General features: G+C 70.0%; 58 protein-coding genes and 1 tRNA gene (1 of these 59 cut by a window edge). 23 read left to right on the top strand and 36 right to left on the bottom strand.

What is annotated here, in order from left to right:
- Positions 1-827 carry the 5' portion of a DUF1254 domain-containing protein gene (locus tag ACFXGJ_RS07025; RefSeq protein ID WP_378617626.1) on the bottom strand. It extends 598 nt beyond the left edge of the window, so the window shows 827 of its 1,425 coding nt (coding positions 1-827); it begins with the start codon at positions 825-827; the stop codon falls past the left edge of the window.
- 174 nt (positions 828-1,001) lie between these two features.
- A tRNA-Asn gene (locus tag ACFXGJ_RS07020) sits at positions 1,002-1,074 on the bottom strand.
- A 135-nt stretch (positions 1,075-1,209) separates the two neighbouring features.
- Here ACFXGJ_RS07020 and ACFXGJ_RS07015 point away from each other — a divergent pair.
- Complete coding sequence (locus tag ACFXGJ_RS07015; RefSeq protein ID WP_378617625.1) at positions 1,210-1,449, top strand: hypothetical protein; 240 nt, start codon at positions 1,210-1,212, stop codon at positions 1,447-1,449.
- Position 1,450: 1 nt separating this feature from the next.
- Here ACFXGJ_RS07015 and dnaG read toward each other — a convergent pair whose 3' ends face one another.
- The gene (gene dnaG, locus ACFXGJ_RS07010; RefSeq protein WP_378617624.1) at positions 1,451-3,358 is read right to left on the bottom strand and encodes a DNA primase; all 1,908 of its coding nucleotides are present in this window, start codon (positions 3,356-3,358) and stop codon (positions 1,451-1,453) included.
- Positions 3,359-3,409: 51 nt separating this feature from the next.
- On the opposite strand from dnaG, the gene ACFXGJ_RS07005 reads away from it, so the two are divergent.
- Positions 3,410-4,594, top strand: a complete 1,185-nt coding sequence (locus tag ACFXGJ_RS07005) for a dipeptidase (RefSeq protein WP_378617623.1) — start codon at positions 3,410-3,412, stop codon at positions 4,592-4,594.
- A 9-nt stretch (positions 4,595-4,603) separates the two neighbouring features.
- On the opposite strand, the gene ACFXGJ_RS07000 is transcribed toward ACFXGJ_RS07005, so the two are convergent.
- From ACFXGJ_RS07000 to ACFXGJ_RS06975, 6 genes are read right to left on the bottom strand one after another with little or no spacing between them, the layout of a single operon-like run.
- Positions 4,604-5,875 (bottom strand): deoxyguanosinetriphosphate triphosphohydrolase, encoded by a 1,272-nt coding sequence (locus ACFXGJ_RS07000; RefSeq protein WP_378617622.1) that lies wholly within the window; start codon positions 5,873-5,875, stop codon positions 4,604-4,606.
- Complete coding sequence (locus ACFXGJ_RS06995) at positions 5,872-6,549, bottom strand: YdcF family protein (RefSeq protein WP_378617621.1); 678 nt, start codon at positions 6,547-6,549, stop codon at positions 5,872-5,874. The genes ACFXGJ_RS07000 and ACFXGJ_RS06995 overlap by 4 nt, the downstream gene beginning before the upstream one ends.
- Before the next feature lie 51 nt (positions 6,550-6,600).
- Complete coding sequence (locus ACFXGJ_RS06990; RefSeq protein ID WP_378617620.1) at positions 6,601-7,215, bottom strand: response regulator; 615 nt, start codon at positions 7,213-7,215, stop codon at positions 6,601-6,603.
- On the bottom strand, positions 7,212-8,357 hold the full coding sequence (locus ACFXGJ_RS06985) for a sensor histidine kinase (RefSeq protein WP_378617619.1): 1,146 nt from the start codon (positions 8,355-8,357) through the stop codon (positions 7,212-7,214). The genes ACFXGJ_RS06990 and ACFXGJ_RS06985 overlap by 4 nt, the downstream gene beginning before the upstream one ends.
- A 22-nt stretch (positions 8,358-8,379) precedes the next feature.
- Entirely contained in the window at positions 8,380-9,165 is a 786-nt protein-coding gene (locus ACFXGJ_RS06980) for an ABC transporter permease (RefSeq protein ID WP_378617618.1), read from the bottom strand.
- A 2-nt stretch (positions 9,166-9,167) separates the two neighbouring features.
- On the bottom strand, positions 9,168-10,088 hold the full coding sequence (locus ACFXGJ_RS06975; RefSeq protein WP_378617617.1) for an ABC transporter ATP-binding protein: 921 nt from the start codon (positions 10,086-10,088) through the stop codon (positions 9,168-9,170).
- Between the two features lie 132 nt (positions 10,089-10,220).
- Here ACFXGJ_RS06975 and ACFXGJ_RS06970 point away from each other — a divergent pair, with 132 nt between their 5' ends.
- The gene (locus ACFXGJ_RS06970; protein WP_378617616.1) at positions 10,221-12,251 is read left to right on the top strand and encodes a TPM domain-containing protein; all 2,031 of its coding nucleotides are present in this window, start codon (positions 10,221-10,223) and stop codon (positions 12,249-12,251) included.
- Positions 12,252-12,992, top strand: coding sequence for an ABC transporter permease (locus ACFXGJ_RS06965; RefSeq protein WP_378617615.1), 741 nt, complete (start codon positions 12,252-12,254; stop codon positions 12,990-12,992).
- A gap of 61 nt (positions 12,993-13,053) precedes the next feature.
- Here the strand turns inward: ACFXGJ_RS06965 and ACFXGJ_RS06960 are convergent, their stop codons facing one another.
- The gene (locus ACFXGJ_RS06960; protein WP_378617614.1) at positions 13,054-14,445 is read right to left on the bottom strand and encodes a glycine--tRNA ligase; all 1,392 of its coding nucleotides are present in this window, start codon (positions 14,443-14,445) and stop codon (positions 13,054-13,056) included.
- Positions 14,446-14,621: 176 nt separating this feature from the next.
- On the opposite strand from ACFXGJ_RS06960, the gene ACFXGJ_RS06955 reads away from it, so the two are divergent.
- Genes ACFXGJ_RS06955 through ACFXGJ_RS06945 form a run of 3 tightly spaced genes read left to right on the top strand, consistent with a single transcriptional unit; the run spans position 14,622 to position 16,202 of the window.
- Entirely contained in the window at positions 14,622-14,990 is a 369-nt protein-coding gene (locus ACFXGJ_RS06955; protein ID WP_378617613.1) for an ArsR/SmtB family transcription factor, read from the top strand.
- A 2-nt stretch (positions 14,991-14,992) separates the two neighbouring features.
- Positions 14,993-15,415, top strand: a complete 423-nt coding sequence (locus ACFXGJ_RS06950; RefSeq protein ID WP_378617634.1) for a Fur family transcriptional regulator — start codon at positions 14,993-14,995, stop codon at positions 15,413-15,415.
- A 52-nt stretch (positions 15,416-15,467) separates the two neighbouring features.
- Entirely contained in the window at positions 15,468-16,202 is a 735-nt protein-coding gene (locus ACFXGJ_RS06945) for a Clp protease N-terminal domain-containing protein (protein ID WP_378617612.1), read from the top strand.
- On the opposite strand, the gene ACFXGJ_RS06940 is transcribed toward ACFXGJ_RS06945, so the two are convergent.
- From ACFXGJ_RS06940 to recO, 4 genes are all read right to left on the bottom strand, one after another.
- The gene (locus tag ACFXGJ_RS06940) at positions 16,199-17,602 is read right to left on the bottom strand and encodes an aldehyde dehydrogenase family protein (RefSeq protein ID WP_378617611.1); all 1,404 of its coding nucleotides are present in this window, start codon (positions 17,600-17,602) and stop codon (positions 16,199-16,201) included. The genes ACFXGJ_RS06945 and ACFXGJ_RS06940 overlap by 4 nt on opposite strands.
- A 76-nt stretch (positions 17,603-17,678) precedes the next feature.
- Positions 17,679-18,080 (bottom strand): hypothetical protein, encoded by a 402-nt coding sequence (locus ACFXGJ_RS06935; RefSeq protein WP_378617610.1) that lies wholly within the window; start codon positions 18,078-18,080, stop codon positions 17,679-17,681.
- Positions 18,077-18,883 carry an isoprenyl transferase gene (locus ACFXGJ_RS06930; protein WP_378617609.1) on the bottom strand — a complete coding sequence of 269 codons (807 nt, stop codon included), beginning with the start codon at positions 18,881-18,883 and terminating at the stop codon, positions 18,077-18,079. The genes ACFXGJ_RS06935 and ACFXGJ_RS06930 overlap by 4 nt, the downstream gene beginning before the upstream one ends.
- Positions 18,840-19,649 carry a DNA repair protein RecO gene (recO, locus tag ACFXGJ_RS06925; protein ID WP_378617608.1) on the bottom strand — a complete coding sequence of 270 codons (810 nt, stop codon included), beginning with the start codon at positions 19,647-19,649 and terminating at the stop codon, positions 18,840-18,842. The genes ACFXGJ_RS06930 and recO overlap by 44 nt, the downstream gene beginning before the upstream one ends.
- Before the next feature lie 169 nt (positions 19,650-19,818).
- On the opposite strand from recO, the gene ACFXGJ_RS06920 reads away from it, so the two are divergent.
- Genes ACFXGJ_RS06920 through ACFXGJ_RS06910 form a run of 3 tightly spaced genes read left to right on the top strand, consistent with a single transcriptional unit; the run spans position 19,819 to position 22,601 of the window.
- Positions 19,819-21,264, top strand: coding sequence for an amidase (locus tag ACFXGJ_RS06920; RefSeq protein WP_378617633.1), 1,446 nt, complete (start codon positions 19,819-19,821; stop codon positions 21,262-21,264).
- Positions 21,239-21,820 (top strand): TetR/AcrR family transcriptional regulator, encoded by a 582-nt coding sequence (locus tag ACFXGJ_RS06915; protein WP_378617607.1) that lies wholly within the window; start codon positions 21,239-21,241, stop codon positions 21,818-21,820. The genes ACFXGJ_RS06920 and ACFXGJ_RS06915 overlap by 26 nt, the downstream gene beginning before the upstream one ends.
- Before the next feature lie 46 nt (positions 21,821-21,866).
- A complete protein-coding gene (locus tag ACFXGJ_RS06910; RefSeq protein ID WP_378617606.1) occupies positions 21,867-22,601 on the top strand; it encodes a polyprenol monophosphomannose synthase in 735 nt (244 codons plus the stop codon).
- Between the two features lie 26 nt (positions 22,602-22,627).
- On the opposite strand, the gene era is transcribed toward ACFXGJ_RS06910, so the two are convergent.
- From era to ACFXGJ_RS06885, 5 genes are all read right to left on the bottom strand, one after another.
- Positions 22,628-23,548 (bottom strand): GTPase Era, encoded by a 921-nt coding sequence (gene era, locus ACFXGJ_RS06905; protein ID WP_142097505.1) that lies wholly within the window; start codon positions 23,546-23,548, stop codon positions 22,628-22,630.
- Positions 23,538-24,875 (bottom strand): hemolysin family protein, encoded by a 1,338-nt coding sequence (locus tag ACFXGJ_RS06900; protein ID WP_378617605.1) that lies wholly within the window; start codon positions 24,873-24,875, stop codon positions 23,538-23,540. Before ACFXGJ_RS06900 ends, era begins: the two co-directional genes overlap by 11 nt.
- 94 nt (positions 24,876-24,969) lie before the next feature.
- Positions 24,970-25,512 (bottom strand): rRNA maturation RNase YbeY, encoded by a 543-nt coding sequence (gene ybeY, locus ACFXGJ_RS06895; protein WP_378617604.1) that lies wholly within the window; start codon positions 25,510-25,512, stop codon positions 24,970-24,972.
- Positions 25,513-25,576: 64 nt separating this feature from the next.
- Positions 25,577-26,578 (bottom strand): PhoH family protein, encoded by a 1,002-nt coding sequence (locus ACFXGJ_RS06890; RefSeq protein WP_378617632.1) that lies wholly within the window; start codon positions 26,576-26,578, stop codon positions 25,577-25,579.
- A gap of 172 nt (positions 26,579-26,750) precedes the next feature.
- Positions 26,751-27,407, bottom strand: coding sequence for a TetR/AcrR family transcriptional regulator (locus tag ACFXGJ_RS06885; RefSeq protein WP_378617603.1), 657 nt, complete (start codon positions 27,405-27,407; stop codon positions 26,751-26,753).
- A gap of 125 nt (positions 27,408-27,532) precedes the next feature.
- Between ACFXGJ_RS06885 and ACFXGJ_RS06880 the strand changes: the two genes are divergently transcribed.
- Positions 27,533-29,128, top strand: coding sequence for an MFS transporter (locus ACFXGJ_RS06880; RefSeq protein ID WP_378617602.1), 1,596 nt, complete (start codon positions 27,533-27,535; stop codon positions 29,126-29,128).
- A gap of 1 nt (position 29,129) precedes the next feature.
- Entirely contained in the window at positions 29,130-29,681 is a 552-nt protein-coding gene (locus ACFXGJ_RS06875; protein WP_378617601.1) for an AAA family ATPase, read from the top strand.
- A 6-nt stretch (positions 29,682-29,687) separates the two neighbouring features.
- Here the strand turns inward: ACFXGJ_RS06875 and ACFXGJ_RS06870 are convergent, their stop codons facing one another.
- The 4 genes from ACFXGJ_RS06870 to hrcA all read right to left on the bottom strand — a co-directional run bounded on the left by ACFXGJ_RS06870 (position 29,688) and on the right by hrcA (position 33,518).
- Positions 29,688-30,464 carry an alpha/beta hydrolase family protein gene (locus ACFXGJ_RS06870; protein WP_378617600.1) on the bottom strand — a complete coding sequence of 259 codons (777 nt, stop codon included), beginning with the start codon at positions 30,462-30,464 and terminating at the stop codon, positions 29,688-29,690.
- Complete coding sequence (locus ACFXGJ_RS06865) at positions 30,464-31,225, bottom strand: 16S rRNA (uracil(1498)-N(3))-methyltransferase (protein WP_378617599.1); 762 nt, start codon at positions 31,223-31,225, stop codon at positions 30,464-30,466. The genes ACFXGJ_RS06870 and ACFXGJ_RS06865 overlap by 1 nt, the downstream gene beginning before the upstream one ends.
- Before the next feature lie 14 nt (positions 31,226-31,239).
- The gene (dnaJ, locus tag ACFXGJ_RS06860) at positions 31,240-32,391 is read right to left on the bottom strand and encodes a molecular chaperone DnaJ (RefSeq protein WP_378617631.1); all 1,152 of its coding nucleotides are present in this window, start codon (positions 32,389-32,391) and stop codon (positions 31,240-31,242) included.
- A 101-nt stretch (positions 32,392-32,492) separates the two neighbouring features.
- Complete coding sequence (gene hrcA, locus ACFXGJ_RS06855) at positions 32,493-33,518, bottom strand: heat-inducible transcriptional repressor HrcA (RefSeq protein ID WP_378617598.1); 1,026 nt, start codon at positions 33,516-33,518, stop codon at positions 32,493-32,495.
- Between the two features lie 144 nt (positions 33,519-33,662).
- Between hrcA and ACFXGJ_RS06850 the strand changes: the two genes are divergently transcribed.
- On the top strand, positions 33,663-33,968 hold the full coding sequence (locus ACFXGJ_RS06850) for a type II toxin-antitoxin system VapB family antitoxin (RefSeq protein ID WP_378617597.1): 306 nt from the start codon (positions 33,663-33,665) through the stop codon (positions 33,966-33,968).
- 128 nt (positions 33,969-34,096) lie between these two features.
- Here the strand turns inward: ACFXGJ_RS06850 and hemW are convergent, their stop codons facing one another.
- Positions 34,097-35,296: a radical SAM family heme chaperone HemW gene (hemW, locus tag ACFXGJ_RS06845; RefSeq protein ID WP_378617596.1), complete on the bottom strand. Its 1,200-nt coding sequence runs from the start codon at positions 35,294-35,296 to the stop codon at positions 34,097-34,099.
- 143 nt (positions 35,297-35,439) lie between these two features.
- Between hemW and ACFXGJ_RS06840 the strand changes: the two genes are divergently transcribed.
- From ACFXGJ_RS06840 to ACFXGJ_RS06810, 7 genes are all read left to right on the top strand, one after another.
- Entirely contained in the window at positions 35,440-35,529 is a 90-nt protein-coding gene (locus ACFXGJ_RS06840) for an Ms4527A family Cys-rich leader peptide (protein WP_354003508.1), read from the top strand.
- A gap of 120 nt (positions 35,530-35,649) precedes the next feature.
- Complete coding sequence (locus ACFXGJ_RS06835) at positions 35,650-37,353, top strand: nitrite/sulfite reductase (RefSeq protein ID WP_378617595.1); 1,704 nt, start codon at positions 35,650-35,652, stop codon at positions 37,351-37,353.
- The gene (locus ACFXGJ_RS06830) at positions 37,350-38,069 is read left to right on the top strand and encodes a phosphoadenylyl-sulfate reductase (RefSeq protein ID WP_378617594.1); all 720 of its coding nucleotides are present in this window, start codon (positions 37,350-37,352) and stop codon (positions 38,067-38,069) included. Before ACFXGJ_RS06835 ends, ACFXGJ_RS06830 begins: the two co-directional genes overlap by 4 nt.
- Entirely contained in the window at positions 38,066-39,001 is a 936-nt protein-coding gene (gene cysD / locus ACFXGJ_RS06825) for a sulfate adenylyltransferase subunit CysD (RefSeq protein WP_378617593.1), read from the top strand. Before ACFXGJ_RS06830 ends, cysD begins: the two co-directional genes overlap by 4 nt.
- The gene (locus ACFXGJ_RS06820; protein WP_378617592.1) at positions 39,001-40,284 is read left to right on the top strand and encodes a sulfate adenylyltransferase subunit 1; all 1,284 of its coding nucleotides are present in this window, start codon (positions 39,001-39,003) and stop codon (positions 40,282-40,284) included. Before cysD ends, ACFXGJ_RS06820 begins: the two co-directional genes overlap by 1 nt.
- Before the next feature lie 5 nt (positions 40,285-40,289).
- On the top strand, positions 40,290-41,072 hold the full coding sequence (locus tag ACFXGJ_RS06815) for a sirohydrochlorin chelatase (protein ID WP_378617591.1): 783 nt from the start codon (positions 40,290-40,292) through the stop codon (positions 41,070-41,072).
- Between the two features lie 209 nt (positions 41,073-41,281).
- On the top strand, positions 41,282-41,887 hold the full coding sequence (locus tag ACFXGJ_RS06810; protein WP_378617590.1) for a DUF998 domain-containing protein: 606 nt from the start codon (positions 41,282-41,284) through the stop codon (positions 41,885-41,887).
- A 61-nt stretch (positions 41,888-41,948) separates the two neighbouring features.
- On the opposite strand, the gene ACFXGJ_RS06805 is transcribed toward ACFXGJ_RS06810, so the two are convergent.
- From ACFXGJ_RS06805 to ACFXGJ_RS06780, 6 genes are all read right to left on the bottom strand, one after another.
- Complete coding sequence (locus ACFXGJ_RS06805) at positions 41,949-42,941, bottom strand: sulfate/molybdate ABC transporter ATP-binding protein (protein ID WP_378617589.1); 993 nt, start codon at positions 42,939-42,941, stop codon at positions 41,949-41,951.
- The gene (gene cysW / locus ACFXGJ_RS06800) at positions 42,938-43,714 is read right to left on the bottom strand and encodes a sulfate ABC transporter permease subunit CysW (protein WP_378617630.1); all 777 of its coding nucleotides are present in this window, start codon (positions 43,712-43,714) and stop codon (positions 42,938-42,940) included. Before cysW ends, ACFXGJ_RS06805 begins: the two co-directional genes overlap by 4 nt.
- A gap of 26 nt (positions 43,715-43,740) precedes the next feature.
- Entirely contained in the window at positions 43,741-44,652 is a 912-nt protein-coding gene (gene cysT / locus ACFXGJ_RS06795) for a sulfate ABC transporter permease subunit CysT (RefSeq protein WP_378617588.1), read from the bottom strand.
- 7 nt (positions 44,653-44,659) lie between these two features.
- Positions 44,660-45,706 carry a sulfate ABC transporter substrate-binding protein gene (locus tag ACFXGJ_RS06790; RefSeq protein ID WP_378617587.1) on the bottom strand — a complete coding sequence of 349 codons (1,047 nt, stop codon included), beginning with the start codon at positions 45,704-45,706 and terminating at the stop codon, positions 44,660-44,662.
- Positions 45,707-45,874: 168 nt separating this feature from the next.
- Positions 45,875-45,949 carry an Ms4533A family Cys-rich leader peptide gene (locus tag ACFXGJ_RS06785; protein ID WP_371851165.1) on the bottom strand — a complete coding sequence of 25 codons (75 nt, stop codon included), beginning with the start codon at positions 45,947-45,949 and terminating at the stop codon, positions 45,875-45,877.
- A 147-nt stretch (positions 45,950-46,096) separates the two neighbouring features.
- Positions 46,097-46,309, bottom strand: a complete 213-nt coding sequence (locus tag ACFXGJ_RS06780; RefSeq protein ID WP_378617586.1) for a hypothetical protein — start codon at positions 46,307-46,309, stop codon at positions 46,097-46,099.
- A gap of 64 nt (positions 46,310-46,373) precedes the next feature.
- Between ACFXGJ_RS06780 and ACFXGJ_RS06775 the strand changes: the two genes are divergently transcribed.
- Entirely contained in the window at positions 46,374-48,350 is a 1,977-nt protein-coding gene (locus ACFXGJ_RS06775; protein WP_378617585.1) for a glycoside hydrolase family 15 protein, read from the top strand.
- A 4-nt stretch (positions 48,351-48,354) separates the two neighbouring features.
- Here ACFXGJ_RS06775 and ACFXGJ_RS06770 read toward each other — a convergent pair whose 3' ends face one another.
- The 4 genes from ACFXGJ_RS06770 to ACFXGJ_RS06755 all read right to left on the bottom strand — a co-directional run bounded on the left by ACFXGJ_RS06770 (position 48,355) and on the right by ACFXGJ_RS06755 (position 52,690).
- The gene (locus ACFXGJ_RS06770; protein ID WP_378617584.1) at positions 48,355-49,284 is read right to left on the bottom strand and encodes an NAD(P)H-dependent flavin oxidoreductase; all 930 of its coding nucleotides are present in this window, start codon (positions 49,282-49,284) and stop codon (positions 48,355-48,357) included.
- A gap of 29 nt (positions 49,285-49,313) precedes the next feature.
- Positions 49,314-51,173: a translation elongation factor 4 gene (gene lepA / locus ACFXGJ_RS06765; RefSeq protein WP_378617583.1), complete on the bottom strand. Its 1,860-nt coding sequence runs from the start codon at positions 51,171-51,173 to the stop codon at positions 49,314-49,316.
- Between the two features lie 15 nt (positions 51,174-51,188).
- Positions 51,189-51,512, bottom strand: a complete 324-nt coding sequence (locus tag ACFXGJ_RS06760; RefSeq protein ID WP_378617582.1) for a tyrosine-type recombinase/integrase — start codon at positions 51,510-51,512, stop codon at positions 51,189-51,191.
- A gap of 380 nt (positions 51,513-51,892) precedes the next feature.
- Positions 51,893-52,690 (bottom strand): alpha/beta fold hydrolase, encoded by a 798-nt coding sequence (locus tag ACFXGJ_RS06755; RefSeq protein ID WP_378617581.1) that lies wholly within the window; start codon positions 52,688-52,690, stop codon positions 51,893-51,895.
- Between the two features lie 149 nt (positions 52,691-52,839).
- On the opposite strand from ACFXGJ_RS06755, the gene ACFXGJ_RS06750 reads away from it, so the two are divergent.
- A complete protein-coding gene (locus tag ACFXGJ_RS06750; protein WP_378617580.1) occupies positions 52,840-53,400 on the top strand; it encodes a type II toxin-antitoxin system PemK/MazF family toxin in 561 nt (186 codons plus the stop codon).
- 8 nt (positions 53,401-53,408) lie between these two features.
- Here ACFXGJ_RS06750 and ACFXGJ_RS06745 read toward each other — a convergent pair whose 3' ends face one another.
- Positions 53,409-53,822 carry a DUF3224 domain-containing protein gene (locus tag ACFXGJ_RS06745; RefSeq protein WP_378617579.1) on the bottom strand — a complete coding sequence of 138 codons (414 nt, stop codon included), beginning with the start codon at positions 53,820-53,822 and terminating at the stop codon, positions 53,409-53,411.
- Between the two features lie 149 nt (positions 53,823-53,971).
- Positions 53,972-54,763 (bottom strand): aquaporin, encoded by a 792-nt coding sequence (locus tag ACFXGJ_RS06740; protein WP_378617578.1) that lies wholly within the window; start codon positions 54,761-54,763, stop codon positions 53,972-53,974.
- Positions 54,764-55,069: 306 nt separating this feature from the next.
- Here ACFXGJ_RS06740 and rpsT point away from each other — a divergent pair, with 306 nt between their 5' ends.
- On the top strand, positions 55,070-55,330 hold the full coding sequence (rpsT, locus tag ACFXGJ_RS06735) for a 30S ribosomal protein S20 (RefSeq protein ID WP_142097406.1): 261 nt from the start codon (positions 55,070-55,072) through the stop codon (positions 55,328-55,330).
- The last annotated feature ends 60 nt before the right edge of the window (positions 55,331-55,390 follow it).

The following is a 55,390-nucleotide window of genomic DNA, read 5'->3' as shown; positions in this document are numbered from 1 at the left end:
TCGAGAATCCGACGGAGCCGCTCGTCCGGCGCGAAGGGCCGACCGTGCTCGATCCCGATCCCGGCGAGCTGCCCGGCGCGCTCGGGGTCCAGTGACCCGGGCGGCTCCTCCTGGATCAGCTCGTCGACCTCTTCGAAGAACGAGAAGTCGTTCGAGTGCACCGTGTTGAAGGCCTCTTCGGCAACGTTGACGAACGTCATCGCCGGAGGATCCTGCGCGTCGTCGAGCCGGTACACGCGGGTCTGCTTGATCGCGTCGACGCCGCCGAGCGCCCGCAGGACCGCCCAGTTGGTGAAGGTCGGGGTGCGGTTGACGTAGTAGCCGTCGGGTTCGGGACCGTCGTAGCCGGGCGGGAGGAAGAGGTACTTGCCGCCCGCCCCCTTGTCGGGGCCCGCGATACCCATGTCGGTGACGTAGCGGAACCAGAAGTCGTCGACCACGCACAGCGAGTCCGGCGGGGTCTCGATGACGACCGGTCCGTCGCGCAGGTCGATGAACAGGGTGCCGTAGGTGGTCTCGGTGTTGGGGGTCAGGAAGAAGCTGCCGGAGTTCGCGCGCGGATCGGTGATCGCGAGGACGTTGGGTCCGTCGACCCCGACGCTGCGCAGGCCCCGACGCATCGCCACGAGCGACGCCCCGGGCACCGCGTTGAGGAATGCGTCGACGCCACGCAGAAAGTCCAGTGCGTCATACAATCTGGTGGTCGTCTCGGGTTTCGGCACGCCGTCGACGAACTCGAAGACTCCGAGCGGGGTGTCCATGCGGTCCGGGACGCTGATCCCCTCGAGCGCCTTGGCCAGATCGTTCGCGACTGTGCCGTCGTCCATTCCGTATCTCCTCGAATCTCGTCGGTGGACTCGAGCCTGCTGCATGTCGATCGGCCCCGCCTCATGCGTTGCGGGTGAGCAGTGACGCGGCCACTCGGGGGAATCGGGCCGGGCCGGGCCGGGAACGAAAAAGTCCCCGACCCGCTTCGCGGCGGATCGGGGACTTTCGTGAAGCTCCCCCGGCTGGACTCGAACCAGCAACCGTCCGATTAACAGTCGGAAGCTCTGCCAATTGAGCTACAGGGGATTAACTTCGGCAGCCCTCGCTTGCGCCTGGCTGCGGAACAGACTTTAACCCATAGACCCACCCTGGTACCAAATCGCCTGCCCGCAGACCCATCAGGCAGACTGTGTCAGGCCGCTCGACGGGAGGAAAACACGGATGATGCGCTTGTTGATCGGGGTCGCCGCGGGGTACGTGCTCGGCACGAAGGCCGGCCGCGCCCGCTACGAACAGATCAGCCGGACGGCGAAGGCCGTCGCGAGCAGCCCGGCGACCAAGAAGGTCATCGAGGTCGGCAGGCAGAAGCTCTCCGACAGCCTCAACACCCAGCCGCGACTCGAGCCCCTCGAGGCCATCGACAAGGACACCACGATCTACGTCCCGCGCGATCGCCTGTAGGTCAGTACTCGTCGGAACTGTCGCCGACGGCCTGCTCGAGCAGGCTGCGGCGGTACTGCTCGAGCGCCACCAGGTCACCGAACAGCGACATGTACTCGTCCGGCTGGTCGGCCTGCGACATCCGCTGCAGCTTCGACTTCAGGTCGGCCACCTGCTGTCCGACCCACACTTCCTGCAGCCGCGCGAGCACCTGCGGGATGTACCTGGGCACGTCCGAGGCCCGGATCGGTTCGACCGCCAGTTCGGTCACCAGCGACTGCAACGGGTCGGCGAGCTTGCCCACCGCGTCCATCCACTCGGCCCCGCCCAGTCCCGCCGCGGTGCCGCCCGCGTCGAATATCGCCTGACGGACCAGTGCGTAGGCGGGATGGGTGAACGTCTCCGTCGGCAGCGAGTCGAACACCGAACCCGCGACCTCCGGGTACTGCAGTGCGGCCTTGAGTGCGTCCCGCTGCGGCCACAGCGAGGGATCGCGGGGGTTCGGCCGAGGCGGGCCCGCGGGCGCCGCTGCGGGCGCCGCGGGCGCCTCCCGGAAGCCGCCCTGCCGCTGCGGCTGCCCGCGCCGCGACGACTGGCGCCGACTCTCGTCCCGCACCCGCTTGATCACGGTCGGGATGTCGTCCCAGCCGATCCAGCCCGCGAGCTGGCGGGCGTAGTCCTCCCGCAGCGCGGCGTCCCTGATCTGGGCGACGACGGGCACCGTGCGCCGCAGCGCCTCGACACGGCCCTCACCGGTCTCGAGATCGTGCTCGGCGAGCAGCGACCTGATCACGAACCGGAACATCGGAATCCGGCGGGCCACCAGGTCGCGGACGGCGGCGTCGCCGGAGGCCTGACGCAGTTCGCACGGGTCCATGCCGTCGGGCGCGACCGCCACGTAGGTCTGACCGGCCATCTTCTGGTCGCCCTCGAACGCCTTCATCGCGGCGGCCTGACCGGCCGCGTCACCGTCGAAGGTGTAGATCACCTCTCCGCGAAAATAGCTGTCGTCCATCAGCAGTCGACGCAGCATCGCCAGGTGGTCCTCGCCGAACGCGGTGCCGCAGGCCGCGACGGCGGTCTTGACCCCGGCCAGGTGCATCGCCATGACGTCGGTGTAGCCCTCGACGATCACCGCCTGGTGCCCCTTGGCGATGTCCCGCTTGGCCAGGTCGAGACCGAAGAGCACCTGAGACTTCTTGTACAGCATGGTCTCTGGGGTGTTGATGTACTTGCCGGGCATGGTGTCGTCGTCGAAGAGCTTGCGGGCGCCGAAGCCGATCACGTCGCCGCCGAGGTTGCGGATCGGCCACACCAGCCGGCGCCGGAACCGGTCGATCGGGGTGCCGCGCTTGCCGGGGGTGGCCAGGCCGGCGTCGATGATCTCCTTGGCCTCGAACCCCTTGGTCAGCAGGTGCTTGGTCAGCGTGTCCCAGCCGTCGGGGGCGTAGCCGCAGCCGAAGGTGACGGCGGCCTGACCGTCGAAGTTGCGTTCGGTCAGGTAGTCGCGGGCGGTCTGGGCGTCGGGCTCGCGCAGCCGGGCCGCGTAGAACTCCTGAGCGGCCGCGTTGGCCGCGACCAGCCGGGCCCGGGTGCCGCGGTCCCGCTGCACCGACGGCCCGCCGCCCTCGTAGGAGATGGTGTAGTTCAGTCGGTCCGCGAGCTGCTCGACCGCCTCGACGAACGAGATGTGCTCGATCTTCTGCAGGAACGAGTAGACGTCGCCGCCCTCGCCGCAGCCGAAGCAGTGGTACGTGCCGTGGTTGGGCCGGGCGTGGAAGGACGGGGACTTCTCGTCGTGGAACGGGCACAGGCCCTTCATCGAGTCGCCGCCGCTGCGCTTGAGCGCGACGTACTCGCCCACGATGTCCTCGATGTGGGTCCGCTCACGAATGGCCGCTACGTCTCGTTCAGGAATTCGGCCGGCCACGGGGACAGTCTAGGGCCTGCGCCACCGCGTCCCGACCGTAGGATTCGCGCCATGTCGTCCCCGAAGCGCACATGGCTGCGCCGCGTCCTGATCGGTGCCCCGGTCCTCGCCGCCGCCGCCGCGGTCGCGTTCTTCACGATCGCTCCCGGCGCCGTCGAGCGGCGGATGAACACGGTCGAGCCCGGTGACCTGCCCGAGGTCACCCCGCCGACCCAGGCGCTCCACGACAGCCTCCAGATCGCCGACATGCACTCGGACACCCTGATGTGGGATCGCGACCTCCTCGAGCGTTCCGATCGCGGTCACATGGACCTGCCCCGTCTGCAGGACGGCAACGTGGCCCTGCAGGTGTTCTCGTCGGTGTCGAAGTCGCCGAAGGGCCAGAACTACGAGTCGAACTCCGACGAGACCGACAACATCTCGCTCCTGACCATCGCGCAACTGCAGCCGCCGCGCACGTGGGGCTCGCTGCTCGAGCGGTCGCTCTACCACGCCGACAAGCTCGCGAACGCGGCCGCGGACTCGGACGGTCAGCTCCGCGTGGTGCGTACCCGCGGCGACCTGGAGACCCTGCTCGCGGACCGGGCGGCCGGGCAGGACGTCACCGGAGCGCTGTTCTCGGTCGAGGGCCTGCAGAACCTCGAGGGCCGGATCGAGAACCTCGACCGGCTCTACGACGCCGGTATGCGGATGGCCGGTTTCACACACTTCTTCGACAACGAGGTCGGCGGCTCCATGCACGGCGAGGTCAAGGGCGGGCTCACCGACCTGGGCCGCGAGGTGTTCGCCGAGATGGAGCGGCGCGGCGTCATCGTCGACATCGCCCACGCCAGCCACACCGCGATCGCGGAGATGCTGGCGCTCGCGACGAAGCCCGTCGTGGCCAGCCACGGGGGCGTGCAGGCGACGTGCGACGTCAACCGCAACCTCACCGACGACGAGATCCGCGGGGTGGCGGCGACCGGCGGTGTCGTCGGCATCGGCTACTGGGACGCCGCGGTGTGCGAACTGACCCCGGCCGCGGTGGTCGACGCGCTCGAGCACGTGATCGCCGTCGGCGGTCTGCAGACCGCGGCACTGGGCAGCGACTACGACGGCTCCACCACCGTCGCGTGGGACACCAGCAAGATCGCGGTGATCACCCAGGAGCTGCGCGACCGGGGCCACGGCGACGACGAGATCAGGGCGATCATGGGCGGCAACACGTTGCGCGTGATGGCGCAGGTACTCCCGTAGGCGCCCGCGTCAGCCCCAGCTGGCCTGGGCGCCGAGGCTCTGCTTGTCGACGCGCTCGAGCCGGCTCTCGGTGTACGACGCGATCTGGTCGACGATCACCCGGGTGCGGGCCGCGTCGTCGCCCGCCCGTTCCCAGGCGGGCAACAGCAGCGGGTCGAGCCCGGCGGGGGCGGTGCGGGTCAGCCACTCCGCGACCCGGTGGATGCGGTCGCGCTGGCGGTCCTGCTTGGTCTTGTGTCCGGCGTCGGACATCACGTACCGCAGCGCGACGGTCTTGAGCAGAGCGACCTCGGCGCCGACGACCGGCGGTATCTCCAGGTCGGCGGCGTACCGGGACAGCGGCGCCCCACCCGCGACCTCCCGCGTCGCCGACACCGCGGCGGTCGCGAACCGCCCGACCAGCTCGCTGGTGAGATTCTTCAGCGCCACCGAACTGGCCAGGGTGCCGTCGAAACTGCCGCCGGCGGCCATCACGACGGGCAGCACCGACAGCCGTCGCGCCGCCTCGACGAGTTCGTCGACGACCAGGCCCCGGAACTCGGAGGCCCCCATCTCGGCGAGGGCGCGCTGCTCGGCGGGGTCGGCCAGCGCGCGCAGGTCGATCCGGCCCGCGATCACCCCGTCCTCGACGTCGTGAACCGAGTAGGCCACGTCGTCCGCCCAGTCCATCACCTGCGACTCGAGGCAGCGGCGGGTCCCGGGAGCACCGGCACGCACCCACGCGAGGATCTCGGCGTCGTCACCGTATGCGCCGAACTTGGCACCGGGCGACGGCCGCGTCCACGGGTACTTGATCGCCGCGTCGAGGGCCGCCCGGGTCAGGTTCAGCCCGACGCTGTGGCCGTCGGCGCCGAGGACCTTCGGTTCGAGGCTGGTGAGGATCCGCAGGTTCTGGGCGTTGCCCTCGAATCCGCCGCAGCCCTCGGCGACCTCGTCGAGCGCCTTCTCCCCGTTGTGTCCGTACGGCGGGTGCCCGATGTCGTGCGCGAGCCCGGCGAGGTCGACGAGGTCGGGATCGCAGCCGAGTCCGTCGGCGATGCCGCGACCGATCTGCGCGACCTCGATCGAATGCGTCAGCCGGGTGCGGGGGGTGTCGCCGTCGCGCGGGCCGACCACCTGGGTCTTGTCGGCGAGCCGGCGCAGTGCGGCACTGTGCAGCACGCGGGCACGGTCACGGGAGAAGTCGCTGCGACGCGCGGACGTGCCGGGCAGCCCACCGGTCTTGGGTGCCTCGACGACGCGGCGCTCGAGGTCGTGTTCGGTGTAGGCCACTGAGGTCACTGACCCGCCGTGTACGGGAAGTCCGCGGAGAAGTGGGTCAACTGATACCACACCAAAGCCCCTGTCTCCCTGGCAATTCCGTGTATCTGCGACTCGCGGGTGAAGACGGCGGGCCCCTGCCGGGTGGGCGCGGTCCAGGCCTCGAGCCCGGCGTCGCGGGCCATCGTGCGGGTCCGCAGCGAGTGCCACGGGTCGCTGACGAGGACGGCGGAGTCCATCGAGTGCTCCCCCATCACCCGGCTGACGCCCTCGATACTGCGCAGGGTGTCGGAGCCCTCCTCGACCGCGATGATCCGGTCCCCCGGCACCCCGCGACCGATCAGGTAGTTCCGGCCGGACGCGGCCTCGGTGTACTCGTCGCCGATCTGCTTGCCGCCGACGGTGACGACCGTCGGCGCGACGCCCTCCTCGAACAGCTTCGCGGCCTGCTCGAGCCGCGCCTCGAACACCGACGAGGGCGTCCCCGAGTACTGCGCCGCGCCCAGCACCACGATCGCGTCGGCATGGGTGAGATCGTTGATCCGGGCCACCTGCCACACCCGGAACGCGGTGCCACCGACGAGCAGCACGGCGATCAGGATCGACCCGACCACGACGCGACGCGACCACCGGGCGAGGGTTCCCCCGAACCCGAGACGATCGGTGTCTCGCGCGTCTGCTGCTGAGTAGCTCACTCCGCAAGTCTGCCAGCCGCGGCACGTGCAACGGACCAACGGCACGCCCGGTCAGAGCCAGCCGAGCCGTTCGGCGGCGCGGACGGCCTCCCCGCGCGTGCTGGTGCCGGTCTTCCCGATCGCCGAGGACAGGTGGTTGCGCACGGTGCCCTCGGACAGATGCAGGGTCTTCGCGATCACCCCGGTGCTCGCGCCGCCGGACGCCGCACGGAGCACCTCGCGTTCGCGCGCGGTCAGCGGCGACGCGCCCGTCGCCAGGGTTTCGGTCGCGAGCGTCGGGTCGACCACCCGCAGCCCCAGGTGCACCCGGCGCACCGCGTCCGCGAGTTCGCGCGCCGGCGTGTCCTTGACCACGAATCCGCTCGCGCCGGCGTCGATCGCTCGACGCAGGTAGCCGGGCCGCCCGAAGGTGGTGACCATCAGGATCCGGACCTCCGGGCACTCACGGTGCAGCTGCTCGGCGACCGAGATGCCGTCCATGCCCGGCATTTCCACGTCCAGCAGCGCGACCTGGGGTCGATGCGCGCGTACCGCGCCCAGCACCTCGTCGCCGCGCCCGACCTCCGCGACCACGCTGAGGTCCGTCTCGAGATCGAGCAGCGCGGCCAGGGCGCCGCGCACCAGCGCCTGGTCGTCCGCGATCAGCAGGGTTATCGGCTCGGTCATCGCCGCCCCCGCTCGGGCGCGGCGTCGGGGAACACCGCCGCCAGGCAGAAGCCGCCGTCCGGCGGCCGCGACAGTCGCAGCGCGCCGCCCGCGTCTCCGAGCCGTTCCCGCAGGCCGGAGATCCCGTTGCCACGATCGGTCGCGTCGGCGCGCAGCCCGGTGCCGTCGTCGCAGATCTCGATGGTCGACGCCGTGAGACGCACCTCGCACCGGGACGCCCCGCTGTGCCGCACCACATTCGTCACCGCCTCGCGCAGCGTCCACCCGAACACCTCGCGGCGTGCGGCGGGCACGTCCTGGGCGCCGTCGGGGAGCACCGCGTCGATCCCGGCCGCGCGCAACGCCGACCGCGCGTTGGCCAGCTCACCCTCGAGGCTCACCTCCCGGAGCCTGCCGACGGTGTCGCGGACGCCGGCGAGGCCCTCCCGGGCGAGCGCCTCGATGTCGTCGAGTTCGGCTCGCGCACGGTCGATGTCGACATCGAGCAGCCGGCGAGCGAGTTCGGTCTTGACGGTGATCACGGTGAGCGAGTGTCCCAGGATGTCGTGCACGTCGCGGCCCAGGCGCAGCCGTTCCTCCGCGACGGCCATCGTCGCGAGCTGCTCACGGGCGGCCGCCAACTGCATGTTCCGGTAGATCACCTGCCCGATCCCCCACGCGGCGAAGGCCGCGACGACCAGCTGGAAGGCGAGGAAGTCCTGCGTCTGCTCGGAGTCCACCAGTCGCGGCACCGCGAACACGGCAGCCGCCAGCACCCCCACCACCGTCCACGCCTGGACGGTGGGCAGGGTGATGGCCGCCAGCGCCGCGATGTAGATCGCGAGTGCGAACGCGTCCGAACCCAGCGGGATCGTCGCGAGGGCCATGATCGCGGCGAGCACCGCGAGCCAGGCGTACACGACCTTCGGCTCCGGACGCGGCCACTGCTCTCGCAGCCCCTCGACCGTCCGGAACGCCACGAAGCTCACCACGTACGCGACGCCGAAGGTCGCGATCAGCACGAGCGCGAACACCCTGGCCGCGGTGTCCGTCAGCTGCAGCGCCGAGGACACCGGGTACGCGAGGTAGACGAGCCAGATGGCCGCGAACAGGAAACCCATCCGGCCGGGGGCCCGCGGTTCTTCTCGACTCAGCTCGCTCACGCGCATGACGCTAGTCCGCGGCCTAGACCCGCGCGGTGTCGCGGCGGAACAGCACCGCCGCACCGATCACGAACACCGACGCCCACACCACCAGATTCACCAGGGCCACGGCGAGGGTTCCGCCACCGATCTCACCGAGCGGCGAACGGGCAAGGGCGGCAACACCGTACGTCGGGAAGACCTTGGACACGGTCTCGAACCACCCGGACGGCGGGACGAACAGTCCACCCGCGAACGCCAGCACCGCCAGTCCCGGCCCGAGGATCTGCATGACGTTCTCCGACGGCAGCAGGTAGCCCATGAACAGGCCGAAGGCGGCGAACACCAGCGATCCGAGCCAGGCGAGCAGGAAGCAGCCCACCCACGCGAGGACCGGCAGCTGCGCGCCGAGCACACCCCCGACCACGAAGACCACCACGACCGACGCGAGTCCGAGGGTCATCGCGACGGCGATCTTGGTGGCCACGTAGGCGATCGGGCGCAGCGGGGTCAACCGCAGTTGCCTGCTCCACCCCCGGGCCCGCTCGATGGAGACCATCGCTCCGCCGCTGGTGGTGGCGAGCATCGCGCCGTAGACGGCCATCGAGATCATCACGTACGCCGTGACATTGCCCGAACCGTAGGTCTGCGTCCGGAAGTCGGACTGGATGCCGAAGATCGCGAAGAACACCGGCGGCATCACCAGGGTGAAGATCAGTGTCCGCTTGTTGCGGAGCATCCGGCGCAGTTCGAGAGCGAGGAAACCGAGGCTGAAGCCGCCCGCGACGGGGAGCCTGCGGGCCGACGGGTCGGCGGTGGTGACGGACATGATCAGGCCTCCTGGGTGGCGTAGCCGCGGTTGGTGGTGAGGGCGAGGAAGGCGTCCTCGAGCCCCCGCGAGGAGATCTCGAGGTCGCGGGCATCCGTGTGCCCCAGCAGGTACCGCGCCACCGCGTCGGAGTCCTTCGCGTGCACCACCACACGCTCACCACGCACTTCGACGGAGTCGACACCGTCGATGGCGAGCAGCCGATTCTGGTCCGCGCCGGGCAGACTCGCGCTGATCACCCGCCCCGACGCGAGGTTCTTGATCTCGGCGGCGCTACCGTCGGCGACCACGCGGCCGCGGCTGACGAGCACGATCCGGTCGGCGTAGGCGTCGGCCTCGTCGAGGTAGTGGGTGGCGAACAGCACCGTGCGTCCCCGGCTCGAGTCCTCTCGCATGGCGCTCCAGAAGTCGCGGCGGCCCTCGACGTCCATGCCGGTGGTCGGTTCGTCGAGCACGATCAGGTCGGGGTTCGGCAGCAGCGCCAGCGCGAACCGCAGCCGCTGCTGCTGCCCACCCGAGCACTTGCCGACCATCCGGCCCGCGATGTCGGCGATGCCGGCGCGGGCCAGCACCTCCGAGACCGGTGCGGTGGTGGCGAACAGCGAGCCCACCAGCTGCACCGTCTCCTCGACGGTCAGGTCGTCGAGCAGGCCGCCGCTCTGCATCACCGCGGAGACCCGGCCGGTGGCGATCGCCTCCTCCGGACCGCCCCCGAACACCGACACCCGGCCGGAGTCCGGCCGTGCCAGCCCGAGCAGCATGTCGATGGTGGTGGTCTTGCCTGCGCCGTTGGGCCCGAGGAACGCCACGATCTCGCCGGGCGCGACGGTCAGGCTCAGTCCGTCCACGGCCTGGACGGGCGGTCCCCCGGGGGTCGCGAACCGCTTTCGGAGATCTCGGAGTTCGATCGCTGCTGTGGTCATGGTCCCACCCTGCTCGGCGGCGGGCGGGCGCGCCTCGGCCGTCCGTCACGACTTGCCCGTGACAGCTGTCACGGGCCGACCTGCGGCCGCCGATGACGGCGCGATCGCGGTCGGTACAGATAGATTCATGCCATGTCTTTCGCCCATCCGCGCGTTCCCGGTCGACCCGGTCGGCGCAGCCTCTCGATCGCCGGGGCCCTCGCCGCGGTCGCCGCGCTGCTGGCCATGATCTGCCTGCCCGGCACGGCGTCGGCCGACGCCCCGCTCCGGCTGCCCTCCCAGATCACCGATTCGGCGGGCGTGCTCGACGCGAACCAGCGCACCGACGTACAGTCGGCGCTGGACAGCCTGTTCGACGAGCACCGCGTGCAACTTTGGGTGGTCTACGTCGACAACTTCGGCGGCATGGACGCCGACCAGTGGGCGAGCAAGACCGTCAAGTCGAGCGGGCTCGGCGACGAGTCCGCTCTGCTCGCGGTCGCCACCGGTGACCGCGCCTACGCACTCAACGTCCCGGGCAACCTGTCCGGAGTCACCGACGCGGAGATCGCGGCGATCGAACGCGACGCCGTGGTTCCCGCGCTGCGCGAGGACGACTGGTCCGGGGCCGCGATCTCGATGGCGGGCGGACTCGGCGACGCGATGAGCAACTCGGGCGGCGGGGGCACCGCGAAGTACCTGCTGATCGGCGGCGGCGTGATCATCGTGGGAGCCGGCGGAGCGGTGCTGTACAGCCGCAGGCGCCGCAGCGACCGGATCCGCCGGGGCGTCGAAGCAGCGAAGGACGTCGACTGGACCGACACCGCGGCGATCGCGACGCTGCCGATCGAGACACTCGACGCGCGCGCCAAGGCGGTACTCGTGGAGACCGACAACGCGATTCGCACCAGCGAGGAGGAGTTGAACCTGGCCCGCGGCGAGTTCGGCGACGCGGCCACCGCGACCTTCACCGCCGCGTTCGAGGTCGCCAAGTCCACCCTCGCGTCGGCGTTCACGATCCGCCAGCGCCTCGACGACGACGTCCCCGAGACCCCGGATCAGCAGCGGAGCATGCTGATCGAGCTGATCTCCACCTGCAGCCGCGCGGACCGGGAACTCAACGATCGGGTCACCGAGTTCGACGGCATGCGCGATCTGCTGATCGACGCGCCCGCCCGCCTCGACGCGCTCACCCAGCACATCGTCGAACTGACCGTGCGGGTCCCCGCATCGGAGACCACCCTCACCGCACTCCACGGCGAATTCCCCGCCCCCGCACTGGCTTCGGTGGCGAACAACGTCGCCCTCGCCCGCGAGCAACTGGCGTTCGCGGACCAGAGCGTCACCGCGGGTCGGGCCGCGGTCGCGTTGCCGGCGGGCAAGCAGGGTCCCGCGGTCGTCGCGATCCGCGCCGCCGAGTCCGCCGTCGACCAGACCCGGGAGCTCCTCGACGGCATCGACCACGCCGCGGAGAACATCCGGGCGGCCATCGCCACCCTGCCGGACGCGCTCGAGGACGCACGCAAGGACATCGCCGCGGCGGAAGCGCTGGCCGCGCACGGCGGTCCGGAACTGGTCGCCGCCCGCACTGCCGCGCAGGCCGCGCTGACGAAGGCCGAGGCCGGCCAGGACACGGACCCCCTGGGCTCGCTGACCGAGCTCACCGGCGCCGACGCCGAGCTGGACCGGGTGCTGGCCGCCGCCAACGAGTCCAGGCAGCGGTCCGAGCGGGCCGCGCAGAAGCTGACCCAGGACATCACCGCCGCCAACGCGCAGCTGACCGCGGCGGCCGACTTCATCGGCACCCGGCGCGGCGCCGTCGGCGCCGAGGCCCGCACCCGGCTGTCGGAGGCCCAGCGCCACCTCGACGCCGCCCGCCAGCTGGCGCAGAGCGATCCGTCGAAGGCGCTGCAGCACGCGCAGGCGGCCGGCGACCTCGGCGCCCGGGCCCTGCGCCTGGCCCAGTCCGACGTGCAGCAGTGGGAGGCGAAGCGGCGACCGGCGAGTTCCGGCTCGAACACCGGCGCCATCCTGGGCGGAATCCTGATCGACTCGATGATCCGCGGCGGGATGAGCGGCGGCTGGGGCAATCGGGGTGGCGGAGGCGGCGGCAGCAGCCGCGGGCCCGGCTCGTTCGGCGGGCCGAGCAGCTCCGGCCGGATCGGCCGCAGCGGCCGGTTCTAGATGAGCACCGCGCTGGCGCACCCCGGGCTCGCACTGGCGGTCGTCTGCGCGGTGATGGCCGTGATTGCCGCGGTGGTCTACCGGATCGCCGCCCTCGACCACCCGCTGACCGTCCCAGCCGCGGCGTTCCGCGGCGCCCTGCAACTCGCGGTCGTGTCGCTGGTGCTGACGGCGGCCCTCGAGCACCTGTGGTCGGCGGCGCTGGTGCTGCTGCTGATGTTCGCGGCGGCGGCGGTGACGTCCGCCCGTCGGGCCGATGCCGGGTGGTCGGGCACGTGGCTGGCCGTCGCGCTGGCGGTCGGATTCGGGGCGGTGTTGCCGCTGTTGCTGGTCAGCGGCGTCGTCCCGCTGCAGGGCGTGGCGATCATCCCGATCGGCGGCATCGTGCTCGGCGGTGCGATGACGGCCACCTCGCTGGCGGCCAAACGCGCGCTCGACGCCATCACCCAGCGGTACGGGGAGGTCGAGGCGGCGCTGAGTCTGGGACTGAGCCTGCGGGACGCGCGGATGGAGGTGATCCGGACCGCGGCCACCGACGCCCTGCTGCCGGGCCTCGACCAGACCCGGACGGTCGGGCTGGTGACCCTGCCGGGCGCGTTCGTCGGTGTGCTGCTGGCCAGCGGTTCGGCCGTTCAGGCCGGTGCGGTGCAGATCCTGGTGCTGGTCGGGCTGCTGCTCGCCCAGACCTGCGCGGTCGCGGTGACCATGGAACTCGTGGCCCGCGCCCATGTGAAGCGCTGACGCGCCCGTGCGCGATCGGGACCCGAGCTGAGGTGCCGATCGCGCACAGGCGGCGCAGCCGCTAGGCGCCGATCAGACGCTGGGCGAGGTAGCCCTCGACCTTGTCGAGCGAGACCCGCTCCTGCTCCATGGAGTCGCGCTCGCGGACCGTGACGGCCTGGTCCTCGAGGGTGTCGAAGTCCACGGTGATGCAGAACGGCGTGCCGATCTCGTCCTGACGGCGGTAGCGGCGACCGATGGCGCCGGCGTCGTCGAACTCGATGTTCCAGTTCTTGCGCAGCGCCGCGGCGAGGTCCTTGGCCTTGGGGCTCAGCGCCTCGTTGCGGCTGAGCGGCAGCACCGCGGCCTTGACCGGCGCGAGCCGGCGGTCCAGGCGCAGCACAGTGCGCTTGTCGACGCCGCCCTTCGCGTTCGGCGCCTCGTCCTCCTGGTAGGCGTCGACGAGGAACGCCATCAGCGACCGGGTCAGGCCCGCTGCCGGCTCGATCACGTAGGGGGTGTAGCGCTCACCGGTGGCCTGGTCGAAGTACTTCAGGTCCTGGCCCGAGGACTCCTCGTGCACGCGCAGGTCGTAGTCGGTGCGGTTCGCGACACCCTCGAGCTCGCCCCACTCGCTGCCCTGGAACCCGAAGCGGTACTCGATGTCGACGGTGCGCTTCGAGTAGTGCGAGAGCTTGTCCTCGGGGTGCTCGAGCAGGCGCAGGTTCTCCGGATCGATGCCCAGGTCCGTGTACCAGGCCAGGCGGGTGTCGATCCAGTACTGGTGCCACTGCTCGTCCTCGCCGGGCTTGACGAAGAACTCCATCTCCATCTGCTCGAACTCGCGGGTGCGGAAGATGAAGTTGCCGGGGGTGATCTCGTTGCGGAAGCTCTTGCCGATCTGGCCGATGCCGAACGGCGGCTTCTTGCGCGAGGTGGTGAGCACGTTTGCGAAGTTGACGAAGATGCCCTGGGCGGTCTCGGGGCGCAGGTAGTGCAGGCCCTCCTCGGACTCGACCGGGCCGAGGTAGGTCTTGAGCATCATGTTGAAGTCGCGCGGCTCGGTCCACTGTCCGACGGTGCCGCAGTCGGGGCAGCCCAGCACGTCCATCGCGACGTCGTCGGGATTGTCGAGGCCCTTCTTCTCCGCGTAGGCCTCCTGCAGGTGGTCCTGGCGGTGCCGCTTGTGGCAGTTCAGGCACTCGACGAGCGGGTCGTTGAAAACGCCGACGTGGCCGGAGGCCACCCACACCTGACGGGGCAGGATCACCGAGGAGTCGAGGCCGACGACGTCGTCGCGGCTGGTGACCATGCTGCGCCACCACTGCTTCTTGATGTTCTCCTTGAGTTCGACGCCGAGCGGGCCGTAGTCCCAGGCGGACCTGGTTCCGCCGTAGATCTCACCGCAAGGGAAGACGAGTCCTCGACGCTTGGCGAGGTTGGTTACGGTTTCGACCTTGGACTTGGGTGCCACTGGGGAAGCTCTCCATCTGGGTAATAGATGCTGCGGTCACGTGCGGTTTTCTCGCACCAGCCTATCGGTCGCGACGAGAGCGACCCAACCGGCGTTTGACATGCATACTCGTGCATATCAAAATGGAATTGATTTGCAATAAGGTTGGCCGGGACCCGACGCGAGGAGCAGCCCGAGTGAGCATCACCGACGCCGACGACCTGCACTCCGACTCCACCGTGCACGAGCTCTCGGCTTCGACCCCGCCCGCGGCCTTGCCCGGCAAGGACACGCTGTCCGCGGCGGGCGACATCCTGCGCGCGCTGGCGGCACCGGTGCGGATCGCGATCGTGCTGCAGTTGCGCGAGGAGCAGCGCTGCGTGCACGAGCTCGTCGAGACCCTCGGCGTCACCCAGCCGCTGATCAGCCAGCACCTGCGGGTGCTCAAGGCGGCGGGCGTCGTGCGCGGCGAGCGCAACGGTCGCGAGGTGCTCTATCGTCTCGTCGACGACCACCTGGCACACATCGTGGTCGACGCCGTCGCCCACGCCGAGGAAGGTAAGTGACCGTGACCGAGAAGACCGGCCAGCGCAGCCCCGTCGCCGTCGGCGTGCGCGCCACCAAGCAGCGCAGCGCGATCTCGGCACTGCTCGACGAGATCGACGAGTTCCGCTCGGCGCAGGACCTGCACGACGAGTTGCGCAAACGCGGCGAGGGCATCGGCCTGACCACCGTCTACCGCACCCTGCAGACCCTCGCCGAGGCCGGCACGGTGGACATGCTGCGCACCGACTCCGGCGAGTCGGTGTACCGGCGCTGCTCCTCGGGCCACCACCATCACCTGGTGTGCCGGACCTGCGGCTTCACCGTGGAGGTGGAGGGGCCGACCGTCGAGCAGTGGTCGCACACCATCGCGGAGGAGAACGGTTTCACCGACGTCAGCCACACGGTCGAGATCTTCGGCACCTGCCGCACCTGCGCGACACCCTGAGATGCGTCAACCAACGGTTGACGCATCGCCGTCGTCAACCTAGGGTTGACGCATGTCCGAACCGCTGCAGTTCACGCCCTCCGTCCGCCTGGACGACCTGATCGACGCGATCAAGAAGGTCCACGCCGATCCGCTCGCGCAACTCTCCGACGCCGTGCTCGCCGCCGACCATCTCGGCGAGGTGGCCGACCACCTCATCGGCCACTTCGTCGACCAGGCCCGCCGCACCGGCGCCTCCTGGACCGACATCGGCCGCAGCATGGGTGTCAGCAAGCAGGCCGCGCAGAAGCGGTTCACCCCGAAGGATCCCGGCACGGCCGCCGACCTCGACCCGAACCAGGGCTTCAACCAGTTCACCCCGCGAGCGCGCAATGTCGTCGCGGCCGCACACAACGAGGCCAAGGCCGCCGGTGCCGCCGCGGTCACGCCCGCGCACCTTACCCTCGGCCTGCTCGCCGAACCCGAGTCCCTCGCGGTGATCCTGCTCGGATCGCAGAACATCGACGCCGACGCGATCCGAGGCGCCGTCACCGCGACGCTGCCCGCACCCGCCGCCGACGCGCCCGAGCTGATCCCCTACGACGCCGCGGCCCGCAAGGTCCTCGAACTCACCTTCCGTCAGGCACTTCGCTTGGGCCACAACTACATCGGGACCGAGCACGTCCTGCTCGCCCTGCTCGAGATCGAGGACGGCGCCGGCCCGCTGAGCGGACTCGGCGTCGATCGCGAGCGCGTCGAATCGGACCTCGCCGCCGCCCTCGCCGCGCTGGCGCCGAAGAAGGACTAGAACAGCCTGCGCAGGATCGCGACGGCGCGGTCGGTGTACGGCGGGTACGCGAACCGGGGGTCTGGCTTGAAGGGCTTGACCAGTACCGATTTTCGGTGGCTCAACGCCTCGAAGCCCCACCTGCCGCCGTACTGGCCCATCCCACTGGCACCGACCCCTCCGAACGGTAGCTCCGGAGCGGCGTACTGATACAACAGGTGGTTCACCACGACGCTGCCCGCACTCAGCTCTGCCAGCACCCGTCGCCGAGACTCGGCGGAGCGGGAGAACAGGTATGCCGAGAGGGGTTTCGGTCGGGCACCCACGAACCGGATCGCCTCGTCGAGGGAATCGACCGCCAGCACCGGCAGGATCGGCCCGAAGACCTCCTCGGTCATCACCGGCTCGTCCGGATCCGGACCCACGAGCACGGTGGGCTCGACCGTGAGCGTCGCAGGGTCCGCGCCACCGCCGAGCGCGACCGTGGCGCGGGTGGCCGCGAGGTACCTTGCAAGGCGGTCGAATTGACGCTCGTTGACGATCCGCATGCCTGCGGCCGGCGCGCCCGAGCGGAACTCGTCGACCGTCGCGACGAGCCGGTCGACGAGGGCGTCGCGCACCGACCGCTCGACCAGGAGGTAGTCGGGCGCCATACAGGTCTGCCCGGAGTTGATCAGCTTTGCCCACGCGATCCGGCGGGCGGTGACGTCGAGATCCGCGTCCGCGGTGACTATCACGGGACTCTTGCCGCCGAGTTCGAGGGTGACCGGGGTGAGATGGGGTGCGGCACCGGCCATCACCTTCCGCCCGATCTCGGTGCCACCGGTGAAGAAGCAGTGGTCGACGCCCTGTGCGAGCAGGTCCTGGGTGACCGCCCCGTCCCCCTCGACCACGACCACCGCATCGGGGTCGAGGTACTCGGGAATCAGCCGCGCCAGGAGTCGCGAGCTCGCCGACGTCAGTTCGGACGGCTTGATCACCGCGCAGTTGCCCGCCGCGACCGCGGCCACCAACGGGTTGAGCGTCAGGACGAACGGGTAGTTCCACGGACCGACGATCAGTACGACACCGAGCGGCTCGTTCTGCACCCAGCCGACGGCCGGCATCTGGTTCACCGGTAGCGGGCGGAGGCGACGACGCATCCACCGGCGAACCCGGGCGCGGGCGTACGCGGCCTCGGCGCGTGGCGGTGCGGCGTCCATCAGCCACGACTCGAATGCACTACGCCCGAGGTCCTCGGCGAGCGCCTCGGCGATCTCGCTCTCCCGCTCGACGACCAACCGTTCGATGCCCGCGAGCTGCGCGATCCGCCACTGCACGGGCCGGGTCCTGCCGGACGCATACACCCTTCGCAGGTCCGCCACGACCGAGCGAGCGTCCACCCTTGCCCCGACGGCTTCCGTGCCCTGGTCGATTCCCATCACAACCACCTCGGTTCGGATGTGGGATCTCCGGACGACGATACGGCGGTTGGTCGCTGGCCTCCAGGATCGTGACCTAGGGCAACAACCCCTGCCTGCCCTGGTCCGCCCCGGACAGGACCAGCAGCAACATGGTGGTCAACGCCTCGTCGCCGAGTCCGGCGGCGGGGAAGGTGTAGCGCAGGATGACGTCGGCCAGCTTGCCGCGGGTGATCACCGTGATCGACCCGAACTGCATCATCGAGTTCTTCTCGGCGACCTTCTTGTGCAACGCGGGCTTGACCGGGCGGTCCCAGGCGAGCACCGCCGTCACCGACAGCACGTCCAGGCCGGGAGCCAGGTTCACCGCACGCAGCGAGCACAGCGCCCCCGCGTACTCGAAACCCAGTGAGCCGTCGTCGGACTCGCGCACCTCCACGAAGTGCGACAGGGCGTCGCGGGCCCGGTCCTGCAGCACCTGCGCGGTGCCGGCGCTCACTTGACTCCGCCGAAGCGTCGATCGCGCGAGGCGTACTCCACGCAGGCAGCCCACAGGTCGCGGCGGTCGAAGTCGGGGAACAGCTTCTCCTGGAACACCATTTCCGCGTACGCCGACTGCCAGATCAGGAAGTTCGAGGTCCGCTGCTCGCCGGACGGGCGCAGGAACAGGTCCACGTCGGGCATGTCCGGCTCGTCGAGGTACTTCGCGACGGTCGCCTCGGTGACCTTCTCGGGATTCAGCTCGCCCGACGCCACCCGGCGCGCGATTTCCCGTGCGGCATCGGCGATCTCGGCACGACCGCCGTAGTTCACGCACATGGTCAGCGTCATGGTCGTGTTGTGCCGGGTCAGTTCCTCGGCGATCTCGAGTTCCTTGATGACGCTGGTCCACAGCCGCGGCCGGCGCCCTGCCCAACGCACCCGCACTCCCATCTCGTGCATCTCGTCGCGGCGCCGCCGGATCACGTCCCGGTTGAAGCCCATGAGGAACTTCACCTCCTCGGGACTGCGCTTCCAGTTCTCGGTGGAGAACGCGTACGCCGAGAGCCATTTCACGCCGATCTCGATGCAGCCCTCGAGGGTGTCCATCAACACCGCCTCGCCGCGTTCGTGGCCCGCGGTGCGCGGCAGGCCGCGCTCCTGCGCCCAACGGCCGTTGCCGTCCATCACCAACGCGACGTGCCGCGGGATCAGTTCGGGCTGCAGGATCGGGGGCCGCGCTCCGGACGGGTGCGGGGCCGGGGGCCGCACGGTCCGGTCAGGCTGAACTTGCGGTTCGCGTCGTCGAATCACGGTCCCCATCCTGCCTGACGAGCTCGTCCGGACGAGCATGCGGCCGGGACCGCTCGATCAGCGGCAGGGTCCGCAACTGGCGCTCGAGATGCCACTGCAGATGCGCGGCCACCAGACCACTGGCCTGGGCCCGCACCGCTGCGGACGCCGACTCGGTGTACGCCCAGTCGCCGCGCTCGAGTGCGCCCATCAGGTCCAGCACCCCCGGCGAGGGCGTGGCCGCGCCCGGCGGGCGACAGTGCACGCACACCGCGCCACCCGCCGCGACGTGGAAGGCCCGGTGCGGACCGGGTGCCGCGCAGCGGGCGCACTCGTCGAGCGCCGGGGCCCAGCCCGCGAAACCCATGGCGCGCAACAGGTAGGCGTCGAGAACCAGTTCCGCGGGGCGGACCTGCTCGCTGACCGCGCGCAGCGCGCCCACGGTCAGCCGGTGCAGTCGCGGTGCGGGCGCTCGCTCCTCGCCCGAGAGCCGTTCGGCGGTCTCGAGCACCGCGCAGGCGGTGGTGTACCGGCCGTAGTCGTCGACGATGTCCCCGGCGAAGGCGTCGATGGTCTGCACCTGGGTGACGATGTCGAGGTTGCGGCCCGGGTAGAGCTGGACGTCGATGTGCGCGAAGGGCTCGAGCCGGGCGCCGAACTTCGACTTGGTCCGGCGCACGCCCTTGGCCACGGCCCGGACGAGTCCGTGCTGGCGGGTCAGGAGGGTGACGATGCGGTCCGCCTCGCCCAGCTTGTGCTGGCGCAGCACCACCGCATGATCCCGATACAGCCTCACGGGCTCCAGTCTCCCACGCGGGGCGGACACCACCGCACCCCCGCGCCGCGAGTCCTTTCGGCCCGCCAGTGGACCGAAAAGGACTCACGGGCGGCGCCGCCGCTGATACTGTTCGTTCGAACGAACAGTGAGGTCGCGGATGGCAGAGGGGACGAGGATGAGCGCGGACATGGGGCACCAGCGAGTGGACGAGGTCGAGATCGGGAACGCGGGGTCCGGCCGGGTCTGGCCGCCGCTCGAGGAGTGCGCGCGCGCCATCGCCACCGGGTCGACCACGTCGGTCGCGATGGTCACCCGCAGCCTCGACGCGATCGAGGCCAGCCAGTCGACCCTCAACGCCTTCAAGGTCGTCCGCCGCCGGGCGGCCCTCGCCGAGGCCGCCGAGGCCGACCGCAGGATCGCCGCGGGTGAGCGACTGCCCCTGCTCGGCGTACCGATCGCGGTCAAGGACGACGTCGACGTCACCGGCGAGGGCACCGCGTTCGGCTGCCCGGGCGAGTTCCCCGCCAAGACCGCCGACTCGGAGATGGTCCGCCGGCTGCGCGCCGCGGGCGCGGTGATCGTCGGCAAGACCCACAGCCCCGAACTGGGCCAGTGGCCGCTGACCGGCGGCGAGTTCGGGCACACCCGCAACCCGTGGGCGGCCGACCGGACCCCCGGCGGCTCGTCCGGCGGCAGCGCCGCGGCGGTCGCGGCCGGACTGGTGCCCGCCGCGCTCGGCTCGGACGGCGCCGGCTCGGTGCGGATCCCCGCGTCCTGGACCAACCTGGTCGGCATCAAGCCCCAGCGCGGCCGCATCTCCACCTGGCCGGACGCCGAGGCGTTCTACGGCATCACCGTCAACGGGCCGCTCGCCCGGACCGTCTCCGACGCGGCACTGCTCATGGACCTCGTCGCCGGCAACCACGAGGGCGATCTGCACCAGCCCCCGCCGGTGACGGTGCGCGACGCCGTCGACCGCGAGCCCGGACGGCTCCGGATCGCCCTGTCGCTGAAGATCCCCTTCACCGCGACGCCGCGGACCCTGCATCCGGAGATCCGAGAGGCGATCGGAGCCACCGCGCACACCCTCCGCAAGCTCGGCCACGAGGTGGTGGTCGCCGACCCCGCCTACGGCATCCTGTTCGGCCTGAACTTCCTGCCGCGCTCGATGGCCGGGATCGAGCAGTGGCGAGGCCGCGTCCCCGACCCCAGCCTGCTCGATCCGCGCACCCTCGCCAACGCGCGCACCGGCCGGCTGCTCGGCGGCCTGCCGCTGCGGGCCGCCCGCGCCGCCGAACCGCGCATGCGCCGCCGGATCGGGGCCATCTTCGACGACTTCGACGTGATCCTCGCACCGACCACCGCGACGCCCCCGCCGCCGGTCGACGCCATCGACGGCATCGGCCACATGGAGACCGACAAGGTCGTCACCGCCGCCTGCCCGTACGCCTGGCCCTGGAACATCCTCGGCTGGCCGAGCGTCAACGTGCCGGCCGGCTTCACCTCCGACGGACTGCCCCGCGGCGTGCAGTTGATGGGCCACGACAACACCGAGCCGCTGCTGGTCTCCCTCGCCGCCCAACTCGAGCGCGAACTACGGTGGGACCGTGAATGTCCCGAGCAGTGGTGGTGAGGTGACCGAACAGGCGCCGGTGCGCGAACGGATCCTGGCGGCGGTGCTCAACGTGATCGGCACCGACGGCATCGCCGCCGTGACCAACCGTCGCATCGCGGCGCAGGCGCAGGTCTCGCTGGGGTCGATCACCTACCACTTCCCCAGCCAGACCGACATGCTGCGGGACGCGCTGCTCGGCTTCGTCACCGAGGAGACCGCCCGACTGACCGAACTCGCCGAGCTCTACCGCGACAAGGGGCTGTCGGTGCAGGACGCGGCCTCGCTCACCGAGCGGGTGGTCCGGGACCTCGGCTGGGCCGCCGAGCGGGTCGCACCGTTCGAGCTGTACATCCAGGCAGGCCGTGACCCGGCGCTGCGCGCGGCCGCCGACGAGTGCTTCGCCGCCTACGACACGCTGACCGTGACGATCCTCGAGGGACTCGGTGTGCCGAACGCCACGACGATCGCCCCGACCCTGGTCGCAACCATCGCCGGCCTGCAGTTACGCAGGCTCGCGACCGGTCAGGACAGCCAGGACATCTCCGCGGCGATCCTGATGCTGCTGCCCAAGTAGTAAAATCGGCCGATTGCTCGCGGACAACAGATTGCGTAAAGGTGCCATGGACAGCGTCGCCCAGAAGACCACCATCGTCGTTCCGACCTTCAACGAACGCGAGAACCTGACGAAGATCGTCAGCCTGCTCGCCACGCTGGAGATCCCGGGACTGCACGTCCTCGTGGTGGACGACAACTCCCCGGACGGCACCGGCGAGGTCGCCGACGCGCTGGCCGCCGACGGCCCGCTCCCGGTGAGCGTGCTGCACCGGACGGAGAAGAACGGCCTCGGACGCGCCTACGTGGCCGGGATGACCCGCGCGCTCGACGAGGGCGCGGACGTCGTGATCCAGATGGACGCCGACCTCTCGCACCCCTACCAGGTGATCCCGGACATGCTCGCGACCCTGGCCGGCACGGACGCCGCGGTCGTGCTCGGCTCCCGGTACGTCGACGGCGGCGCGGTCGCCGAGGACTGGCCGTGGCACCGCAAGGCGCTCTCCGCGTGGGCGAACTTCTACGTGAACGCGATCCTGCGCCTCGGGGTCAAGGACGCGACCGCCGGCTTCAAGGCGTGGCGGGCGTCGACCCTGCGGACCATCGATGTCGCGTCGGTGGAGTCCAACGGCTACTCGTTCCAGGTCGAGATGAACTACCGGACCGTCCAGCACGGCCTGACCATCGCCGAGGTCCCGATCCGCTTCGAGGAGCGCACCGAGGGTGTGTCCAAGATGAGCCTCGGCGTGCAGCTCGAGTCGGCGCTGGTGCCGTGGAAGCTGCGGTTCGGCCGCAAGCGCTGACCCGGCCGAACCGCCGGCCCGACCCGCTAGAAGCCGAGGCGGCCCAGCTGCTTCGGGTCGCGCTGCCAGTCCTTGGCGACCTTGACGTGCAGCTCGAGGAACACCTTGGTGCCGAGCAGCTTCTCGATCTGGGTGCGGGCCTTGGTCCCGACCTCCCGCAGCCGGGCACCGCCCTTGCCGATCACGATGCCCTTCTGGCTGGGCCGCTCCACGTAGAGCAGCGCGTGCACGTCGAGCAGCTCACCCTGCTTCTCGGTGCGGCCCTCGCGCTCGATGACCTCCTCGATGACGACGGCCAGCGAGTGCGGCAGCTCGTCGCCGAGGCCCTCGAGCGCGGCCTCACGGATCAGCTCCGCCATCAGGGTTTCCTCGGGCTCGTCGGTGAGCTCGCCGTCCGGGTAGAACGCGGGGCCCTCGGGCATCGCCTTGGCCAGCACGTCCACCAGCAGCTCGACCTGCTCCCCCGACGCCGCCGACACCGGGATCACCTCGGTCTCCGGCCCGAGCACCTTCGACAGTGCGAGCAGCTGCTCGGCGACCTTCTCCTTGCTGACCTTGTCGATCTTGGTGACGATGCCGATCAGCGTGGTCTTCGGCGCCATCTGCCGGACCTGGTCGAGGATCCAGCGGTCGCCGGGACCGATCTTCTCGTCGGCCGGGATGCACAGGCCGATCACGTCGACCTCCGAATAGGTGTCGCGCACAAGGTCGTTGAGCCGCTGACCGAGCAGGGTCCGCGGCCGGTGCAGTCCGGGCGTGTCGACCAGGATCAGCTGTGCGTGGTCGCGGTGCACGATGCCGCGGATGGTGTGCCGGGTGGTCTGCGGCCGCGACGAGGTGATCGCGATCTTGGTTCCGACCAGCGCGTTCGTCAGGGTCGACTTGCCGGTGTTCGGCCGGCCGACGAAACAGACGAAGCCGGAACGGAATTGGGTGTCAGTGCTCACGTTCGGCTCCTGTGTCGATCGATGATGCGGTGTCGGCGGGGTCGGACTCGGGTCTCGGTTGTGGTGCCCGCCAAGCTAGAACTGTACTGATCCTGACCCGGCCCCGGACGTCGCTGCCGCCCTCGGCGCGCAGCACCAGACCCTCGACGGAGACCTCCGAACCCGGCAGCGGGACGCGCCCGAGCTCGTATCCCAGTAGCCCGCCGACGGTTTCGACCTCGTCGTTGTCCATCTCGAGGTCGAACAGCTCGCCGAGGTCCTCGATCGGCAACCGGGCCGAGACCCGGAAGCGCCCGTCCTCGAGATCCTCGACCGGCGGCGTCTCGTCGGTGTCGTACTCGTCGGCGATCTCCCCGACGATCTCCTCGATCACGTCCTCGATCGTCACCAACCCGGCGATGCCGCCGTACTCGTCGACCAGCAGCGCCATGTGATTTCGGTCGCGCTGCATCTCCGCGAGCAGGCTGTCGAGCGGCTTGGAGTCCGGCACGAACACGGCCGGGCGCATCACCTCTGCGACGGTGACACCGCGGCCGCCGTCGACGTCGTGGTAGGTCTTCTGGACCAGATCCTTGAGGTAGACGACGCCGAGCACGTCGTCGACGTTCTCCCCGATCACCGGGATGCGCGAGTGCCCGCTGCGGACCGCGAGCGAGGTCGCCTGTCCGGCGGACTTTCCGGCCTCGATCCACACCATCTCGGTGCGCGGCACCATCACCTCGCGGGCCGGGGTGTCGCCGAGCTCGAACACGGACTGGATCATCCGCCGTTCCTCGTCGGCGACCACACCGCGCTCCTGCGCCAGGTCGACCAGCTCGCGCAGCTCGATCTCGGAGGCGAACGGACCGTTGCGAAAGCCCTTGCCCGGCGTCAGTGCGTTGCCGACCAGGATCAGCAGCCGGCTGATCGGCGACAGCAGCACGCCGATCGCCTGCAACGGCAGCGCCGCGACCAGCGCGATCGAGTACGCGTGCTGACGGCCGACGGTGCGCGGACCGACACCGATGGCGACGTAGTTGATGAGCACCATGACCACCGCGGTGATCACCAGCGCCCAGCCGCGAGCGAGCATGTCCAGCAGCGCGGCCGCCAGCAGCACGGTGGCGCAGATCTCCGCCGCGATGCGCAGCAGGACCATCAGGTTCACGTAGCGCGGGCGGTCGGAGACCACGACGAGCAGTCGCGCCGAGCCGGGCCGGGCGTCCTTGGCCATGTCCTCGACACGGGCCGGGGACACCGTGTTCAGTGCCGAGTCGACGGCGGCGAAGACGCCACCGAGCGGAACGAGGACCGCGGCGAGCAGGATCAGAACTATGTCACCGGTCACCGGGCGGGGTCACCGACCGGGCGGGGGCGGGCGGGAGGAGTCACTGGGCGGGGGCGGGCGGGCGGAGTCACTGGGCGGGGGCGGGCGGGCGGAGTCACTGGTCGGGGCCGTCGACGAACCCGGTCTTGCCGAGCAGTCGCCGGTCACGGGCGGCCAGTTCCGCCTCCCGCTCGGCCCGCGCGAGGTCCTCGTACCACTCGGCCAGGAGGCTGTTCTGCAGTGCGAACATCTCCTTCTCCTCCTCCGGCTCGGCATGGTCGTAGCCGAGCAGGTGCAGCACGCCGTGCACGGTGAGCAGCGCCAGTTCGTGTGCCGTCGAGTGGCCGGCCTTGGCGGCCTGGTCGGCGGCGAACGCCGGGCACAGCACGATGTCGCCGAGCATGGCCGGTCCCGGTTCGGGCGCGTCGGGGCGTCCGCCGGGCTCGAGCTCGTCCATCGGGAACGACATCACGTCGGTCGGGCCGGGCAGGTCCATCCAGCGCATGTGCAGGTCCGCCATGGTGTCGAGGTCGACGAGCACCATCGACAACTCGGCCGCCGGGTGCACGTCCATCCGGGAGATCGCGAACCGGGCGACGCTGACCAGCTCCGCCTCGGAGACGTCCATGCCGGACTCGTTGGATACCTCAATGCTCATGAAACGCCGTTCTCCTGGATTCCTGCAGGACTCGGGGCCCGCGCCGGCAACTGTGCTTGCAACTTTAGTGCCGCGCCGCACGCGCCGACGACGACCGCCGCTGCGCCCGGTTGCCGAGCTTGACCTCGCCGAGGCGGTCGGCGTCGAAGCGCTCGTAGGCGTCCACGATGTCGGAGACCAACCGGTGCCGGACCACGTCCGCGCTGGTGAGCTCCGAGAAGTGGATGTCGTCGATGTCGGTGAGGATCTCGGCCGCCGCGCGCAGCCCGGACCGGGCACCGCCGGGCAGGTCCACCTGGGTGACGTCGCCGGTGACGACGATCTTCGAACCGAAACCGAGCCGGGTGAGGAACATCTTCATCTGCTCGGCGGTGGTGTTCTGCGCCTCGTCGAGGATGATGAACGCGTCGTTGAGGGTGCGGCCTCGCATGTAGGCGAGCGGCGCGACCTCGATAACCCCGGCCGCCATGAGCTTCGGGATCGCCTCGGGATCCATCATGTCGTGCAGCGCGTCGTGCAGCGGCCGCAGGTAGGGGTCGATCTTCTCGTGCAGCGTGCCGGGCAGGAAGCCGAGCCGCTCGCCGGCCTCGACCGCGGGCCGGGTCAGGATGATGCGGCTGACGTTCTTGGACTGCAGCGCCTGCACCGCCTTGGCCATCGCCAGGTAGGTCTTGCCGGTGCCTGCGGGACCGATGCCGAACACGATGGTGTTCGCGTCGATCGCGTCGACGTACCGCTTCTGGTTCACGGTCTTGGGCCGAATCGTCTTCCCGCGCCGGGACAGAATGTCGAGGCTGAGCACCTCGGCCGGGGACTCGCCCGCGCCGTCGGTGAGCATCGCGACGCTGCGCCGGACCGCGTCCGGGGTCAGCGACTGCCCGCGCCCGACGATGGCGACGAGTTCGCCGATCGCCCGTTCGGCGAGGGCCACCTCGGAGGCCGCGCCGGTGAGGGTGATGGTGGTGCCGCGCACGTGGATGTCGGCGGCGAGGGCGCGTTCGAGCGCCTTGAGATTCTGATCTGTCGAACCCAGCAGGGGCAGTACCGCGTCGGGCGAGATCTCCATACTCGACCGCACCGAGCGCTGTGCGGGGCGCTCCTGCCTGTCTGCCGTCACTGCGGTCTCACCCATATCGCTGTCTGCACTCACGTGGTTGCTATGGCCTACTTCCCTGATTCGACGATGATGTAGGCAGTCTATCGCGCACCCGCGCGCCCGCCCACCGAGTTGTTCCCGGTCAGGACGCGTGCGGCGCACCGGATGCCGCTGCCGGCGAGCGCAGCCACGTCCACGCCTCGTCGACCACCTCGGCCGCGCGGGCGGGCGGGATCCCCAGCAGGACCAGCGAGGTCACCGCGAACGACTCCCCCGAGTCGGTGATCGTGCCCGCGTTCGTCGCCTCGAGCAGGGTCATGGTGACCGCCTCGGTCATCGTGACCAGGACCGCGGCGGGCAGGTAGTCGGAGAAGGTTCCGTCGGCCTGACCTCGCTCGACGATCTCCACGCTGGGCGCGCGCGCGGGTTCGAGCATGTCGTGGATGCGTTCCTCGCCGAGTTCCTTGCGCGCGAAGGTCAGCAGCATCCGGAACCGGTCCCCGATCGGCCAGGACTGCAGGGCGAGCACCGCCGCGGCCAGGTCCGGACGTTCGGGCTGGGGTCGCTGGGCGCCGAGAATCGCGACCAGCGCAGCCGAGGCTTCGTCGGCGATGCCCTCGACCAGCGCGTCCCGGTTCGGGAAGTGCGCGTAGACGGTCCGGCGCACCACTCCGGCCGCGCGTGCGACGTCGTCCATGCTCGCGTCCGGGTTCGCGGCGAACGCGCCGATCGCGGCCTCCACGATGCGCTCGCGGTTGGCCCGCGCCTGGCTTCGTCGGGGCCTCGCCGTTTCCGTCACCCCTGCAGTGTTCCACGCCGGGTATGTGATTCACGTCAAAGAAACTTGCACAGCCGTGTGCAGAATCAGTAACTTGCACACCACTGTGCAAGTGCACTGGCCCTGTCGTCGAACGGAGCACCGACATGACCCTCCTGGCATCCCAGCCGGTCACCGACCAGCAGCGGCCGTACCGCTGGCGGTGGGCGGCGCTCGCGGTGCTCTGCCTGAGCCTGCTGATCGTGGTGATGGCGAACACGGCACTGATCGTCGCGGCCCCGGACATGACGCGGGATCTCGAGCTCACCAGCGCCGGACTGCAGTGGGTCATCGACGGCTACACCGTCCCGTACGCGGCGTTGATGCTGCTGTGCGGCGTGATCGGCGACAAGTACAGCCGACGCGGCGCACTGCTCACCGGACTGCTCGTGTTCGGCGGCGGCGCGGTGTTCGGCAGCCTCGCCGACACGACCTCCGAGGTGATCGGGGCCCGGATCGCGATGGGCGTCGGCGCGGCGATCATCATGCCCGCGACGCTCTCGCTGCTCGTCGCGACCTTCCCCAAGTCCGAGCGAACCCGCGCGATCGCGGCCTGGGCGGCGACCTCCGGGCTGGCGATCGCGCTCGGCCCCCTGCTCGCCGGCTGGATCCTCGAAAGCCGTTCCTGGAGTGCGACCTTCCTCATCAACGTGCCCATCGCCGCGATCGCCGCGGTGGCGGCGCTGATCCTGGTGCCGCCGTCCCGGGCGGAGGGGCTCGGCCGGATCGACTGGATCGGCGGCCTGTTGTCGGTGGCCGCGATCGGCACCGGGGTCTACGGGATCATCAACGGCTTCCACTTCGGCTGGTCGGCCGGGCCGACCGCCGCGTGCGCGGGCGCGGTGCTCGGCCTGGCGGCGTTCGTCGCCTGGGAGCTGCGGCACCCGCAGCCGCTGCTCGACGTGCGCAAGCTCGGCGACCGCACCGTCGGCGGCGCCACCCTCGCGGTGCTGCTGGTGTTCCTCGCCGCGTTCGGCGCGATCTACTTCATCGCCCAGCAGTTCCAGTTCGTCCTCGGCTACGGCCCGCTGGAGACCGGCGTGCGCCTGCTCCCCCTCGCCGCGGCGGTCTCCGCCGGCGCGCTCGTCAGCGGACGGCTCGCGCCGCGCCTCGGCCTGCGTGGCACGGTCGTCGCCGGGATGGTGCTCGCCGCGGCGGGCATCCTGGCGATGACCAGGGTGGGCGGCGGATCCGGCTACCTCGCCTTCGCGGTCCCGCTGATCCTGCTGGGGCTGGGCATCGGAATCGGCCAGCCGCCGGCGACCGACGCGATCATGGGACGGTTCCCCGACAGCGACCTCGGTGCGGCCGGCGGACTCAACGACACCGCGATCGAGCTCGGCGGGTCGCTGGGCATCGCCGTCCTCGGCTCGATCCTGGCCGCCGGGTACAAGCAGTCGGTCGCACCGTTCCTCGACGCGGCGCCGCTACCCGTGCTGTCCGGCGACATGGCCGCGCAGGCAGACTTCGCGATGGAGGTCTCCCGCGAATCCGTCGGGGGCGCAACGATCGTCGCTCAGGAACTCGCGGCCAATCCGCTGTCGGCCCGATACGCCGAGCCACTGCACGAGGCGGCCTCGGTGGCGTTCGCCGACGCCATCACCCAGGCCAGCCTGGTAGGCGGGCTGACGCTGCTGGCCGGGACCGCGGTGGTCGCGCTGATCCTGCCGCGCCGCGCCACGACCGCCGGGCATACTGCGTGACATGTTCGCGCTACTGCTGACCGGACCGCCCGGCGCCGGAAAGAGCACGGCGGTGACCACGCTGCACGACGACCTCGGCGAGGCCGGCGTCGCCAACGCCCTGCTCGAACTCGACGAGTTGGAGCGGAGCTACCCGCCGCTGCCCCCGGCCCGGCTCGTCTCGCACCTGGCGATGCTTGCCGGCTCCTATCGCGACGCGGGGTACCCACTGCTGCTGGTCACCGCGACCGTGGAGGACGACGCCTACGGTGCGGCGGTGCTGGCGGCGATCGGCGCGGACGAGCACCTGCTGGTGCGCCTGGACGCCGAACCCGAAACGGTTCGCCGTCGGGTCCTCGAGCGGGAGCCCGAATCCTGGTCGGGGCGGGACGAACTGGCCGACGCGGCGTTCCGCCTGGCCACCACGATGCGCGCGCTCACCGGCGTCGACCTCGTCCTGAGCACCGAGGGACGGGATCCCGGTCGAGTAGCCGGGCAACTCGAGGACGCCCTTCGACGCCGCCCGGGCGCACCTCTCCGGGCCGCCGACCCGAACGCCGCCTCGACGGCGTGAACTGAACTACGCCCCGCCGTCGCTCAACCAGGGCGCCGGGTCCAATGCCGCCCGCAGCGACAGCGCCCAACTGCGCGAACCGCGGTCGAGGAAGTCGTTGTGGCCCTCGCCGGGCACCTCCCACAACACCGCCCGATCGCCCGCCGCGAGCGCGGCCTCGACGTACACCCGGCTCGCCGCGACCGGCACCTGGACGTCCTCCGCGCCGTGCAGGCACACCGTCGGCACGCCGGTCGGGACGCGGTGCAGCGGGGAGGCGTCGTGGTAGGTCCGCGGGTCGGTGACGAAGGGCACCCCGAACAGCGCCTCGAGCACCACGGACCCGCGCCGGGTCGCGGCCCGCGACGCCAGGTCGAGCGCGCCCGCCTGGGACACCACCCGCTCCGGCCGGATCGACGAATCGCGTTGTCCGGCAAGCCAGACGGCGAGCTGCGCGCCCGCCGAGTGACCCAGCAGCCGAACGTCGGACGGGTCGAGCGGAACCGGCGAGTGCGCGGGCAGCAGGTCGCCGACGGCGGCCAGCGCGGCCTGCACGTCGGCGCTTGTCTCCGTCCAGCCGCCGCCCGCGCCGACCCGCCGGTACTCGACGTTCCACGCCGCGACACCGGATTTCGCCAGTTCCATCGCGAACGCGGTCGCCAGGTTGAGGTGGTAGTCGGCACTCCAGTAGCCGCCGTGCAGCAGCATCACCACCGGGAGCGCGGCGCCAGTCGGCTCGGCCGGCAGGTACAGGTGCCCGAACTGCTCGGGCGCGGAACCGTACTCGATCCTCTGTCGGCCCATTACTGCAGCGGCGCCGCGGCCCAGCGGTCGGTGAGCACACCGATCGCACCCAGCGCGACCGCCGCCGCGGTCGAGGTCCGCAGGACCGTCGGCCCGAGCCGCACCGCGGCCGCGCCTGCCTCGGTCAGCGCGCCGACCTCCTCGTCCGACAGCCCGCCCTCGGGCCCGACGACGAGCACCAGTTCCGACGCCGCACCCAGGCCGAGGTCCCCCAGCGCCACCGTCGCCGACTCGTGCAGGACCGCGACGACCCCGCCGCGACCGGTCACCTCGCGCACCAGAGCCACCACCGCCGTCGTGCGGTGCAGCTCGGCGACCTCCGGAATGTGCGCTCGCCGTGACTGCTTCGCCGCCGCCACCGCGACCGCCTGCCACCGCGCGACACCCTTGGCGGCCTTCGGTCCCTCCCACTTGGCCACGCACCGCGCCGACTGCCACGGCACGATCGCGTCGATGCCGGCCTCCGTCGCCAGTTCGACGGCGAGCTCGGAACGCTCCGCCTTGGGCAGCGCTTGCACCAGCGTCACAGTCGGCGTCGGGGCGGGCAGGTCGTCGCGGCCGGTGACCTCGAGGTCGAGGCGGTCCTTGCCGACCTCGACCACCGCCGCGTGCGCGATGCCGCCGCGGCCGTCCGAGAGGACCAGCTGTTCGCCGACCCGGATCCGGCGGACCGTGGCGGCGTGCCTGCCCTCCTTGCCGTCGAGCACGGCGATCGCGCCGACCTCCGGTAGCGGGTCGAGGTAGAAGACGGTCGCGGCCATCGCCGGTGCCGCCGTCAGCGTCCGCTGAAGGCTTCGCGCAACCGCGAGAACAGCCCCCCGTTGTGCTGCGAACCCGAGGTGACGACCTCGGCCTGGTCCTTCTCGCGCAGGTCCCGGAACTCGCGCAGGGCCGCGGTCTGCTTGCCGTCCAGGCGCGTCGGCACGACGACCTCGAGGTGGGCGTGCACGTCACCGCGCACACCCGAGCGCAGCTTCGGCATGCCGTACCCGCGCAGCACCGCGACCGATCCCGGCTGGGTGCCGGCGTCGACGGTGATGTCCTGCGGACCGTCGATGATCGTGTCGATGGAGATCGTGGTGCCGAGCGCCGCGTCGACCATCGGCACCCGGACCGTGCAGTGCAGGTCCTCGCCGTCCCGCACGAACACCTCGTGCGGCTGCTCGATGATCTCGACGTAGAGGTCGCCCGCGGGGCCGCCGCCGGGCCCGACCTCGCCCTGCGCGGCCAGCCGGATCCGCATCCCGCTGCTCACGCCGACCGGCACCTTCACCGCGATGTCGCGGCGGGCACGCACCCGGCCGTCGCCGCCGCACTTGTGGCAGGGGTCGGGGATGGTCTCACCGGCACCGCGGCAGGTGGGACACGGCCGCGAGGTCATCACCTGGCCGAGGAACGAGCGCTGGACGGACTGCACCTCGCCCGCGCCGCGGCAGGTCTCGCAGGTGACGGGCTTCGAATCCCCGTTCGTGCCGGAGCCGGTGCAGCTGTCGCACAGGATCGCGGTGTCGACGGTGATGTGCTTGGTGACCCCGGTCGCGCACTCGGCGAGGGTCAGCTTGGTACGCAGCAGCGAGTCCGCGCCGGGCTGCACCCGACCGCGCGGACCGCGGGCGGCGCCGCCCCCGCCGCCGAAGAACGCCTCGAACACGTCGCCGAGACCGCCACCGAAGCCGGCGCCACCGAAGCCGCCGGCTCCGCCGCCGCCCTGCGACAGCGGGTCGCCGCCGAGGTCGACGATCCGCCGCTTCTCCGGGTCGGAGAGCACCTCGTACGCGGTGGAGATGTCCTTGAACCGGGCCTGCGCGTCCTCGTCCGGGTTGACGTCCGGGTGGAGCTCCCTGGCGAGCTTGCGGTACGCCCGCTTGATCTCCTGATCGGTCGCCTTCTGTCCGACGCCCAGCAGTCCGTAGTAGTCCCGTGCCACGTTGTGTCTCTCGTCCTCGTCGTCGATCAAATTCAGGTGATAAGTGGAAGTCGGACCGGCTCAGCTCGCCGGCCCTCGCTCGCGCGGAAGTCGCGCACGGTTCAACGCTCGGCCAGTACCTCGCCGATGTACCTCGCAACGGCTGCGACCGAGGCGATTGTTCCCGGGTAGTCCATCCGTGTGGGACCGAGCACACCCATGCCGCCGAACACGTTGCCGCCCGCGCCGTACCCGGTGGTGATCACCGAGGTGCCGCGGATCTGCTCGACCTGCGTCTCCTCGCCGATCCGCACGGTGACCGTGCCGGCATCGCCGGTCGCGGCGAGCAGCTTGAGCACGATCACCTGCTCCTCGAGCGCCTCGAGCACGGAGCGCAGCGAGCCGGGGAAGTCGCCGGCGTTCCGGGTGAGGTTGGCGGTGCCGCCGAGCACGAGCCGCTCCTCGGGGTGCTCGACCAGCGTCTCGACCAGCACGGTCGCCGACCGGACCACCGCATCGCGGATCTCCGGCGGGGCGTCCGCGGCCAGTTCGGACACCGCGATCGACGCCGCGGCCAGCCGCTTGCCCTCGAGCGCGCCGCCGAGCAGGTCCCGCAGCCGGGACAGGTTCTCGTCGTCGAGGACGTCGCCGAGTTCGACGATCCGCTGGTCGACGCGTCCGGAGTCGGTGATCAGCACCAGCAGCAGCCGGGCCGGATTCAGCGCGACCACCTCGAGGTGCCGCACCGAGGACGCGGACAGCGTCGGGTACTGCACGACCGCGACCTGGCGGGTCAGCTGGGCGAGCAGGCGGGTGCCGCGGCGCAGCACGTCGTCGAGGTCGACGCCGGACTCGAGGAACTCGAGGATGGCGCGCCGTTCGGCGGGCGAGAGCGGCTTGACCTCGGCGATCCGGTCCACGAACTGGCGGTAGCCCTTGTCGGTGGGCACCCGGCCGGAACTGGTGTGCGGCTGCGCGATGTATCCCTCGGCCTCGAGCACGGCCATGTCGTTGCGGATGGTGGCGCTGGACACCCCCAGGTTGTGCCGCTCGACGAGGGCCTTGGACCCGATCGGTTCCTGGGTGGCGACGTAGTCGGCGACGATGGCGCGCAACACCTCGAAGCGTCGTTCCTCGGTGCTCGACATGCCGGCCACCTCCCTCTCGCGTCACCTGTGGCAAAGACCCAGTCTAATCGTCGGGTCGCCCCGACCCGTGGAGGCCTTACTGTGGTGGCGCACGAACAGACAAGTGCCGTTGGCACTCCACCGACAACCGCGACGGATGCATCGATGATTTTCAAGGGCGTGAGGGACGGCAAGCCGTACCCGGATCACGGAATGTCGGTCCGCGACTGGTCGAAGATTCCGCCTCGCCAGGTCCGGCTCGACGAGATCGTCACCACCACGAAGGTGCTCGAACTGGACAGACTCCTGTCCGAGGACTCCACCTTCTACGGGGACCTGTTCCCGCACGCGGTGCTCTGGGACGGGGTCATCTACCTCGAGGACGGCCTGCACCGCGCGGTCCGCTCGGCGCTGCGGAACCGGGTCGTGCTGCACGCGCGCGTCTTCGACTACGACGCCATCCGCAACTGACCCGGCTCGGCGGACGTCCGCACCCCGCCTCGCCGATCCGCACCCCGATTGCGTGCGCGGATCGTGTGACCGGGGTGCGGTTCGCCATCAGGTGAGCGGCCGTGCGGGCGAAATTGCTTACTGAGGGTTCAGCTCAGGATGTCGCGGATGACGCCGTCGGCGAGCAACCGCCCACGGTCGGTGAGCACCAGGCGGTCACCGGCGCGCGAGAGCAGCCCGTCCGCGACGGCCTGCTCGGCGGCCACGAGCTCACCCTGTCGCAGGGCCGACTCCGGCAGTCCGGACCGCAGCCGCAGCGTCAGCATCACCCGCTCCATGTGCCGGTCCTCGGCGGTGAGCTGCTCGCTGTCCGCGACCGGCAGCTCGCCCGCGGTCAGCCGGTCGGCATACCGGGCCGGGTGCTTGACGTTCCACCAGCGCACCCCGCTGACGTGGCCGTGCGCGCCGGGTCCCGCACCCCACCAGTCACCGCCGTCCCAGTACCCCAGGTTGTGCCGGCACTCGGCGCCATCCCTCGCCCAGTTCGACACCTCGTACCAGCTCAGCCCGGCATCCGCGAGGCGCGCGTCGATCCGCTCGTACCGGGCGGCGAGGACGTCGTCGTCGGGGGCCGGTAGGTCCCCGCGACGCACCTTCCTGGCCAGCGCGGTGCCGTCCTCCACGATCAGCGCGTACGCCGAGACGTGGTCCACTCCCGCCGCGAGCACCGCGTCCAGGGACGCGTCGAGGTCCTCGTCGCGCTCACCGGGCGTGCCGTAGATCAGGTCGAGGTTCACGTGATCGAACCCCGCCGCACGCGCCTCCACGGCCGCCGCGACCGGGCGTCCCGGGGTGTGGGTGCGGTCGAGGATCCTGAGCACGTGCTGCGCGGCGGACTGCATGCCCAGCGAGATGCGGGTGAACCCGGTCTCGCGGAGGCGGTCGAAGAACTCCGGCGAGGTGGACTCGGGGTTCGATTCGGTGGTCACCTCCGCGCCCGGCGCGAGGCCGAAGCTCGAGCGGACCGCGCCCAGCACCTCGGCCAGGCCGTCGCCGCCGAGCAGCGACGGGGTGCCGCCGCCGACGAACACGGTCTGCGCCGCGGGCACCGTCCGCCCGGACGAGCCGAGCATCGCCGCGCCCGCATCCAGCTCCCGGCGCAGGCCCTCGAGCCAGGACTGCGGCGAGGCGGAGCTGCCCAGCTCCCCCGCGGTGTAGGTGTTGAAATCGCAGTAGCCGCAGCGGGTCGCGCAGAACGGCACGTGGACGTACACACCGAACGGCCGCGATCCCACCCCGTCCAGGGCGTCGTCGGGCAGCACGAACGCGGTCGTCGCCGGCTCTGTCATCGATCCACTCACACCGTTCAGTGTCCCACCGCCGCCGGAGTGGCCCACCTCACACCGGGCCCTGCCTGCGCATTTCCCCCCATTTTGGGGGAAATCGATCCCGGATGTCGGCTTTACCGATCTGATCTGGCACAATTGCCTGCGTGACCGGACTTGGGATTGTGCTCGTGGCTCGCCGCCATGTGGATCTCAAGCGCGTCTGCAGCTGTTGCTGTCTGCCTTCCACCGCGTAGACGCCATTCCACCAGCCCCCTTTTCGTCCCGGCCGGTCTCGGAGTGAGCCAGCGGGGACAGCGCTCCCCGCTGACGTCATGCCCGAAGATCGGCGCCCCGAACATTTCTGGAGCGCCCTGATGTCGCAGACTGTCGACTCTTCCCCGCCCACACCCGCACGCACACCTCGGCCCGCCAAGCGTCGCGCCGAGGGACAGTGGGCACTGGGCTACCGCGAGCCCCTCAACGCCAACGAGCAGGCCAAGAAGGACGACAACCCGCTCAACGTCCGCGCCCGCATCGAGAACATCTACTCGAAGCAGGGTTTCGACAGCATCGACAAGAGTGACCTGCGCGGGCGCATGCGCTGGTGGGGCCTCTACACCCAGCGTGAGCAGGGCTACGACGGCACCTTCACCGGCGACGACAACATCGACCTGCTCGAGGCCAAGTACTTCATGATGCGGGTGCGCTGCGACGCCGGTGCCCTGAACGTCGAGCAGCTGCGCACCATCGCCGGCATCTCCACCGAGTTCGGCCGCGACACCGCGGACCTGTCGGATCGCGAGAACGTCCAGTACCACTGGATCGAGGTCGAGAACGTCCCCGAGATCTGGAAGCGGCTCGAGGGCGTCGGACTCAAGACCACCGAGGCCTGCGGCGACTGCCCCCGCGTCGTGCTCGGCTCCCCGCTCGCCGGCGAGTCGCTCGACGAGGTGCTCGACCCGACGTCCGCGATCGACGAGATCGTGCGCCGCTACATCGGCAAGAAGGAATACTCCAACCTGCCGCGCAAGTTCAAGACCGCCATCTCCGGTCAGCAGGACGTGGTGCACGAGATCAACGACGTTGCGTTCATCGGCGTCAACCACCCGGAACACGGTCCCGGACTGGACCTGTGGGTCGGCGGCGGCCTGTCCACCAACCCGATGCTCGCGCAGCGGGTCGGGGTGTGGGTGCCGCTCGACGAGGTCCCGGACGTGTGGGAGGCCGTGGTCTCGATCTTCCGCGACTACGGCTACCGCCGGCTGCGCAGCAAGGCCCGGCTGAAGTTCCTGATCAAGGACTGGGGCATCGAGAAGTTCCGCGAGGTCCTCGAGACCGAGTACCTGGGGCGCAAGCTCATCGACGGCCCGGCGCCGGAGCAGCCGGCCCGCCCGATCGACCACGTCGGCGTGCAGAAGACCCGCAACGGGCTCAACGCGGTCGGCTTCTCCCCCATCGCGGGCCGGGTCTCGGGCACCATCCTGACCCAGGTCGCCGACGCCGCGGAGAAGGCGGGCTCCGACAAGATCCGCTTCACCCCGTACCAGAAGCTGATCATCCTCGACGTCGCCGACGACAAGGTCGAGCAGCTGATCGCCGACCTCGAACCGCTTGGCCTGCAAGCACGTCCGTCGATCTGGCGGCGGAACCTGGTGGCCTGCAGCGGCATCGAGTTCTGCAAGCTGTCGTTCGTCGAGACCCGCAAGCGCTCTCAGGTGCTGGCACCAGAGCTCGAACAGCGTCTCGCCGACATCAACGCGCAGCTGGACGTGCCGATCACCATCAACATCAACGGCTGCCCCAACTCGTGCGCGCGCTCCCAGATCGCCGACATCGGGTTCAAGGGCATGCTGGTCGACGACGGCGAGGGCAACCAGGTCGAGGGGTTCCAGGTCCACCTCGGCGGCAGCCTCGGCCTCGACTCCGGGTTCGGCCGAAAGCTGCGCCAGCACAAGGTGAACAGCACCGACCTCGGCGACTACATCGAGCGGGTGGTCCGCCAGTTCGTCAAGCACCGCAACGAGGGCGAACGTTTCGCCGAATGGGCAGTCCGAGCAGACGAGGAGGACCTGCGATGAGTTCGGGTCTCGACCTATCCACCGCGACCGAGCACGATCTCCGCGAACTTGCCGCACAGGGGGCGGCAAGTCTCGGGGACGCCACCGCACTGGAACTGCTGCAGTGGACCGAGGACACGTTCGGCCGGGACTTCATCGTCGCGTCGAACATGCAGGACGGAGTGCTCGTGCACCTGGCCACCCAGGTGCACCCCGGGGTGGACGTGCTGTTTCTCGACACCGGCTACCACTTCGCCGAGACCATCGGTACCCGTGACGCGGTGGAGGCGGTGTACGGGGTCAACATCGTCAACGCCAGGGCCGAGGCCAGCGTCGCCGAGCAGGACGCGGCCGAGGGCAAGGACCTGTTCGCCCGCGAGCCGAACCGGTGCTGCGCACTGCGGAAGGTCGCGCCCCTGAAGAAGTCCCTCGCGGGCTACAAGGCGTGGGTGACCGGGATCCGCCGGGTCGAGGCACCGACCCGCGCCAACGCCCCACTCGTCTCGTTCGACGACGCATTCGGCCTCGTGAAGATCAACCCGATCGCCGCGTGGTCCGACGAGGACATGGCCGCGTACATCGACAAGCACTCGATCCTGGTGAATCCGCTTGTCGACGAGGGCTATCCGTCCATCGGGTGCGCACCCTGCACCTCCAAGCCAGCACCCGGCTCCGATCCGCGCAGCGGGCGGTGGGCCGGCAATTCCAAGACAGAATGCGGGTTGCACGCCTCATGACTGCTGAACTGACCGACATCCGCCCGCAACTCGACGGCGGCGACTTCGACACCCTCGCCGCCCTCGAGTCCGAGGCCATCCACATCTTCCGCGAGGTCGCCGGCGAGTTCGAACGCCCGGTGATCCTGTTCTCCGGCGGCAAGGACTCCACGGTGCTGCTGCACCTGGCGATCAAGGCGTTCTGGCCCGCGCCGGTGCCGTTCGCACTGCTGCACGTGGACACCGGCCACAACCTGCCCGAGGTGCTCGAGTTCCGCGATCACGTCGTCGCCAAGTACAACCTGCGACTGCACGTGGCCAAGGTCGAGGACTACCTCGCGGACGGCCGGCTCACCGAGCGCCCCGACGGCATCCGCAACCCGCTGCAGACCGTCCCGCTGCTCGACGCCATCGCCGAGAACCGCTTCGACGCGGTCTTCGGCGGTGCCCGTCGCGACGAGGAGCGGGCCCGTGCCAAGGAGCGGATCTTCTCGCTGCGCAACGCCTTCGGTCAGTGGGATCCGAAGAAGCAGCGCCCCGAGCTGTGGAACCTCTACAACGGCAGGCACTCCCCCGGCGAGCAGGTCCGGGTGTTCCCGCTGAGCAACTTCACCGAGCTCGACATCTGGCGCTACATCGCCCGTGACAACGTGGAACTGGCGAGCATCTACTACGCGCACCAGCGTCCCGTCTACCAGCGCGACGGCATGTGGATGACGCCCGGTGTGTGGGGCGGACCGGCCGACGGCGAAGAGCTGCAGACGCTCTCGGTGCGCTACCGCACCGTGGGCGACGGCTCCACCACCGGCGCGGTGCTCTCCGACGCGGCCGACAACGAGGCGATTCTCGCCGAGGTGGCCGCATCCCGACTGACCGAGCGCGGCGCCACCCGTGGCGACGACCGGGTTTCCGAGGCGGCCATGGAAGACCGCAAGCGAGAGGGCTACTTCTGATGAGCGATCTGTTGCGCCTGGCCACGGCCGGCAGCGTCGACGACGGCAAGTCCACCCTGGTGGGCCGGCTGCTCTACGACACCAAATCCGTTCTGGCCGACCAGATCGACGCCGTCACCCGCGCGTCGGTGGACCGCGGCCTCGACACCCCGGACCTGTCGCTGCTGGTCGACGGCCTGCGCGCCGAGCGCGAGCAGGGCATCACCATCGACGTGGCGTACCGCTACTTCGCCACGCCCAACCGGACCTTCGTGCTGGCGGACACCCCCGGTCACGTGCAGTACACCCGCAACACGGTCTCCGGCGCGTCCACGGCGCAGCTGGTGATCCTGCTGGTGGACGCGCGCAAGGGCGTCATCTCCCAGACGCGCAAGCACGCGGCGGTGCTGGCCCTGCTCGGCGTGCCGAAGCTGGTGCTCGCGGTGAACAAGATCGACCTGGTCGAGAACCCGGCCCAGGTGTTCTCGGACATCTCCGAGGAGTTCAACGCGCTCACCACCTCGCTGGGGTGGGCGTCCGAGGACGTCGTGGAGATCCCGGTCTCCGCGCTGCACGGCGACAACGTGGCCGTGCGCTCGGAGAACACCCCGTACTACGACGGTCCCACCCTGATCGAGCACCTCGAGTCGATCCCGGTGGACGCCGAGCCGCACCGGGTGGGCCTGCGCTTCCCGGTCCAGTACGTGATCCGGCCGCGCACCGCCGAGTTCCTCGACTACCGCGGCTACGCGGGACAGGTCGCGGCGGGCTCGGTCCGGCCCGGCGACGAGGTCGTCATCCTGCCGTCCGGCACCCGGACCACCGTCGCCCGCGTGGACACCGCGGACGGCGAGCTGGACTCCGCACACGCCGGCCGCAGCGTCACGCTGATCCTGGCCGACGACGTGGACGTCTCGCGCGGCGACACCATCGCCTCCGTCGAGGACGCGCCGGAGCCCATCGGCGAGTTCGACGCGACGGTGTGCTGGCTCGCGGAGAAGCCGCTGCGCCCCGGCGCTCGGCTGCTGCTCAAGCACGGCACCCGCACCACGCAGGCGATCGTCGGGTCAATCGTGGAGCGCTTCGACGAGCAGGACCTCACGACCGAGCAGTCGCCGGAGACGTTGGAGCTCAACGAGATCGGCAAGATCTCGGTGCGCGTGGCGGAGCCGATCGTGGCGGACGACTACCGCCTCAACCGGCACACCGGCAGCTTCCTGCTGATCGACCCGGCCGGCGGCAACACCCTCGCGGCCGGCCTGGTCGGCGACGCGATCGCCGCCATCGAGCTGGCGCGCGCGTAACGGGCATGTCCGTCCCCCTGATCGCCGCCGCGGCTCCGCCGCTGATCGCGGTCGCACACGGCAGTCGCGACCCCCGCTCCGCGCGGGCGGTCGCGGCTGCCGTGGCCGGAATCAGGGCGAGCAGGCCGGACCTGGACGTGCGCCTGTGCTTCCTCGACCTGTCCGCACCGTCGGTGGACCAGGTGATCGACGCAGTGGCCGCCGAAGGACACTCGTCGGCGGTCGTGGTGCCGCTCCTGCTGGGCAGCGCCTTCCACGCCCGCGTCGACCTGCCCGGGCTGCTCGCGGCGGCTCGCGCGCGGCACCGCGGACTCGACCTGGTCCAGGCCGACGTGCTCGGCGACGGCGACCGGCTGGTCGCCGCCGTCCGGGACCGGGCAGTCGGCGCCGGTGCGGAGCTCGACGATCCGTCGGTCGGGGTGGTGCTGGCCGCGGTTGGCTCGTCGTCGGAGGCCGCCAACGCCCGCACCGCGCGGATCGCACCGCGACTGCTCGCCGGCAGCGGCTGGTCGGGCGTCGAGATCTGCTACGCCACCACCGAACCGAGTCTGCCGCAGGCGGTCTCGCGGCTACGACGGGCAGGCGCGGAGCGCATCGTGGTGGCACCGTGGTTCCTCGCGCCCGGCCGCCTCACCGACCGACTCGAACTCCTTGCCGGTGAGCACGCTCCCACGGCCGTCTTCGCCGACGTGATCGGCGACCATCCCCACCTCGCCGAGGTCGCGCTGAACCGCTACCGCGCGGGGGCCGACCTCGTCACCGCCGACCGAGCCGCACTGACCGCCTGAACTGTTCCGCGATCTGCGGCTGGTGTCGCCGCAACGGCCGTTCACAGGTTGTTGCCAGATTGTTATCGTACCGTTAGATTTGCCAGTCGAGCCGCGGCGCCGACCGGATCAGATCTTTGGGTGAGATCCCCACAGAGCAAGCTGTAGGGAGCAATACGATCAAGCACAATCTCAGACTCGGCACAGCCGGCGCGGCCTGGTCTCTGTCGGTGCTCTACCTCCTGGCGGAGTTCGTCACGGCCGGCGCGTGGAAGACCCCGTACAGCTTCGCGCGCGATTCCATCAGCTCGCTGGGCGTGACCACCTGCAGTCCGGAAGCGTGTTCACCGATGCACGCCGTCATGAACGCCACGTTCATGAGCCTTGGGGCGGTGACGGTTCTGGGCGCGGCCCTGCTGCACCGATACATTCCGGACGGCCGGGGCAAGAAGTGGATCCTGGGTCTCGCCGCGGTCGTGGCGCTGAGCACCGCCGCCACCGGGATGGTTCCCGCCAACGACGGCACCTTCGTCCATTGGACCGCCGTCCTGCCCGGATTCGTCGCGCGCCACGCGGTGCTCGTGCTGCTGGCTGTGCAGTTCTGGAACCAGCGACGCTGGATTGCGGTCTGGTCCGGTCTCTGTGCCACCACCGGACTCGTCGGCGTCGTCCTGCTTCTCGACCGCACCCTGACCTTCGGCCTGGGCGAGCGACTGACCCTGTACCCGCTCCCCTTGTGGATGGCGGGCACCGGTGTTGCCGCACTCGTTGCACTGATGCGAAGGACGGTGCTGAGTAAGTTCGAACTGCCGTCGGACAGGGCGGCGACCGCGTGAATCCGGCACCCACCGATGCCGCGTCACAGAACCGGGCCGCACCTGCCCGACGGGCTGCTGCCTATGCCGGGATGTTCGGGATCAGGGTCGCGCGGGCGTAGACGGTCTCGCCCTCCTTGAGCTGCAGGGCCTCGCTGTCGCCGCGGGTCACCTGCGCCGCGAACAGGTCTCCGGTGGCGGCGTTGCGCAGCTCCACCCGGACCTCGAAGCCCAGGTGCACCACCCGCTCGACCGTCGCCCGGGTGACGCCCGCGGACTCCGCGGTGCCGGCCTGCTGAGCGACCGCCATGCTCGGATCGCGCCCCACGCGGATGTCGTGCGGGCGCACGAGCTGACCGTTGAGCTTGGCGACCGGCCCGAGGAACGACATCACGAAGTCGTTCGCGGGGCTGTCGTAGAGGTCCCGCGGGGTACCGACCTGCTCGATGCGCCCCTTGTTGAGAACCGCGATCCGGTCGGCGACGTCGAGCGCCTCCTCCTGGTCGTGGGTGACGAGCACGGTGGTCACGTGCACCTCGTCGTGCAGCCGTCGCAGCCACGTCCGCAGGTCCTCGCGCACCTTCGCGTCGAGTGCACCGAACGGCTCGTCGAGCAGCAGCACCTGCGGGTCGACCGCCAGCGCGCGGGCCAGCGCCATGCGCTGACGCTGGCCACCGGACAGCTGCGCCGGGTACCGGTGCTGGAAGCCGTCGAGGCCGACGATCTCGAGCAGCTCGTTGACCTTCTTGTCGATCTCCGACTTCGGCCGCTTGCGGATCTTGAGCCCGAACGCGACGTTGTCGCGCACGGTCATGTGCTTGAACGCCGCGTAGTGCTGGAACACGAAGCCGATGTCGCGCTTCTGCGGCGGCACCCCGGTGACGTCCTTGCCCGCGATCGCGATAGTGCCGGAGTCCGGGTGTTCGAGTCCGGCGATCGAGCGCAGCAGCGTGGACTTGCCGGACCCGGACGGCCCGAGCAGCGCGGTCAGCGACCCGGCCGGGATGTCGAGGGTCAGGTTGTTCAGCGCCGCGAAGTCGCCGTAGTTCTTGTGGGCGCCGATCACGGAGATCATGAGTTGCTCCTCTTGCGGTCCAGCAGCGTCATCAGCAGCAGCGTCACCAGGGCGATGCCCATCAGCAGCGTCGCCGCGCAGTACGCGCCGTAGGTGTTGTGGTCGTCGATGTAGCGCGAGTGCACCAGCAGTGTCAGGGTCTGCGAGACGCCCGGGAAGCCGGACGAGACCATGATGACCGCGCCGAACTCGCCGAGCGATCGGGCCACGGTGAGCACGACGCCGTAGGTCAGGCCCCAGCGGATGGCGGGCAACGTGATCCGCCAGAACGTCTGCCATTTCGAGGCGCCGAGGGTCGCGGCCGCCTGCTCCTGTTCGTCGCCGATCTCGTGCAGCACCGGCTCCACCTCGCGCACCACGAAGGGCAGCGTGACGAAGATGGTGGCCAGCACCATGCCGGGCAGGCCGAAGATGACACGGAAGCCTGCCTCGTCGAGGAACCCGAACCAGCCGTTGACGCCCCACAGCAGGATCAGCGACACGCCCACGACGATCGGCGAGACCGCGAACGGCAGGTCGACCACGGCCTGCAGCAGGCCTCGGCCGGGGAACCGGCCGCGGACCAGTGCCAGCGCGGTGACCACGCCGAAGATCACGTTGATCGGTACCACGATCGCCACGATCAGCAGCGACAGGTTCAGCGCCGAGATCGCTGCCGGCGTGGAGATCGCCTCGAAGAAGCTGACGAATCCGCGCTCGAAGGTGCGCCACAGGATCACCACGATGGGCACCAGGAGCAGCACCACGAGGTAGCCGAGCGCGACCACCCGCATGCCGATGCGTGCCGGCGTCGAGACGTTCACTGGGCCTGCTCCTCACGCCGCTGCGCGCGGCTCGCCAGCACCCGCAGCACGAGCAGCGTGGTGAAGGCGATCAGCAGCAGCACCACCGAGATGGCCGCCGCGTCCACGGGCCGATCGATCTCGATCTTCTGCTGGATCAACTGCGAGGCCATCTGGGTCTCGCGCGGGATGTTGCCACCGATCAGGACCACCGACCCGTACTCGCCGATCGCGCGGGCGAAGGCGAGGCCGGCGCCGCTGATGATCGCGGGTGCCAGGGTGGGCAGCACGACCTTGCGGAAGATGACCCAGTTGGACGCGCCGAGCGACGCCGCGGCCTGCTCGACCTCCCGGTCGGTCTCGATCAGCACCGGCTGCACCGACCGCACCACGAACGGGAGGGTGACGAACGCCAGCGCCACCACGAGGCCGGGCTGGGTCGCGTTGAGGTGCACGTCGATCGGGCTGCTCGGCCCGTACAACGACAGCAGCACGATGCTGGCGACGATGGTGGGCAACGCGAACGGAAGGTCGATGAGCGCGTTGACGATCCGCTTGCCCGGGAACTCGTCGCGCACCAGCACCCAGGCGATCAGGGTGCCCATCACGACGTTGATCACGGCCACGACCGCGGACACCCAGACGGTGATCCGCAGCGACGCCAGCGCCGCCGGACTGGTCACCGCGTCCCAGAAGCCGGCGATGCCGTCCTCGAAGGAGGTCACGGTCAGCGCGGCCAGCGGGAGCAGCACGATGACGCTGAGCCAGAGCATGGCGATACCGATGCCCAGCGGCCCGACCGTGCCGGTGACCCGGGTCCAGCCCGGGCGCCGCCGGGACGGCGGCGAGGGGGCAGCGCCCTGCTCGGACACCTGTCCCCCGATCTCGGACACCTGTCCCCCCGACGCCGTCTCGACAATGCTGGTCACGGTGAGGCTACTTGCTCGCGCCGTCATAGATCACCGCGATGGATCCGGTGTCCTTCTTGAACAAGGAGTCGTCGATCGACTTCCAGCCGCCGAGGTCGGCGATCGTCCACAGCTTGGCCGGGGCGGGGAAGTCGGCGGCGAACTCCTTGGCGACGGCCGGGTCGACGGGACGGAATCCCGCCTGCGCCCACAGCTTCTGGCCGTCGGTGGTGTAGAGGAAGTCCTTGAACGCGTTGGCCTTCTCGAGGTTCTTGCTGTTGTTGATGACCGCGACCGGGTTCTCGATCTTGAACGTGGTCGGCGGCGTGACGTGCTCGACGGGGTCGCCGTTGCGCTCGGTGAAGATCGCCTCGTTCTCGTAGCTCAGCAGTACGTCGCCGGTGCCCTGCAGGAAGGTCTCGGTGGCCTCACGACCCGACTTGGGCTGGACCTTGACGTGGTCGCGCACGAGCGAATTGATGTAGTCGAGGCCCGCCTGCGGATTCTTGCCGCCGTCGCTCTTGGCCGCGTAGGGGGCGAGCAGGTTCCACTTCGCCGATCCGGAGCTGAACGGGTTGGGCGTGACCACCTCGAGGCCGGGCGCGAGCAGGTCGTCCCAGTCCTTGATGCCCTTGGGGTTGCCCTTGCGGACGACCACGGTGACGACGGACCCGAACGGGATGCCGTTGTAGGCGTCCTTGTTCCAGTCCGGGCTGACCTGTCCGGAGTCGACGAGACGGGTGATGTCCGGCTCGACCGAGAAGTTCACGAAGTCGGCCTGGGCGCCGTCCTTGACCTTGCGGGACTGGTCGCCCGAGGCGCCGTAGGACTGCTGGAAGTCCACGCCCTTGCCCTGCTCGGTCTCCTTGAACGCCGGAATGATCTTGTCGTAGCCGGGCTTGGGCACCGCGTAGGCGAACAGGCTGATCGTCCCGCCGCTGCCGTCGCTCTTCCCACCGTCGCCGCCGACGGTGTCACTCGAGCCGCCGCTGCAGGCGGTCAGCGCGACGGCCCCGGCGGTGACGACGGCGGCCAACAGGACGCCGGAACGGGTGAAACGGGCGCGAACGCTCATGGATATGGCCTTTCATGCCTCGAGGGCAGGTGAATGTGTTCGGTCGTGGGACCGCAGTGAGGACCACAGCCGGCGCGGCTGTGGTTCACAGATGACACGAAGAGTTGGGGGCTGGCCCGCTACGTGGGGCGCACCGGCCGCGACAGAGAGGTCAGCGGCGGGAGGGAATCAACAACAGTCGATATCGGCGACTGCGAGCATGCCGACAGCGATCAACGCCAGTTCATGGCGGACCTGGTGCACGGCAGTGGCAGACACGCCGACGAATCTAGCAGAGCGGGCGGCCCGAATCGAACCCGGACGTGGACCGCGGTCAGCGGGTCAGCAACCACCCGACGAGAACGAGGACGATCAGCGCGATCAGGACGAGGGTGACGCGTGAACGGGGCATCAGCGCGCACTCCTCGAGGTCGACGCGACGGCCGGGCGGGCCTCGTCGCGACCCAGCAGGGCGAACACCCTGGCGAGCAGCTTGTCGAAGCCGCACGCGATGCCGAAGGCGGCGGGCAGCGCGACCGCCATCACCAGAAGGATCTGGGGAATGTAGGGCAACCCGATGACCCACAACTCGAGGCCGTCCCACCAACTGGCGATCTGATTCACGCCCTCACCTTAGCCCGCGGCGGTTGCGGTGGACGACCGCGCCCGGCGGGCGAATGATGTGCAGATGGCACCCCGCGACGACATCGAAACCGAGGACACCGCGCCGGACAACCTGCCAGCCATCGTGGACCCGGCCCGGCACTCCACCTACCCGCCGATCGACGACTACGCCTTCCTCTCCGACTGCGAGACAACCTGCCTCATCGCGCGCAACGGGTCCGTCGAGTGGATGTGCGTGCCACGGCCGGACTCGCCGAGCGTGTTCGGCGCGATCCTCGACCGCAGTGCCGGCCACTTCCGCATCGGTCCGTACGGCCAGAACGTCCCCGCGGCCCGGCGCTATCTCCCCGGCGGACTGATCGTCGAGACCACCTGGCAGACCGAGACCGGCTGGCTGATCGTGCGCGACGCGATGGTGATGGGGCCGTGGCACAACAACACCGCGCGTTCGCGCTCGCATCGGCGCACCCCCACCGACTGGGACGCCGAGCACATCCTGCTGCGCACGGTGAAATGCGTGAGCGGGACGGTGGAACTCGAGATGAGCTGCGAGCCCGCCTTCGACTACCACCGGTCCACCGCGAAGTGGGAGTACACCGGCAAGGTGTACGAGGAGGCCACCGCGACCTGCGACGGCTCCACCCTCGGCGAGCATCCGACGCTGCGCCTGACGACCAACCTGAGGATCGGGATCGAGGGCCGCGAGGCCCGCGCGCGGACACGGATGACCCAGGGCGACAACGTGTTCGTCGCGTTGTCCTGGGGCGGGCAGCCGTGCCCGGAGAACTTCGAGGACGCCGCCGACAAGATGTGGCAGACCGCCGAGTGCTGGCGACAGTGGATCACCATCGGCCGCTTCCCCGACCACCCGTGGCGCGGCTACCTGCAGCGCAGTGCACTCGCCCTCAAGGGCCTGACCTACGCACCTACCGGCGCGCTGCTCGCGGCGTCGACCACCTCCCTGCCGGAAACGCCCGGCGGGCAACGGAACTGGGACTACCGCTACGCGTGGGTGCGCGACTCGACCTTCGCGCTCTGGGGCCTGTACACCCTCGGTCTCGACCGCGAGGCCAACGACTTCTTCTCCTTCATCTCCGACGTGTCCCAGTCGGACGGCGGACACCCGAACCCCCTCCAGGTGATGTACGGCATCGGCGGCGAACACACCCTCGAGGAGGAGGAGCTGAACCACCTGTCCGGGTACGACGGCGCCCGGCCGGTACGCATCGGCAACGGCGCGTACAACCAGGACCAGCACGACATCTGGGGCACCATGCTCGACTCGGTGTACCTGCACGTGCGCTCCCGCGACCAGGTGCCGGACGCGCTGTGGCCACTGCTCAAGCGCCAGGTCGAGGAGGCGATCAAGCACTGGCGCAAGCCCGACCGCGGTATCTGGGAGGTGCGCGGGGAGCCCCAGCACTTCACCTCCTCGAAGGTCATGTGCTGGGTCGCGCTCGACCGCGGCGCGAAACTCGCCGCGCTGCACGGCGAGAAGTCGTACGCGCTGCAATGGGCCGCGATCGCCGACGAGATCAAGGCCGACATCCTCGAACACGGCGTGGACGAGCGCGGCGTGTTCACCCAGCGCTACGGGGACCCGTCCCTCGACGCGTCACTGCTGTTGGTGCCGCTGCTGCGGTTCCTGCCCGCGAACGACCACCGGGTCCGGGCGACGGTGCTCTCGATCGCCGACGAGCTCACCGAGGACGGTCTGGTTCTGCGCTACCGCGTGGAGACCACCGACGACGGCCTCGACGGCGAGGAGGGCAGCTTCACCATCTGCTCGTTCTGGCTCGTGTCCGCGCTCGTCGAGATCGGCGAACTCAAGCGCGCCAAGCAGTTGTGCTCGCGGCTGCTCGGTTACGCGAGCCCGCTCAAGCTGTACGCCGAGGAGATCGACACCCGCACCGGGCGACACCTGGGCAACTTCCCGCAGGCGTTCACCCACCTGGCCCTGATCAACGCGGTGGTGCACGTGATCCGTGCGGAGGAGGCCGCGGCGGCGGGCGTCTTCCAGCCGGCGCACTCCCCCGGCTGAGCGGTCAGGCGAACCGGGCCAGCAGCCGCTCCGCGTCGGCGGCGATCTGCCGGACCACGTCGCCGGCCGGGCGTGCCGCGTGCACGAGCCCGACCGCCTCGCCCGCGTACACGACGCCGAGGCTCGGGTCGGCCGGGTCGTACGCCTGCGCGAGCGTCTCCTCCGAGCCTGCCGCACCCTCCCAGGTGCGGGTGAATTCGTTCGCGATGGCCCGGCCGCCCCAGCGGCTCGGCCACGGCTGGCTGCGGGCGCGGTCGAACACCGAGGTGTACACGGTGTCCGCGCTGCCCGCCTCGACCACTCGGTCGCGGGCGTAGTCGGGACCGACGGTCTCCGGGCTGGCCAGCAGCGCGGTGCCGATGAGCGCGCCCTCCGCACCCGCCGCGATCACCGCGGCCAGCCCGCGGCCGGTCCCGATGCCGCCGGCCGCGGCGACGGGCAGTCCGGTCGCGTCGAGCAGTTCCTGCAGCAGTGGCAACGTGCCGATCCGGCCGGTGTGTCCGCCGGCCTCGCCGCCCTGCGCGATGATCAGGTCGACCCCGGCGCGTTCGGCGATGCGCATGTCCTCGAGCGTGTTGACCTGGGAGGCAACGGGAATCCCCGCCGCATGCACCCGCGGGACGTAGGCCGCCGGGTCACCGAAGGACAGCGTGAGCAGTGCGGGCTGCTGCTCGATCGCCGCGTCGAGCAGGCTGTCGTCGTCGTCCAGCGACCAGGTCATCAACCCGACGCCGAATCGCCCGCCGAGTTCGCGGGCGACGGCGGCCTCCTCGGCGATCCACTGCGGGGTGGCATACCGGGCGGCGCCGAGCAGTCCGAGGCCGCCCGCCCTGGACACCTCGCCGGCCAGCAAGCCGCCGGCCCGACCGCCCATCGGCGCGCCGAGGATCGGCACCTCGATGTCCAGATTCCGCGTCAACCAGGTCTCGAGCACGTGCACGCCTCCACTCGGCTCCGCTGTCTCTACTTCTTGGGCTTGTCCGCCACCGACTCGTTCGACAGTGCCGCCACGAAGGCCTCCTGCGGGACCTCGACCCGACCGATGGTCTTCATCCGCTTCTTGCCCTCCTTCTGCTTCTCGAGCAGCTTGCGCTTACGGCTGATGTCGCCGCCGTAGCACTTGGCGAGCACGTCCTTGCGGATCGCGCGGATGTTCTCGCGGGCAATGATCTTCGAGCCGATCGCGGCCTGGATCGGCACCTCGAACTGCTGGCGCGGAATCAGCTCGCGCAGCTTGGTGGTCATCTTGTTGCCGTAGGCGAACGCCGCGTCCTTGTGCACGATCGCACTGAACGCGTCGACGGCCTCGCCCTGCAGCAGGATGTCCACCTTCACGAGTGCCGCGTTCTGCTCACCGGACTCCTCGTAGTCGAGGCTGGCGTAGCCCTTGGTCCGCGACTTGAGGGCGTCGAAGAAATCGAACATGATCTCGCCCATCGGCAGCGTGTAGCGCAGCTCGACGCGGGTCTCGGACAGGTAGTCCATGCCGCCGAGCTCGCCGCGGCGGCTCTGGCACAGTTCCATGATCGCGCCGGTGTACTCGCTCGGCGCGATGACGGTGCACTTGGCCATCGGCTCGTACACCTCGCGCACCTTGCCCTCGGGCCAGTACGACGGATTGGTCACCTCGTGTTCGGAGCCGTCCTCCATCACGACGCGGTACACCACGTTGGGCGCGGTGGAGATGAGGTCGAGGCCGAACTCGCGCTCGAGCCGGTCGCGGGTGATCTCCATGTGCAGCAGGCCGAGGAAGCCGCAGCGGAAGCCGAATCCCAGCGCCACGGATGTTTCCGGCTCGTACGCCAGCGCCGCGTCGTTGAGCCGCAGCTTGTCCAGTGCGTCGCGGAGCACCGGGTAGTCCGAGCCGTCCATCGGGTACAGGCCGGAGTAGACCATCGGCTTCGGGTCGCGGTAGCCGGTGAGCGGCTCGGTCGCGCCGTTGCGGAAGGTGGTGACGGTGTCGCCGACTCGCGACTGGCGGACGTCCTTCACACCGGTGATCAGGTAGCCGACCTCGCCGACGCCGAGGCCGACGGTGGCCTTGGGTTCGGGCGAGATGATGCCGACCTCGAGCAGTTCATGCGTGGTGCCCGTGGACATCATGGTGATCTTCTCGCGGGGACGGATCTTGCCGTCCACCACGCGCACGTAGGTGACCACACCGCGGTAGGCGTCGTAGACCGAGTCGAAGATCATCGCGCGCGCCGGACCGTCCGCGTCCCCGACCGGGGCCGGCACCTTCTTGACGACCTCGTCGAGCAGTTCCTTGACGCCGACGCCGGTCTTGCCCGAGACCCGCAGCACGTCCCCCGGCTCGCAGCCGGTGATGTGCGCGATCTCCTCGGCGTAGCGGTCCGGGTCGGCGGCGGGCAGGTCGATCTTGTTGAGCACCGGGATGATGGTGAGGTCCTTCTCCATCGCCAGGTACAGGTTGGCGAGCGTCTGGGCCTCGATGCCCTGCGCCGCGTCGACCAGCAGCACCGCGCCCTCGCAGGCCTCGAGCGCGCGGGAGACCTCGTAGGTGAAGTCGACGTGGCCGGGCGTGTCGATCAGGTGCAGGACGATCTCTTCGGTGCTGCCGTCCTCCTTCTCGACGGTCCACGGCAGTCGCACGTTCTGCGCCTTGATGGTGATGCCGCGCTCGCGCTCGATGTCCATCCGGTCCAGGTACTGGGCTCGCATCGCCCGCTCCTCGACGACCCCGGTCAACTGCAGCATGCGGTCCGCGAGCGTGGACTTGCCGTGGTCGATGTGCGCGATGATGCAGAAGTTCCGGATCCGGGCGGGATCCGTGAAGGTTGTTTCTGCAAAGTTGCTGGTCAAGCCCTTTTCCTCATCTCACTCACTCACCGACGCCGAACCGGCCCGATTGCCCGTCCCGCTCTGGTCCCGCACCAGGACCTTATCCACCGCGTCCCTGGCCCGATCATCGTCGCCTGGCCGCAGGTGTGCGTAGACGTCCAGTGTGACAGCACCCGACGCGTGCCCGAGATACTGCGCCACCATCGGCACGGATGCACCGGCGAAGACGAGGGTCGATGCAAAGAAGCGACGGAGGTCGTGGAAGCTCACACCGTCCGGGAACTTGCAGTCCCGGCCCAGCTCGACAAACCGGTTCGCGACGGCGGTCGGCGACGTGAACGTAGCCGTCAGGTTGCTCACAGTATCTTGCGATGATAAACCCCACCGAAGGTCGACCGGCTCCGTTCCTCCGCGCACGGGAGAGCGTCGGCGACCCTGAAACTCATGCTTTGTCAGTGTGGGAGTTCCTGAATCACCACGTTAATCCCGTCCTTGTGAGCGTCGAACCTGGATCGGCCAACCTCAATCCAGGCCGGCAGATGGCAGTTGGTTTCGGGCGTGGGCCCCGCCTACGTTGGGGGTGGCGGGGCCCACGTGCCGCCAGGGTCCGGCGCAAAGGCGGCACAATCGACCAATTCAGTTAGCTTTCAGCAATGTCGCTCTCGGCCAAGTCCACGAGGGCGACCGCCAGGTGCGAGCGAACGAAAGGCCCCGCCGGTCCCAAACCCCTTGCGAACCTGTCAGCCGAAGAAGTCGGCGAGGACGGGGGCGAGGAGGTCCGGCCGTTGCAGGATGCTGTGGTCCTGACCGGCGATGACTTCGTGGACGGCACCGGGGATGGCGGCGGCCACGGCGGTCGCGGCCATCTGCATCCACGGCTCGGTGGCGTCGCCGTTGAGGACCAGCGCAGGAACGGTGATCGACGCGAGTCGCTCGGTGGGGATGCGCAAGCCGCTGCCGCACAGGGCGATGTCGTAGGGCAGGCTGCTCGCCTGGCCGGCGAGGAACGGCCAGACCGGAGCGGCCCGCATGTCGGCGACCATCGGCGCGGGGACGCCCACCTGCTCGGTCAGGAACAGGGCGGCGGCCCCGTCCCGGTCCGCGGCGGCGACGAGCGCCTTGACGCGGTCGAAGATGTCGGCGGGTGGCGCGGGCCGGCTTCCGTCGGTGATGTAGGGGGTTTCGTACACAGCGACGCGGTCGATCGGCAGGCCGCGCGCCACGCCCTCCAGGGCGAGCGTACCGCCGGAGGAGTGGCCGAAGACGCCGGCCTTGCCGCCGACGTGCGCGATAACCGCTGCGAGGTCGTCAATTTCGTTGTCGACGGCGTACTCGTCGGCGTCGTCGCCGCTGTCGCCGCGTCCTCGCCGATCGTAGGTGACGGCGGTGAACTGAGTGCCGAGCAGCGTGGCCAGGGCGGCGACGGTGGTGCGGTCGTTGAACGCGCCCCCGACGAGAATCACCGCGGTTCCGGCGGCGCCGACGGTGTCGACGGCGATCGGGGTGCCGTCGGCGGAGGTGACGGTGGAGATGGCCATTCGGGATGCTCCTTCTGTTGGGTGGTTGCTTTCTCACCCGGAGGACGGAGCCGATCCAGGTTCTTCGACATCGCCGCCCGGCGCAGGAATTCCACGTGACACCGGCCGCGGACGCCTCGGCCCCGTCAGGGGCCGATAGATTCGATGCCATGGCACGAAGCTGGACCACAATCGGCAAGCAACTGGGGGACCTGGCCAAGCGCGAGGGCCCTCGTCTGTTCAAGGAACTGCAGCGCTCGGGCGTGCTGCCCGGCGGGTCGCGGACCCCGAAGGCCGTGCCGCCGCGCCGGCCGGCGGCCCCCGGCCGTCCCGTGTCGTCCGTCGCGGTACCGACCGCGCACCGGGCCAGGACGGTCGAGTACTCCCCCGATCTCGACGGTCGCGCCGACCCGGGCGAGGTGGTGTGGACGTGGGTCACCTACGAGGAGGACGCCGGCCAGGGCAAGGACCGCCCGGTGCTGGTGGTCGGGCGCGACGGCGCCACGCTGCTGGGCCTGATGCTCTCGTCGAACTCCGGCCGCGAGGGCGAACGCAACTGGATGGGCATCGGCACGGGCGACTGGGACAGCTCGGGCAGGCCCAGTTGGATCCGGCTGGACCGGGTCCTCGACGTGCCGGAGGCCGGGATTCGCCGCGAGGGCGCGATCCTCGACCACCGGCGCTTCGACCAGGTCGCCGCGCGGCTGCGCCACGACTACAGCTGGAGCTGAGCGCTCGATCAGGCGGCGGGCGAACCGAACTCGACGTCGAGCTGCAACCGGTGGATGCCGTCGCCGTCGACGACCAACTCGCCCGTCCCGGTGATGCCGGCGAGTTCGCCGGTCCCGCTGGTGGGCACGATCACGAGCTGGTGGTGCGAGCGGCTCTCGCCGTCGGTCGTCGCCATGTGCGCGAAGTTGAAGGCGCCGCGCCTGCCCGCCACGGTGCCCTCGAAGGACTCCATGGCGACGTAGGTTCCGGTGCCCGTCTCCTGGGAGAACGCCGAGGTGAACTGGGTGCGGGACTGCCCCTCGACCTCGCCGCTGTACGACTTGGTCATGTAGGTGTGTCCCACCTCCAGCCCGGTGCGGATCGGCGAGGTGTACTCGGCGGGCTCGAAGGACGTGACGGCGAAGGTGCTGTTTACCTGCATGCTCGTAGCGTAGGACCCGATACCGCTGCGGCGATTGAACATTCGCGACACGCGTCGGCCCCCGAAACGGAGGAACCATCACCCGGTCAGACCGAATGATGGTTCCCCTCACCCGCGGGTCGCCGTCGGGACGACGGCGGTGGCGGCTCTCAGTCGTCGAGCCGGTCGTACCTGCCGAACAGCGCTCGGTAGGCCAGGGCGCCGAGCGCGCCACCCACGAGCGGGAACACGATGAAGGCCCACAACTGCTTGGGCGCACCGTCCTGGAAGAACGCGACGCCGAGGCTGCGCGCCGGGTTGACCGATGTGTTGTCGATCGGAATCGACATCAGGTGGATCACCGCGAGGGTGAGGCCGATCGAGATGCCCGCCATGAACACGTCCGAGATCTGATCGGTGGACGCCAGCACCACGAACACCAGCAGGGCGGTCAGCAGGACCTCGACGACGACCATCGCGCCGAAGCCGTAGCCGCTCTGCAGCACGGATCCGAGCGGTCCGTGGATCGCCGACGGGCTGTGATCGCCCCACCCGTTGGCCCCGAGGCCGTTGGTCGCCCGATCGTAGGACGGCAGGCTCTTGGCGACGGCGAACAGTACGACACCCGCGACGAGGCCGCCGATTACCTGTGCGATCCAGTAGATGCCGGCCGTCACCGCGCTGATCCGGCCGAGGAGGAGGTGCCCGAACGTCACCGCCGGGTTGACGTGGCAGCCGGAGATGGGGCCGATCGCGTAGACGAGGAAGAGGAGCGTGAGCCCGAACGCGAGCGCGACGCCGAGGTTGCCGACCTTCGCACCGGCGATCACCGCGGTTCCGACGGAGGCGAACACCAGCACGAAGGTGCCGATTCCTTCCGCGATGTACTTCTTGACTTCCGAGATGTTCTTGACGTCCGAGATGGGTTCCTTTTCGAAGACTTCCTGTGCCGTAGGAGACATGTGCCACCTTCGCTGAATTCGTGTCGTGGGTAAGGAAACTCTCGAATCGGAACGCTAACCCGGGGCAAACCGTCCGTCCGGACGCCACGCCGGGCCTGCGACCCCGGTTCCGTCGACCAGTGGCGTCGGCGATCCGGGCGTGCGGTAGCCTCTGTGTCAGCGGGTCGCGACGCGCCGTCGCACACCCCCCGGAAGGCCAGTCGGTTTGGGTTGGCCCCGCCATCCCTGGTAGCCTCGAACTTCGGCGCCCGTGTGCGCCCGAAGCTTCTTTGACAAGAAACCAGCAAAGACGACAGGATTTTACGCGTGGCCAACATCAAGTCCCAGGTGAAGCGGATCCGTACCAACGAGCGTCAGCGACTGCGCAACCAGTCGGTGAAGTCCTCGCTGCGTACCGCGATCCGTTCCTTCCGCGAGGCCGCGGCTGCGGGTGACAAGGACAAGGCCAACGAGCTCCTCGTCTCCGCGAGCCGCAAGCTCGACAAGGCTGCCAGCAAGGGCGTCATCCACGCCAACCAGGCCGCCAACAAGAAGTCGGCCCTCTCGCTGGCCGCGAACAAGCTCTGACCTAAGACGTCAAGCAAACACCGCCCGGTCCTCGACCGGGCGGTCTATCGCGTGTCCTCG

The sequence above is a fragment of the Rhodococcus sp. NPDC059234 genome (assembly GCF_042754225.1).
Lineage (GTDB): Bacteria > Actinomycetota > Actinomycetes > Mycobacteriales > Mycobacteriaceae > Rhodococcus_G.
This window is presented reverse-complemented; position numbering and strand designations above follow the sequence as displayed.

Excerpts from the sequence above, each read along its gene's own strand:
- ACFXGJ_RS06870 (WP_378617600.1), bottom strand. The coding sequence starts at position 30,464 with ATGGGCCGACAGAGGATCGAGTACGGTTCCGCGCCCGAGCAGTTCGGG.
- cysW (WP_378617630.1), bottom strand. The coding sequence starts at position 43,714 with ATGCGGGTGGTCGCGCTCGGCTACCTCGTGGTGCTGCTCCTGGTGCCC.
- ACFXGJ_RS06805 (WP_378617589.1), bottom strand. The coding sequence starts at position 42,941 with ATGATCTCCGTGATCGGCGCCCACAAGAACTACGGCGACTTCGCGGCG.
- ACFXGJ_RS06850 (WP_378617597.1), top strand. The coding sequence starts at position 33,663 with ATGATTTTCAAGGGCGTGAGGGACGGCAAGCCGTACCCGGATCACGGA.
- ACFXGJ_RS06790 (WP_378617587.1), bottom strand. The coding sequence starts at position 45,706 with ATGAGCGTTCGCGCCCGTTTCACCCGTTCCGGCGTCCTGTTGGCCGCC.
- ACFXGJ_RS06975 (WP_378617617.1), bottom strand. The coding sequence starts at position 10,088 with ATGACCACAGCAGCGATCGAACTCCGAGATCTCCGAAAGCGGTTCGCG.
- ACFXGJ_RS06965 (WP_378617615.1), top strand. The coding sequence starts at position 12,252 with ATGAGCACCGCGCTGGCGCACCCCGGGCTCGCACTGGCGGTCGTCTGC.
- ACFXGJ_RS06920 (WP_378617633.1), top strand. The coding sequence starts at position 19,819 with ATGGGGCACCAGCGAGTGGACGAGGTCGAGATCGGGAACGCGGGGTCC.
- ACFXGJ_RS06865 (WP_378617599.1), bottom strand. The coding sequence starts at position 31,225 with ATGGCCGCGACCGTCTTCTACCTCGACCCGCTACCGGAGGTCGGCGCG.
- ACFXGJ_RS06775 (WP_378617585.1), top strand. The coding sequence starts at position 46,374 with ATGGCACCCCGCGACGACATCGAAACCGAGGACACCGCGCCGGACAAC.
- ACFXGJ_RS06830 (WP_378617594.1), top strand. The coding sequence starts at position 37,350 with ATGAGTTCGGGTCTCGACCTATCCACCGCGACCGAGCACGATCTCCGC.
- ACFXGJ_RS06910 (WP_378617606.1), top strand. The coding sequence starts at position 21,867 with ATGGACAGCGTCGCCCAGAAGACCACCATCGTCGTTCCGACCTTCAAC.
- hrcA (WP_378617598.1), bottom strand. The coding sequence starts at position 33,518 with ATGTCGAGCACCGAGGAACGACGCTTCGAGGTGTTGCGCGCCATCGTC.
- ACFXGJ_RS06890 (WP_378617632.1), bottom strand. The coding sequence starts at position 26,578 with ATGGAGATCTCGCCCGACGCGGTACTGCCCCTGCTGGGTTCGACAGAT.
- ACFXGJ_RS07015 (WP_378617625.1), top strand. The coding sequence starts at position 1,210 with ATGATGCGCTTGTTGATCGGGGTCGCCGCGGGGTACGTGCTCGGCACG.
- ACFXGJ_RS06990 (WP_378617620.1), bottom strand. The coding sequence starts at position 7,215 with ATGACCGAGCCGATAACCCTGCTGATCGCGGACGACCAGGCGCTGGTG.
- ACFXGJ_RS06875 (WP_378617601.1), top strand. The coding sequence starts at position 29,130 with ATGTTCGCGCTACTGCTGACCGGACCGCCCGGCGCCGGAAAGAGCACG.
- ACFXGJ_RS06815 (WP_378617591.1), top strand. The coding sequence starts at position 40,290 with ATGTCCGTCCCCCTGATCGCCGCCGCGGCTCCGCCGCTGATCGCGGTC.
- ACFXGJ_RS06835 (WP_378617595.1), top strand. The coding sequence starts at position 35,650 with ATGTCGCAGACTGTCGACTCTTCCCCGCCCACACCCGCACGCACACCT.
- ACFXGJ_RS06930 (WP_378617609.1), bottom strand. The coding sequence starts at position 18,883 with ATGGGGACCGTGATTCGACGACGCGAACCGCAAGTTCAGCCTGACCGG.
- ACFXGJ_RS06750 (WP_378617580.1), top strand. The coding sequence starts at position 52,840 with ATGGCACGAAGCTGGACCACAATCGGCAAGCAACTGGGGGACCTGGCC.
- ACFXGJ_RS06820 (WP_378617592.1), top strand. The coding sequence starts at position 39,001 with ATGAGCGATCTGTTGCGCCTGGCCACGGCCGGCAGCGTCGACGACGGC.
- ACFXGJ_RS06740 (WP_378617578.1), bottom strand. The coding sequence starts at position 54,763 with ATGTCTCCTACGGCACAGGAAGTCTTCGAAAAGGAACCCATCTCGGAC.
- hemW (WP_378617596.1), bottom strand. The coding sequence starts at position 35,296 with ATGACAGAGCCGGCGACGACCGCGTTCGTGCTGCCCGACGACGCCCTG.
- ACFXGJ_RS06970 (WP_378617616.1), top strand. The coding sequence starts at position 10,221 with ATGTCTTTCGCCCATCCGCGCGTTCCCGGTCGACCCGGTCGGCGCAGC.
- ACFXGJ_RS06980 (WP_378617618.1), bottom strand. The coding sequence starts at position 9,165 with ATGTCCGTCACCACCGCCGACCCGTCGGCCCGCAGGCTCCCCGTCGCG.
- ybeY (WP_378617604.1), bottom strand. The coding sequence starts at position 25,512 with ATGAGCATTGAGGTATCCAACGAGTCCGGCATGGACGTCTCCGAGGCG.
- ACFXGJ_RS06945 (WP_378617612.1), top strand. The coding sequence starts at position 15,468 with ATGTCCGAACCGCTGCAGTTCACGCCCTCCGTCCGCCTGGACGACCTG.
- cysD (WP_378617593.1), top strand. The coding sequence starts at position 38,066 with ATGACTGCTGAACTGACCGACATCCGCCCGCAACTCGACGGCGGCGAC.
- ACFXGJ_RS06755 (WP_378617581.1), bottom strand. The coding sequence starts at position 52,690 with ATGGCCATCTCCACCGTCACCTCCGCCGACGGCACCCCGATCGCCGTC.
- ACFXGJ_RS06940 (WP_378617611.1), bottom strand. The coding sequence starts at position 17,602 with ATGGGAATCGACCAGGGCACGGAAGCCGTCGGGGCAAGGGTGGACGCT.
- ACFXGJ_RS06880 (WP_378617602.1), top strand. The coding sequence starts at position 27,533 with ATGACCCTCCTGGCATCCCAGCCGGTCACCGACCAGCAGCGGCCGTAC.
- ACFXGJ_RS06745 (WP_378617579.1), bottom strand. The coding sequence starts at position 53,822 with ATGCAGGTAAACAGCACCTTCGCCGTCACGTCCTTCGAGCCCGCCGAG.
- ACFXGJ_RS07005 (WP_378617623.1), top strand. The coding sequence starts at position 3,410 with ATGTCGTCCCCGAAGCGCACATGGCTGCGCCGCGTCCTGATCGGTGCC.